Below are 46,556 nucleotides of genomic sequence, written 5' to 3'. Positions count from 1 at the left end.
CTGACGCGGTGGTTGGTCCTCACGGGCCGCCACCGCTTTTTTGTGGACGAATGGCTTGCGCAATGTGGGTTAGAGGCCAAGCCTTTGGGCTGGGGAATGTTCCCCGGACTTGAAGGAGAAACCTCATGACCGAACTACGTCAACGCATGATGGACGCGATGGTGCAGCGTGGCTTTGCACAGCGCACCCAAGAGACCTATGTGCAAGCCATCCGCCGCATGGCCAAACACTACCGGCGCGACCCCGCAAGCTACACCCCTGAAGAAGTGCAGGCCTACCTGCTGCACATGGTCAAAGAGCGCAAGCTCTCCTACAGCAGCATGAACCAGGCAGCGTGCGCTGCGCAATTCCTGTTCCAAACGGTCTTGGGCCATGGGCGCGAACAGTTCCACATCCCCTTTGCCAAAGTCCCCGCTCGCCAACCCGAGCTGTTGGGGCGCGAAGAAATCTCCCGCCTGTTCGCTGGCTGCACCCACCCCGGCAGACGCGCACTGCTGCAAACCATCTATGCCACGGGCCTGCGAGTGTCCGAAGCCTGCGCTTTGAAGGTCAGTGACATCGACAGCGCACCAGACCGCATGTGTGTGCGAGTCGCTAGTGGCAAAGGAGGCAAGGGCCGCTACAGCATCCTGAGCCCTACGCCGCTGGAGGTCTTGCGCCAATACGCGCGTACCTACCACCCCAAGACCTGGTTGTTTGCGGAATCCACAGGCAAGCGCCCCATGTTTGCAGAGATGGCCCAGCGTGCCTACCGGGCAGCCAGCGCACAAGCCGGTATCACCAAGACCGGCGGCATCCACACCCTGCGCCACTGCTTTGCGACCCACCTGCTCGAAGGCGGCGTAGACCTCTACACCATCCAAAAGCTTCTGGGCCACACCCACATCGCCACCACCGGGCGCTACTTGCACCTCATCAGCCCGCAGTTCAAGCCCCCCAAAGACACAGACCCGCTGGACCTGCTGGCAGGCCTGCGCCATCTATAGCCTGACTCCCACCACGTCAGTACAGCCATGGCTGCCACCGTGGCCCAAGTACTGCGCCACTTTGGTGCGCAGTACCTGGCAACCCACGCCCTGAACACCCCCCAGGCCAAAGCCTGGCGGGGCATCGTTGCCTGCCGCACCGCCGCGCTGGGCGGGCAACAGCTGGCCTGTGATGCCTGCGAGCACCGCCACTGGCAATACCACTCCTGCCGCAACCGCCACTGCCCGCAATGTGGTGCCCGCGCCAAAGACGCCTGGCTGCAAGGCAGACTGGCCGAGCTATTGCCTGTGCCATACGCCCATCTGGTATTCACCTTGCCGCACAGCTTGAATGGCTTGTACACAGCGCACCCGCGCTGGGTCATTGACACCTTGTTTGCCTGCACGGCACAGACGCTGGCGGAGTTTGCGGGCAATGCGAGGTGGATGGGGACCCGTGATGGCACGCCAGCCTTCAGTCTGGTGTTGCACACCTGGACGCAGGACCTGCGCCTGCATATCCATGTGCACGCCGTCATGGCCTGTGGGGTGCTGGCAAAGGATGAGGGCAATGGCTGCCAGTGGCGCACCCCCACGCGCAAGCCCGACTTCCTGTTCCCTGTACAGGCACTCTCCAAGGTGTTTCGGGGCAAGTTCTTAGCCGCGTTGACACACACCCATGACAGGGGCGACCTACCCCATGACCCGCAAGGCCAAGCCCAAGCCTGGCGAGACAGGCAACGTCAGCTCTACCGGCACGACTGGGTGGTCTATGCCAAGACGCCGATGGGTGGGCCTGCACAGGTGCTGGAGTACCTGAGCCGCTACACGCACCGCACCGCCATCAGCAACGAGCGCATCCGCGCCATCAGTGCCGAAGAAGTCGCCTTCACCGTGCGCAGCAACGACCAAGGCGGCAAGCGACTGGAGCGATTACGCGGCGTGGAGTTTGTACGCCGCTTCCTGCTGCACGTGCTGCCAAGCGGCATCAAACGCATCCGTCACTACGGGGTCCTGGCCCCAGGCTGCAAAGCGGTCAAACTCAGTGCCGCCCGGCTGGCCTTGCATATGCCGACACAGAGCCCACAGGCCATGGAGTCGGCCCAAGGGTTCATGGCACGCGTGGCCCAGATGGATGTGGGGCTGTGCCCGTGCTGCAAGCTGGGGCGACTGCAAGTCATTGCCGTACTGGTGGGGCAAGCCAGCTTGCCTGTGCCCGCAGATGCAGTGGCACAACACAGTCGAGGGCCGCCGTGAGTCGGGTTGTACGCCTGGGTTTGCAATGGCGGCTGCATGGGCTGGGTGAGGTGCTGCGCGCTGTGTGGGGCAGGCCAAACCGGCGTGACGAGATACGCCTGCAAGGGCCGAGTTGCCTTGTGAACAACGCCCGTTGCACCCGATGTTGCCTGCTCGACATCACATAAAGTCCGGCCATAATCTGATGCAACAAGGCGGGTGAAGCTTACAAACCCCTATCGCGACTGCCTCAGCAGGCGGTTCAGTCCAACATGGTTTATCTGCCGCAGGAGGTGATCTTGGTTTCTACAGGCTTGGCCTCGCGGCAGATAAACGCTGATCGTTCGTTCTAATTCATCGTGGTATGCCCTAAACTCGCAACGTAAATAAGAGCAGGAACAATTGGGAATGGGCGTTCAAGCTACCGTAGTTTTCACCGATTTGCACGGCAGTACCGGGGTGTTTGAATCGTTGGGGAATGCTCGCGCCACGGAATCTGTCACCCAAATCACGGCGTGGATAGCCAATGAATCTGAGCGACATGGCGGTCGTTTGGTAAAAACGTTGGGGGACGGCGTCATGCTCGTTTTTTCAGACCCTAGTCGCGCTGTATCTGCCGTCGTCGAAATTCAAAGGCTGCATCACAAGAGGACGATGCGCCAGCAGTCCGATCTACGTTTACCAATTCGAATTGGCTTGGCTTCTGGCGAGGTTGAAATGGTGGCAGATGACTGTTATGGGGATGCTGTCAATGTTGCGTCACGTTTGTGCGATCTTTGTGGTCCCCACCAAATCTGGGCTAGCGCGAACGCCCTGGATTCGGTTCTCGAAGTACGCGGTAGTAATTTCCGAATGCTCGGTCCGATTCACATTCGCGGGCGCGCCGAACCATGTAATGTGTTTCAGATCGAATGGCGTGAGGAAGAGCCCTCTGATTTCTTGACGATGCAGGCCCAGTTGAATCCAGATGATCTCTTGGGTTCTGAAGATGCCTTGGGCCGTGAGGTCGTGCTCCAGTGGATGGATATCGTCAAGAGTTTTAAATCGTTTGAGTTGCCCATTCATATTGGGCGCGTCAAGAATGTTGAGTTTGTTGTCAACGATCCTCGAGTTTCGCGGACTCACGCTCGCCTGGAATGGCGCAATGGATGTGTGATGTTCGTGGATGTAAGCAGCTACGGCAGTTGGGTTAGATTTTCTGAAGCAGGTGGAGCCGACGTTTTATTGCGTAGAGAGGAGTGTGTGTTGCATGGCAAGGGTGAATTGGCTTTGGGCGCATCGTTTTCTGACCTCAGCGTTCCAACTGTTGCATTTACGATTCGATAGGCAATATTGACTTTTGCGACAGACTAAGTTTACATAATATACATCGTATAAAGTACACTTACCGCAGAGGAAAGATAGACAAAGACGTGTCGGGGCTCCACTGGAAGACACCGCGCCATGCTCTAGTGCTTTCCATCGCTTCAAAACGATGTACCGCCAGATGGGCTTAGACCGCACTGCAGCCGCGAAGCTTCTTCACGTCTCCGAGCGCACTTTGCATAACTGGGAAACTGGTGTGCACGAGATACCGTACAGCGCCTACAAGCTCCTGCGCCTGCTGGGCCACACCGAGCTGCCCGGTGCATGGTCCGGCTGGCACATTGCAGCCGGCCAGCTCTGGTCCCCCGAGGGCCACGGCTTCAAACCCGCCGATTCGTCCTGGTGGTCGGCGCTGTGCCGCCGCGCAGCGCTGTTTCATGAGCTGGCACGGGAAAACCAGCAGCTCAAGCAGCGGCTGCGGGAGCTGGCTCCGGCGACGACGGGGGCCGACGGCAAGCGGAGCGCGGCGGCCACCGGCGATGCTGGTGCCGAGAGTGAAGTGCTAGTAACACTTCACCTTAGTGCCAAAAAGCACACCGCCCCGGTCAGTAATTGCCCCGCCAGAGTCCGGTACAACCTGCCCAAATCACTGTTTACAACCACAGTAAAAGGGGGCAAGGCATGAGAACCAATAGCGAGCACTACCGGGCTTACAAAGCCCGCAAACGCGATGGCCTCCAGACCGTCCAGCAGCAGCTGCGGGAGTTCTTCGCCGAGGCCTTGATTGAGGCATTCACCGATCAGGTGCTGGCCGAGGCCCACCAAGTGGGCGGCTGCTGGCCTACCGGGCGCGAGGCGCAGGCTGCGGTGCAGCGCGTGGGCGGCCTTGCGAGCGAGGTAGCGCAGGACTGACGGCCCCAGTACCCGGCCTACAAAAAAGTGGTCCCTGCAAGCGCGGCAAACGCTTCAGGGACCGTGACCAGCGCTGATGAAGGCAACGCCAATGGCCACGATTCTACGCACTGACCCGGTTACCGCCAAGGGCAGCGGCGCGCGCCGGGCTTGGGGTATGGGGGGCACCCCCATGGCCTGCAGGAAAGCAGGCTTACCAAACATAAGGGGTACCCGCACGCCCTGCCCCGTGGAGCCTGTGCCTGCACGCCCAAGTGCTGCACCGCGTAAGGGGCGCGGCCTGCAGCTGCCTAGCTTCGCGGGCGGGGTCTATGTCTGCAAATCCGCCTCCTCGCGCCCTGTAAAACGGCTGTTTACAGCGGCGCACACTCCCTTTTTTTATAGCAAAAAATGAAGGTTCTTCGATGGTTCCAGACGCATACACTTGTATACATCGCATGAAGTGTTTCGCGGATTCTTTACCATGTTCCTTTCAAGCGCCGGCCTCGTATAAAGGCAGCAATGATCGCTGTGGAATCAGATTTTTTTACGCGTTCGGAAAAGTCTATGGCTGTTAATCCCAAGTCATTCTTAATCGTCGGGTCTGCGCCAGCTTCCAGCAACATCTTGACTGCAGAAGCGTTGCCATACATTGCGGCCATCATCAACGGGGTTGTCCCGTTTGGCGAAGCTGCATCGATATAAGCATGTTGCTCCAGCAATAGCTGCATCACCGGAATATGACTTTCGGTTGCGGCGTAATGCAGTGGTGTCCAGCCCGGTTTGTTCACGTCTGCATCGCGTTCTATGAGCTGCGCACATATTTCAAGATAACCGCGCAAAGCAGCCAGCATCAAAGGGCTCTCGTCTTGAGCATTGCGAACTTCAATTTTGAGGTCTGGATGGCGGATTAACGTATCAGCGGCTTGAGGGGCAGGAACTTTCAATGCCACTAGAAGCGCCGGAACGCCTTTGGGATTGGGGGTGTTGGGATCAAAACCGCGCTCCAGCAGCTGTGCAATCACGATCGCATTGTCTGCCTCAAGTGCAGTAAAAAAGTCTTCATAAGAACCCGCCCTTGCAGCACTAAGCCCAACAAAAACAAATAGATATAAAGATTTTCTAAACCAATTTCTCATTGAATATTTGGTTTAAACAGGGTGTCAAAATTCGCACTTGTGGTGTGCGCTATCGTTTCCACATCGCAGGCTTTAAGGGTCGCCAATGTTTGCGCGACGTAGGGCACATAAGCCGGATTATTGGTTCTCCCACGGTAAGGGACTGGAGCGAGATAGGGGCTGTCCGTTTCAATCAACAGGCGCTCCATAGGAACCAACGCTGCCACATCGCGAATGGCTTGGGCGCTTTTGAAAGTCAGGATGCCAGAAAAAGAGATATAAAACCCGAGATCCAATGCGGCTTTTGCCACAGCTGCATCTTCTGTAAAACAATGGAAAACACCGCCCGCGCACCCTACCCCGCCGGTCTCACCTTGTTCTCTCAACAGTGAGAGGGTGTCTTCCGAGGCATTGCGGGTGTGGATGACCAAGGGCTTTTGCAAGAGGCGTGCCGCCTGAATATGCCGCCTAAAACGTTCCCGTTGCCATTCCATATCAGCAACAGTACGTTCACCCAAGCGGTAATAATCCAGACCAGTTTCACCTATGGCAAGCACCTTGGGCAAGGAACCAAGGCGCACCAGTTCTTCAACGTTAGGCTCGGTAACCCCTTCGTTGTCCGGGTGAACACCTGCACTTGCCCAAATGTGAGGGGTGGCGGTAGCCAGTGCGTGAACGGCCGGAAACTCTTCCAGCGTGGTGCAGATGCACAAGGCTCGGCCAACCTGGGCCTGTGTCATGGCCACTTGAATCGCAGGCCAATCAGCCACCAACTCCGGGAAAGTCAGGTGGCAGTGGGAATCGGTAAACATGGGGGTCCAACTATCAAAAAGGCAACGGCTCCAAGGCTGCCGGTGCAAGAAACCAGCGTCACACGGTTTGGGTGGGCCGCTCGGATGCCATATGCGCACCCAAGATTTCTTCAATTTTTAACTTGAGCTGTCGCGACTTCTCATCTTTTGGGAAAAGAATGCCGACACCTTGGGTTCTTCCGCCCGACGCTTTGGGCGGCGTGACCCACGCCACCTTGCCCGCAACAGGATAACGTTGCACATCTTCCGGCAAGGACAACAACACGTACACATCATCACCCAACGCGTATTCACGGGTGGTCGGGATGAAAACACCACCTTCCGTGAACATTGGAATATAGGCCGCGTAAAGTGCAGCTTTCTCTTTGATAGAGAGCTGAATAACGCTCGGACGGGCGGTTGCTGGGTTGGTGCTCATGTTTGCTGCTCAATGTCCTGAGTTTAGGGCGGATTGGGCTTGTCCCACAAGCGCCTCGGCCATCAGGCCCGCATTAAATGGATGCTCCATGGTTTTCATAGCGACTGAAAGTGATTTGCTCCATGCGCCGAGTACCTGAATTGATATGCGCAGACTCCCCAAATCCTTGGGTTCGAAGAAGCGTGGGGCCGCGCCGCATTGTTTTGCCATCAGATCATGGCAAAGCTTGTGCTGGGCATCGATAACCTGGGCAGCTGTCCAGTCCTTGACTGATGAAACATCACCATGGGCCATAGCACGTGGGAACGCTGCCCAGGCCAACGGGTTGCGTCCGGACTCGGCAAACATGACAGCATCGGCAGGTCTGCCTCCTGTCGCTTGCAGCAGGAGCCGCGCATGGTTGGCATCCATGCCATGGGACTGCAACCATTGTGCGCCCTGCTCTTCACTCGGCCATACCATGGTGTGGCCGATGCAGCGACTACGGATGGTTGGCAATAGCTGGTGGGCCGATTCACTGGCCAATACAAATCGCATATCGCCAGCGGGTTCTTCCAGTGTTTTTAGCAGGGCATTGGCAGTGATCGCGTTCATGTTTTCCGCTGGAAAGACAACGACGACTTTGCCGCGCCCACGCGCACTCGTACGCTGGGCAAATTCGACAGCGTCGCGCATGGCATCCACGCGGATTTCTTTGCTGGCTTTGCGCTTCTTGTCGTCGATTTCACCCTGCGCCTTTTCGCTCAATGGCCAGCCCAATTCCATCATGGTGGTCTCGGGCATCAGCATGCACAGGTCTGCGTGTGTGCGAACGTCCACGGCGTGGCAGCTGCTGCAGCTTCCACAAGATCCCTGCGAACCAGGGTTCTCGCATAACCAGGTGCGAGCCAATTCCAGTGCCAACGGATATTGGCCCAACCCAGATGGCCCCTGTAGCAACCATGCATGCCCACGTTGCTTGAGCAAAGCTTGCAACTGCGCCTGTATCCAAGGAGCCAAACCTTGTGCGCTTGGCCCATTCATGGAAGCAACACTCCCCGCGACTGCAATGCAGCTCTGACGTCTTGCCAGACGGCCGCGGGGGTCTGGTGTGCCTCAATACGGACAAAGCGTGCGGGGTCGTTTGCTTGCCGGCGCGCGTAGCCCTGGGCGACGCTTTCAAAAAATGCAACCGGTTGTGACTCGAACTTGTCAGGCACGCGGGCACCAGCCAGCCTCTCGGCAGCCACCGCGGGTGGCAAATCAAACCAGACGGTCGTATGGGGCTGTAGCAAACCGCCGTGCCCATGGCTTTGTACCCACTGCTCCAGCTGTTGTAGCACGAGCCAGTCAAATCCACGCCCGCCGCCCTGGTAAGCGAACGTTGCGTCGGTAAAACGGTCGCACAGGACCACATCGCCGCGCTCCAATGCGGGCACGATGACGCGCTGCACATGGTCCCGGCGTGCGGCGAACACCAGCAAGGCCTCGGTCATCGGGTCCATGCTGTCATTGAGCACCATGTTGCGCAGTTGCTCGGCCAATGGCGTGCCACCGGGCTCCCGGGTCAAGGTCAGCGCCCGGCCCTGGGCGCGCAAAGCATCGGCCAGTGCCTGAATATGGGTGGATTTACCCGCCCCGTCTATGCCCTCAAAACTGATGAAAAGTCCGCTCATGCCATCCCTGTGCTCGCGCCCGGCTATTGGCCGCGCTGGTATTTGTTAACTGCTCTATTGTGCGCGTCCAGCGATTCGCTGAACTCGCTGCTGCCGTCCCCACGGGCTACAAAATACAGCGCCTTGCTAGCCGCCGGCTGCACGGCCGCCAACAGCGCGGTTTTACCCGGCATGGAAATAGGGCTGGGAGGCAAGCCCTCCCGGGTGTAGGTGTTGTAAGGGGTATCAGCCACCAAATCGGCGCGGCGCAGATTGCCGTCAAACGACTCCCCCAGACCGTAAATCACGGTGGGATCGGTTTGCAATCGCATACCTATCAAAAGTCGGTTGTTAAAAACCGCTGAAATCAAGCCTTGGTCGCTGGCTCTGCCCGTTTCTTTTTCAATGATGCTGGCCAACACCAAGGCATCTTCAGGGGTCTTCAGTGGCACCTGGGGATTTCGAAGCGACCACGCCGCCTCAAGTTGTTGGTCCATGGCGCGCATGGCCCGTTGCAAAACCGCAATATCGCTAGAACCTTTGGCGTAGCTGTAGGTATCCGGGAAAAATCGACCTTCCGGGTGAAGATTAGGGAGTCCCAGTTGGCCCATCAGCTCTTGGGCACTCAGTGGGGCGCTGTCAGGTTTCAGGTGTTGGGCTTTGCGCAAAGCTTCACGCACTTGTACAAAGGTCCAGCCCTCTACCAAGGTTACATTGCGCAGCGCTTGGTCCCCATTCACGAACTTGTGCAGCAGACTCTGGGGTGTGGTACCTGCTTCCAGTTCGTAACTCCCCGCCTTGATCGCACGCGACTGACCCGAGAGGCGGAACCACCAGTACAAAAGACTTGGGTTCGCATGCACCCCAGCTTCGGCCAGCGAATTTGCCACTTGGCGGGCGCTGGAGCCGGGAGCAATGGATACATCTACGACTGGCGTGTCCAAGTCCAAAGGCGACTGAACCCAGCTATAGCCCACCCCCAGCAACCCCAAAACGGTGAGCACCACCGCAGCAAGAAACAAGCGCACAGCCCTACTTCCAGTCAGTCATCAAGAGCGGAATCATAATTCAGCCATGAGCACCCAGCCTACTCCCGAACCATCCCTTGCCCCCCTGAATGGCGTGACCCGCTTGGACCATCTGGGTGTGATCCAGATCGAAGGGGAAGACGCCGCAAAATTCATTCACAGCCAGCTCACGCAAGACTTCGCTTTGCTGGACTTACACCACGCTCGCTTGGCCGCCTTTTGTTCAGCCAAAGGGCGTATGCAAGCCAGTTTTATTGGGTTCAAGCGCCCGTCAGGAGAGATCCTACTGGTCTGCAGCCGGGACCTGCTGGCGCCCACCCTCAAACGCCTGTCCATGTTTGTAATGCGCGCCAAAGCCCGGTTGAGTGACGCAAGTGAACGCTTCTCCCTCTATGGGCTGACTGGGATTGCTATTAAAACGATAGCTGTTGGCGCAGAATCCGTATGGTCAAAAGCTGATTTTGATACTGAAACCGTCATCAACCTTTATCCGGCAGAGGGGGTTCCGCGCCAGTTGCGGGTAGCCCCGTCCGAGTTGTCGCCACCGACTGGCGATGCGGTGACTTTGGACCATTGGCTGTGGAGCGAGGTGCGCAGCGGCGTCGCAACGCTGACGCAGCCCGTGTTCGAGGCGTTTGTGCCCCAAATGCTGAATTACGAGTCGGTGGGTGGCGTTAACTTCAAGAAAGGGTGCTACCCCGGCCAAGAGGTGGTCGCACGCAGCCAATTTCGGGGCACACTCAAGCGCCGGGCGTTCGTAGTGCACAGCCCCAACGTGTTGCAACCGGGCCAAGAAATTGTCACCGCTGCGGACCCCGCACAGCCCGTTGGAACAGTGGTGCAGGCTGCTACGGCGCCCGGCGGCGGCGCAGATGCCATCGTTTCATTGCAACTGGCAGCGCTGGAAAGCGGCCCTTTGCTCGCCGCTGGCTTCACTTTGCAGCTGCTGCCCCTGCCCTATCCTTTGCTTGAAGACATATAAAGCACTGATTTTCTGCGAGTTGCCGCCACGGGACTGTTGGCTGGATTCATAATAAACACGCCAATCAACGCGTCGGGAAGGGATCGTTTGTTTATGTCAACGCCGCTTAGCAAAGAAGAAGCATTCGCCCGGCTGGGCGCCATCACCCGGGAAATGCACGAAGCGTTGACGGTGTTGGGCGGAAATCAGCTGCATTCGATCGTCGAAGAAATCCCGAATGCCCGTGACCGCCTGGCCTATGTAGGCAAGATGACCGAAGACGCGGCCAACAAGGTACTGACCTTGGTAGAAACAGCCAAACCGGAATGTGATGATTTGGCCAGCCGTGGCGTGGATTTGGGCGAGTCTTTGTCGCGTCTTGCGGCTTCACCGGACATGAGTGTTGACAAAGCACGCGGGCTGATGGTGGTGTGCGGCAAGTTTGCCCACAGCACCGCCAAGTTCGCAGAGGGCCAAGGGGCGGTTCTCAGCGACATCATGATGGCCCAAGACTTCCAGGACCTTTCCGGGCAGGTGATCAAAAAAGTGATCGACATCATCACCCGCACCGAGATGCAGCTGGTCCAGCTGCTGGTCGACAGCTCGCCGCAGGCGCCAACCGCTGGTGGCCGGGATGGCGGCGGTGAGCCTGTGACAGTGGACAACCATGTGCTCGAAGGCCCCCAAACCGCCGACAGTGCGCTCAAACAGGATGATGTAGACGACTTGTTGGCATCCTTGGGCTTCTGATTACGGCTTCAGGGGCAACACCATTTCTCGGTGGGTGATGCCTGCCTCCACAAACACGGGACCGCGAGGGACAAAACCTTCACCGGCATAGAAGCCCTCAGCGCTGCATTGCGCGTGCAGCATGACTTCGGTGTCCCCGCGCAGCAGCGCAGCCTGCACCAGAGCCCGCAACACCTGCAAGCCAAGGCCACCGCCGCGTAGCACCCGATGGGTTGCCATACGGCCGATGCGGGCTACACCCGGCGCATGCACCAGCATGCGGCCGCTTGCCACCACTTGGCCCAGGGTGTTGTGCACCACCGCATGCACAGCGCTGGCATCGGCCTCATCCCATACCAAGGCCTCGGAAATAGCTTGCTCTTCGACGAATACGGCTCGACGCAACGGCGCTATGCGCGCACCCCAAGTCTGCCAGTCACCAACGGCCGTGCAAGTCAAACTCTGCCCGCCAGACTGTGCCGCAAAAGCTAGGCGCAAGGCCTCCGGCACCGGGCGGGCTGTCTGGGCGGCCGGGTCGGCAAACACATAGAGCAGCTCCCCCGATACCAAGAGCACCTCACCCCGGAAAATGCCCCCCTCAAACACCATGGAGGAATTGCCCACGCGGGTGCAGCGCAGACCAATGTGCAACACATCGTCGTAGCGGGCCGAAGCGTGGTACTCCAACGTGGCTTTCTTGACGTACATGTCTCCTCCCAGCATTGCCATGCTCTCCTGGTAGGGCATGGCCAACGCCCTCCAGTAGTCCCCCATGGCGGTGTCCAGGTACATCAGGTAGTGGGCGTTGAACACAATGTGCTGCATATCCACCTCAGACCAACGGACCCGCAAGGTGTGGAAAAAACGAAAGTCGGAGCGTTGCAGTGCCATGGTGTGGGGATCAATGTGTTGAAAATGCGGCGCGCAGCGCACGGGCCGCATCAGCATGTGCCGTGGCTGCCTCAGGAATGGCACGGCCCATCTTGATGAATTCGTGGACCATGCTACGGTAAATTTCCAGGTCTACGGGCACACTGGCCATACGCAGGCGATCTGCGTAAGCAATGCCTTCGTCCACCAGCGGATCGCACTCGGCCAAACCGACCCAGGCAGGGGCTACACCTGCCAGGTCCACCTCAAAACCATCGCTTCCTTTGCCATCCAGGGGGGCAAAACGCCAGTCGTCGCGGTCCGCCGGGGTGCGAATGTACTGCTCAAAGAAGTAGGTGATGTGTGGCTCTTCAATCACAAACCCTTTGGCAAAGGTGTGATGAGAGGGTGTGTTTTGGTGCCCGGCACAACCGGGGTAAAACAAGAGCTGCAAAGAAAGGTCCAAACCTGCATCACGTGCTTCGATGGCGCAAGCTGCGGCCAGGGTGCCGCCGGCGCTGTCCCCGCCCAAAGCGATCCGGGTGGTGTCCCATTTGCCGTCTGTGCCCGCGCCAGCCGCCCACTGCACCACATCCCAAGCATCGTTGTGGGCCGTGGGAAATTTGCTGTCTGGTGCCAGCCGGTAGTCCACCGACAACACTGCACAACCGGCCAGGTGGGCCAGCCGCCGGCACAAGCCGTCGTGGGTGGCGATACTGCCCACGGTAAACCCGCCACCATGGAAATAAATGAGCACCGGCAATGGGCCGGCCAAGGGGGCGTAGTGGCGTACGGGGATGGGGTGACCGTCACGCGCGGAAACAGTGAAGTCCTCTACCCGCGGCAACTTTTGGGTCGGCAACTCCAGCACATTGGCGCCCGCAGCATAGGCCACACGGGCCTGCGGTGCGCTCAGGGCGTGCATGGGCACATGTCCGGCGCGTGCAATACGGTCCACCACACTGCGCATGGCGGGGGTCAGCAGGGCACGCGGATTGGCGTGGGGGTCATGGTGGTGACTCATGGAGACTGAGGTTCTTGCTACATTGTTTCTTTTGATCCTACACGGCAAACACCATGGCCCTCATCTACTACGTGACCCAGATCCAGTTTGAATGTGGTGCCGTGCGACTGCTTAAGCAAGAGTGCGCCCGTGTGGGCATCACGCGACCGCTCATCGTGACCGATCCGGGCGTGAAAGCAGCAGGCATTCTGCAAAAGGCACTTGATGCTCTGCCCAGCCTGACCGTCGAAGTCTTTGACCAGACGCCCTCGAACCCCACCGAAGTTGCCGTCCGCGCTGCCGCCGCGATGTACCTGGCCAAAGGCTGTGATGGGCTCATTGCCGTGGGCGGCGGCTCCGCCATCGACTGTGCCAAAGGCGTGGCCATTGCGGCCACGCACGAAGGACCGCTAGCCCACTACGCCACCATCGAAGGTGGTTCGGTGCGGATTACCGAACGGGTGGCCCCCATCATTGCCGTACCCACCACCAGCGGCACGGGCAGCGAAGTGGCACGCGGCGCCATCCTCATCGTGGACGACCATCGCAAGCTGGGTTTTCACAGCTGGCACCTGGTGCCCAAGACCGCGATTTGCGACCCAGAACTGACCTTGGGCTTACCCCCCAAACTGACCGCAGCCACCGGCATGGACGCTATTGCGCACTGCATGGAAACCTTCATGGCGTCTTCATTTAACCCGCCAGCCGATGGTATTGCGCTGGACGGACTGGAGCGTGCCTGGGCCCACATAGCCCGCGCCACCCAAAACGGCAACGACGTGGAAGCTCGCACCCAACTCATGAGCGCCAGCATGCAGGGAGCCATGGCCTTCCAGAAAGGACTGGGGTGCGTGCACAGCCTGAGCCATAGCCTGGGCGGCGTGGATCCGCGCTTGCACCACGGCACCCTGAACGCCATGTTTTTGCCGGCGGTCGTGGCCTTCAACGCGCAGGCCGAATCGGTGCAGAAGGACCGGCGATTGCAGCGTATGGCGCACGCTATGGGTCTGGGCTCGGCCAGCGATATTGGCGAAGCGATCATGGACATGAATGCCCGACTGGGCTTGCCCACAGGCTTGGCAGAGATGGGTGTATCGGCCACGCAGTTTGACCAGATCATCACCGGCGCAATGGCCGACCATTGCCACAAAACCAACCCGCGCATTGCTACCGCGGACGAATACCGCGCCATGCTCGAGGCCTCCCTGTGAGGGGCGCCCCGCAGTGCATCCGTTTTGTGTTCGGCCTGAAGTAATCGGTATATAAACGCCCCTCAGGGTTGAAACCGATTTCTTGTGTGTGCCCGAAGGCACCAAAGGGTGAGTCACAAAAAGAATGCAAACATTTTCACTACGGGCCTGGATCAGCCAGGGCACCTACCCACGGCTTTTTATGCCGATTTTTGGCATTATTGTGGTGGTGACTTTGGTGCGCTATCACCTCTTGTTTCAGGCTGAGTTGCAGGAGGCCCACGAACTGCGGCAGGCCCAAATCGCCATGATTGGGCACTATTTGCCGCCGGCCTTGGCCAGCACCAGCGTGTATGGCACTGCATCCGAAGTCCAAGCGGCGCTCACAGCGGCGCTGGACTTTCACCCCGAGCTTCAAGACCTGGTGTGGGCCTTCAACGGCCAAACCTTGCAGGTCAGCCAATCTGCCTTGCATCGCCCCCAAGTTCCTCTGTGGTTTGAGACTTTCGCAAGCATCGCGCCGGTGCGCCAGGATTACTCCGTGGTGCTGCCAGATGGATCACAAGCCACGTTGTCTCTGGTACTGGATGGCAAAGCCTCACTAGAGCAAGCCTGGCGCACCATCGGTACCCAGATGCGTATATCGATTGTCAACGTAGTGACCATTCTGGTCCTGCTGACTCTCTTGCTGCGCGCCAATGCACGCATGCTGGCCCGGCTCAACCAAGCGACCGAAAATTTCCGCTCTGGTGCACTGGATTCCCGCATGGAGGAAAAAGGCACGCTCGAAATGCGCGCCGTGGCACAGGCGTTCAACGCGATGGCCGCACAAATACAGACCTTGGTGGGCTCCCTGCAAGCCACTCGGTCTGAACACAGCGAACAACGCCACTTCACCCACCAGTTCATCAACGCCCTGCCCCTGCCGGTGTTTGTGCGGGGGCACGATGGCACCTGTCTGGGTGTCAACAAAGCCTGGGAAGACTTTTTTCACCAACCTGCCAGTGCTGTGGTGGGCGCGCCCTTGCGTAGCGATTTTGTCGCCATGCCGCATGAGCGCAGCCGCAGGCAGCGACGCGCCCTGCCGCGGCAGGAGAACGAAATTTTGGTGAAAGTGGGAGACCACGAAGTACGTGAAATGGCCTACTTCAAGGCGCCCTTCACACTGACCGATGGCAGCCAAGGCGGCAGCATTGGTGCCTTGGTAGATATCACTGAGCGCAAACTTGCGCAGGAAGCATTGCTGGCCGAAAAAGAACGTGCCGTGATCACCTTGTCTTCGATTGCAGACGCAGTTATCACCACAGACGCCTCCGGACGCATAGAAACCCTGAACGAAGCTGCCCAGTTTTTGACGGGCTACTCCATGGAACAGGCCGGCGGATTCAAGCTCGAAGTGCAACGGCTTGTTGATGGAACTGTAACTGGTTCATAAAAACTTCATGGGGCGTCTTGAAGCCCAGGCACTTTCTGGGACGATGATTGAGGCGATCCATGGCAAAGGCAATGTCCTTTTGCTTGATGGAATCAAAGGCCATCTTCTTTGGGAAGAACTGACGGATAAGACCGTTCATGTTTTCGTTGGCCCCGCGCTCCCAGGAGGCATAGGGATGCGCAAAGAAGAAGTCTGCGTTCAGGGATGAGGCCACACGCTCATGCTGCGCAAACTCCTTGCCATTGTCCGTCGTGAGTGTGTGCACGCAATGTGCGAACGGCTGCAACAAGGCAATCATGGTGTCGCCCACGGCTTGGCCGTCTTGAATGGCACGTGGGCGATCAAAGAATAGCGAGAGGTGCGCTCGTTCATCGTCACCAGCGCCTGCTTCTGCCCTGCACCGATGACCAGATCAGCCTCCCAGTCCCCAAATCTGGCGCGCTGGTCCACGATGTCGGGGCGTAGCTCTATCGAGACCTGATTGGGAATGGTGCCACGCCGCTCACGGCCCCCGTAACGCTTCTTGCGGGCCTTTTGGCAGCGTAGCGTCTGGTGCAAAGTGCCACCGCATCGTTTGTCGGCGTAGATCCGCTGATAGATGCTCTCATGACTGACGCCCGGTTGCCCATTGACTTCAAGGTAGCCGCTGATTTGTTCGGGACTCCAGGCAAGGTCAAGTTTGCTATCCACCACGACCCATATCGCATCAGCAATCCTGCGGCCGTTTTGGCAGGCAGACATACGCTCCTGTGAGAGCTGATGGGCTTGCTTGGGGCGGTAGCCGCGCAAACCCCGGTTGCGGCGCAGCTCCCGACTAATGGTTGACTTGTGGCGCCCCATCAGTTGCGCAATGCTACTTTGGTCATGATGGGCTTTGGCGAGGATGGCAATCTGGTAGCGTTCGTCTTGGGTGAGATGTGTATAGGTCATTCAGGGCAACTTTGACTTGGCGGTCGAGGGGCTCGGATGCTCTCACATCTCGCCCACCCAACCGGTTAATTACAAAGTTGCACTTCGGACTTGAATCCGCGGCCCATTCGCAGCCCTTGTCCAAGGTTTTTTTACTGGACCCCGCCTCGCAACCGCTACCGCAAAATTTGCAGGTGACACAACTGCACGAAGTGGATGCTCCGGTACACGCCATCAACCAATTGTTGTTGCACCGGTCGGGCGAGCGGTATGCGGTTGAGTTCACCGCGGCCCCTATCCGCCAAGGCCAAGGCGCCGCGGTGGGATGTGTGCTCGTCTTCCGTGACGTGACCGAAACCCGGGAGCTGCAGCAAAAAATTTCCTGGCAAGCCCGCCACGATGCACTCACCGGCCTCAACAACCGCAACGCCCTGGCAGAGCGCCTTACCCATGCCCTATTCAAGGCGAGAGAGGCGGGACAAATGTTGGGGATCTGTTTGCTGGATCTGGACCACTTCCAGGCCATCAACGACCACCACGGTGACTGGGCGGGCGACCGCCTGTTGAAAGAGGTGGCACAGCGCCTGCTGGGTTGTGTGTCCGATCCGGGAGACGCGGCCCGCCTGGGCGGCGACGAGTTTGTGGTCTTGCTGCGTGGGCAGACCGAATTGGCGCATATCCAGGCCCAGGTGCTGGCTGTGCTCCAGAGCCTGGCCCAGCCATATGCCATTGATGACCTGTTCATCCACTGCACAGCCAGTGCGGGTGTGGCGGTGTTTCCGCAAGACAATGCCAGCCCGGACACCCTGCTGCGCCACGCTGACCAGGCCATGTACCACGCCAAGCAAGCTGGGCGCGGTTGCCTGCATCTGTTTGATGCCCAACAAGACCACGAGGTGCAAACCAATTACACCCGCCTGGCACGCATGGCACAGGCCCTGGAACAAGCGGAGTTTCGCCTCTACTACCAGCCTAAAGTCCATTTGCGCACCGGCGCGGTGGTGGGCGTTGAAGCCCTCTTGCGCTGGCAGCATCCGCAAGACGGGCTGCTGGCACCCGGAGCATTCTTGCCATGGATGGAGCAGACGGACCTGATCGTGGACACGGGCGAGTGGGTATTGCACCAGGCGTTGGCGCAACTGCAGGCCTGGGCGCAGCAAGGCCACCCTTGGGTGGTCAGTGTCAACATCGCAGCGCGGCATTTCCACCGCAAGGACTTTGTGGAGCGCTTGCGCGAATTGTTGGCCGAATATCCGGCGGCCCCCGTCCGCTTGCTGGAGCTGGAGATTCTGGAGTCAGCCGTGTTGCAGGACATCCAGCACATGCGCGAGGTCATGCAGGGTTGCCAGGCGCTTGGCGTGTGTTTCGCACTGGACGACTTTGGTACCGGTTTTTCTTCGCTTTCTTACCTCAAACGCCTGCCGGCAGAGACCATCAAGATCGACCGCATGTTTGTGGACGGCATCTTGGACGACCCTGAAGATAGCACCTTGGTCAGCGCCATCGTGGCCTTGGCCAATGCGTTTGAACGCAGTGTGATTGCCGAGGGCGTGGAGACGCCAGCCCAAGCGCACAAACTGCTGGCCTTGGGGTGTGAGCTTGGCCAGGGCTATGGCATCGCCAAGCCGATGCCTCCGCAGGACATCGCCATCTGGGCGGTAGCTTATGCGGGGTTTGATGTGGCCGCCTAGCGCAAGCGGCTGGCCAGGGCGGGAGACAGACTGCCCAAAAAGCCCTCCACCGCTTGGGTGTAGTTTCCAGGCAGTCCCAGTTGCTCATTGATCTCGCCGTGGCTCAAATCCTGGGGTAATACTTGGGCTCTCACGCCCAGCCGGGTGGCTTGGGCTGCAAAGTCCCGGGCTTGCCCGCACGACTCTTCCCGCCGGCTGGAACACACGGCCAACAAAGGCTTGGCCCCGGCATGCAGCTGCTGCAGCGGCGAGGTGGCATGCCAAAACGCCGGGTCGGTACCAAAGGCTGGGTTGTAGAGCCGGTAATGTTTGCGCTGCATGATGGAGGCGACATCGAGGGCGGCACTGTCCAGCGCCACCGTACCCAGCCAAGGTTTGGCACCCGCTTCATTGCCCAAGGTCGCAGACGCTGACAGCAAGGCCACCAGATGGGCGCCAGCAGAGTGGCCCATCAAGACAAACTGTTGTGGGTCCGCGCCCCAACTGGCAGCCAGCCCTTGCGCCACGGCCAGAGCTTGGGCCACATCGCGCACCTGGTCCAGCGGGTCGGCCTCGGGCAAGAGTCGGTTGTTGACCGATACAAAAACCAAGCCTTTGGGTAACCAGCGCGCTGTTTTGTTGTCCACCACGCGCCCCATGCGCTTGTCACCAGTGCGCCACCCACCTCCATGCACCATAAATATCACGGGGGCGGGGCCGCTTCCCTGCACTTGGGGTGGCAGGTACACGTCCATGCGTTGTTTTGGGTCGTTGCCATATGGCACGTCACGCAGTACTTTGCGTCCGGCAGATACGGTGGAGGGTGATGGTTCCGCGCCATAGGGGGTCTCCATCAGCTGCTCGGCCGAAGCGCCCTCTTGTGTGGCCGCACGTCGCTCCTTGATGCGGTCCAGCAGTGGCCCAGCAGAGGCCGCACTGCCCACGAACATCAGTGCGGCTACCAGGGCGGTGGCAAAGGGGTTTGCAGCATGGGCATTCATAAAGGGCGTACCAAGTTCATGTCAGGCTTGTCCAGCCAGGCGATGAACTCGTCCACCATCTGCTGGCTCGCGCGGGTGGCGGCAGTCCATGCCTTCACCCGTGCAGCCAGATCATTGCCGTAGTGCGTAAAGTCTGTGCGGTCCGGAAGTTTGCTGTTCGGTAAAGTTTTTACCCACTCGGGGTTGGGCGCCAGCAGCACCATGGTGTCCAAAAAGGTAGTGGCACCGTGGCGCCACTTCAGCCCCTTGTCCAGCCAGCCCGGCACCACGCTTTTTTGGAAGTGGGGGTACAAAACCAGTCCTTTAGCATCAAATTGACCGTCAGGACCCGTGGATACTGCGCGAGCAGCTCCTGTTTTTATAGCATTTTGGGCGCCAGGGTAGTTCAGGTGCAGGTGGTAGTCGGTAATGCCGCCGTCCCAGTAAGCACCCTGGGGCGCACCGGGAATGTTGTGGATGGCTTTGAGCACGAAGGGAATCGAACAACTCGCCTGCAAAGCGGGGTTGAAATTGGCTTCGCTCAAGGCGACCTGCCGCGTGCGGTAGTCGCCGGTGCCAAAAGGCAAGGGAGTGCAGCGCCCCCCCGCGGCGGCAAGCGGGCTGGAAAACACCACCCGCTCCAGCCATGCCCCCATTGCCTTGCGGTGCACGGTGTTGGTCAAAAATGCACCCAGGTAGCCCAATGGGGTGCGCACACCGTGTTCGGTGCGCAGCAGATGGCGCCCGCGGGAGGTGACGATGTGCAGGCGGTAGCGCGGGTGGTGCAGCACCTCGGGCACCCTTCCCCCATAGAAGGCCTGCAGGTTATGGCCAAAAGTTTCACTTACCTGCTCTGCACTCACCCGCTTTTGGCCCGGCGCCAGTTCGTAGTGTTGGTGGATATAGTCGTGCTCCAGCCTGGCAAACGCGGTTGCCGGGTCATTCAGGCAGGCGCTGGCCATGCGCCATGCGCCAATCGATGCCCCCACCAAGTCCACCGGCTGCTGCGAGCGGGTGAGCCAATCACCAAAAATGAACCGGTCCAAGGGGCCCAAAATCAGGCCCTTGGGCCCCCCTGCGGCACCAGGAATGGTGCGAATGTGCGCGGGCTGCAACCCGTTGGCGGCCAACGCCGCCCGGGCCTTGGGGCCCGCGTAGATGTGAAGTGCCTGCATGCTAAAAATTCGATCCGGGAAAACCAACTCGCCGCCGGGTCGATCCAGGGCGAGTTGAGGGCTTGGAGGCGCAGCGGCAACGCGCGGCGGTGGTCATGTGTACGCCGTCCAGTCAAACGGGTCTTGTTGCAAGACCATGTCAATGTCCAAACCCAAGGCCAAACCCACAGATCCGGGAAAGGTGACAGCCAAGCCGCGCTGGCTCAATTTGGCCTCTTTGCCGCGGGCACGCCAGGCCGCCAGGTGGATGACGCCGGCCAACGGCTCGTAAACATGGTTTTCAAAGGGGGCGTACTGGTGTTCCAGCGCGTCCACCATGGGCTGGGGAAACTGCCACATGCGTGCATACCCTGCACCCACGCTGGCATAACAGTAGCCCAGCAATTTGCGCTCGTGGGTGGCGCGGTTCAAGCCCAGTGGATGGACTTCCTCATCGAGTGCCGCCGTGATGTCGGGCATGGCCAGGTGCATGGCCAGCTCACCCACCGCGTGGATGAGGCCGCAGGTAAACGCCGCCTGTTGATTGAGCCGCACCACACCTGCCAAAGAGCGCGAAACGCGCGCCACGTTCAGGCTGTAGTCCCAGAACTGTTGTAACTGGATGCCTGGCACTGCCTTGAGCGAAGCCCCAGTGGCGGCCGCCTGGGCCATGGTGCGCACCTGGTCGAGGTTCAGCAAAGCCAGTGCCTCAGAGACACTGTTGATCTTGCCGGAGAGTTGAAAAGAGGGTGAGTTGGCCAACCGCAGCAACCGCGTGGTCAAGGCCGGGTCGGTACTGATCAATTGGGTGACCTTTTTCAGGTCGATTTCCGGACGCTCCAGCTCATTGAGCAGCAGTGCGACCACTTTGGGAATGCTGGGCAAGTCAAACTGCTGCTCCAGCAATGCACTGAGTTTCATGGACACGGTCTCCTCAACCAACTTTTGGGGATGCACCCATTATCTATGCCCGCATGCCCCGCCGAGTCACAAAAGCGAAACCCCGCAGCAGCGGGGTTTGCAAGGAGGGCAGATGGTATTCAGCGACGCAGTTGGCGCTTGCGGCGTGCCACCACACCCATCAGTCCCAGGCCAGCCAGCAGCATGGCGTAGGTTTCGGGTTCAGGCACTGCACTGATAAAGGCATGGTTGTCGGTCTCAAAGGCATTGTTGGACGCACTAAACACGACCTTGGTGATCACATCGCCGCCGTTGGCTGTCACGCCAAAGTAGCGGGCGAACGTTTGGTCACCATTGGCATTGGCTTTCACCGCGGTGCCGTTGAACGACGCCAGCTGGGTTGTGCCGTTCCAGAATGTCACAGTGTTGTAGGTGTCCGGCGAGCCCCACAGAAAACCGAAGTAGCTCAGTCCGGTGCTGAAAGTCAAGGTGGAGGGGCCTTTTTGGTGGGAACTCGTCCCCACCGATAAGTAGTTGCCGGTAGCCCCGACGGGGCGGGCGGCGGTACCCGAGATCACGTTGGTGTTGTTGAACAACGCACCATCGATATATTGGTAGCCCACACCGGCCAGGGTGCCTTGCAGCAAGGTATCACCGGGCGCAGCGGAGCCCGCCACCGCCTTGGAGTTTTCGCTGTTGCCAGGCGCATCGGTGTTGCCGAAATTGATGGTGTTGGCCCCAGCGACCTGGCTGTAGGCCGTGTTGGTGACCGACGAAGTCAGTGCCGCCTGTGCGGACAGCACGGGAGCCAATAAACCGCAGGCCAACAAAAGGGAGGAAGCTTTGCGCAATGTCATAACAGATCTCTGATAGCGAAGCATTAAACGAACAGCGCACATTGTCTCTTGGGGAGATCAACGCAGCGTAGTCTGACTGGACTATGCCCCTTGCCAAAAGCGGAACTAATTCACACTTTCGGCAAAGGAGATGGGGACCGGCCTAGCGCTTGAGCTTGGCAAACGCCGACGCCATGGCCGAGTTGCCGGAAGGTGCGTTGTCGCGGTAGCTGCCCGCCTGGCGCTCCCCGCGGGCCGGACCTTGGTAACGGTTGTCCCCTGCCCTGTCACCCGGTGCACGGGCTGGTGCCGCGCCAATCTTCATGGTCAGGCTGATGCGCTTGCGCGCCACATCCACTTCCTGCACCTGCACCTTGACGATGTCGCCGGTCTTGACGACCTCGCGCGCATCGTTGACGAACTTGTGCGCCAGCTGGCTCACGTGCACCAAGCCGTCCTGGTGCACCCCCAGGTCCACAAACGCGCCGAACTGGGCCACGTTGCTGACCGTGCCCTCCAAAATCATGCCTTCCTTCAGGTCGGCGATGTCTTCGACGCCGTCGTTAAAGCGCGCCACCTTGAAGTCCGGGCGCGGGTCGCGGCCCGGCTTTTCCAGTTCGGTGAAGATGTCCTTCACGGTGATGACGCCGAACTGCTCGTTGGCAAACAACTCGGGGCGCAGGGTCTTGAGCATGTCTGCGCGGCCCATGATTTCCGCCACCGGCTTACCGGTCTTGGCAATGATCTGTTCCACCACCGGGTAGGTCTCAGGGTGCACGCCCGTCATGTCCAGCGGGTTGCTGCCGCCGCGGATGCGCAAGAACCCTGCGCTTTGCTCAAAGGTCTTGGCGCCCAGACCGGTCACCTTCATCAAATCCTGGCGGCTGCTGAATGCGCCATTGCTTTCACGCCAGCGCACCACGGCCTTGGCCACGGTGCCTGACAGGCCGGACACACGACTCAGCAAGGGCACGCTGGCCGTATTCAAATCCACCCCCACGGAGTTCACGCAGTCCTCGACCACCGCGTCCAGCGTCTTCGCCAGCTCGCTCTGGTTCACATCGTGCTGGTACTGGCCCACCCCAATGCTCTTGGGATCGATCTTTACCAGCTCGGCCAGCGGATCCTGCAGGCGGCGGGCGATGGACGCCGCGCCACGCAGGCTCACATCCACATCGGGCATTTCCTGCGAGGCGAATTCGCTGGCGGAGTAGACCGAGGCACCGGCTTCGGACACGACGACTTTCTCCACCTTGAGTTCGGGCGCGCCGGCTTGTGCAGCCATCTTGGCCAGCAGCTTGATCAGGTCGCCGGCCAGTTTGTCCGTCTCGCGGCTGGCCGTTCCGTTGCCAATGGCGATCAGGTTGACACTGTGTTTGGCGCACAGCTTGCCCAGGGTGTGCAGCGAGCCTTCCCAGTCCTTGCGCGGCTCATGCGGGAACACGGTGGCGGTGTCCACCAGCTTGCCGGTGGCGTCCACCACGGCCACTTTCACTCCCGTGCGGATACCAGGGTCCAGGCCCAGCACCACGCGCGGGCCGGCCGGGGCCGCCAGCAGCAGGTCGCGCAGGTTGTCGGCAAACACCTTGATGGCCACCTTCTCTGCGTCTTCGCGCAGGCGGGCGAACAGGTCGCGTTCGGTTGACAGGCTCAGTTTCACTTTCCAGGTCCAACCCACGCATTTGCGGATCAAATCGTCCGCCGCGCGGCCTTGGTGGCTCCAGCCCAGCTTGAGGGCGATACGGCCTTCGGCCAACGACACCACGGGAGCTGCTACTTTTTTAGTAGCTGCTGGCGCAGTAGCTACGGGGGCTAGAGGCGTATTTGACTCTGGAAGAACCAGTTTGGCGTCCAGAATGTCTAGCGCACGTCCCCGGAACACGGCCAGCGCACGGTGGCTGGGCACGCGGCCAATTGGCTCGTCGTAGTCAAAGTAGTCGCGGAACTTGGCCACGTCAGGGTTGTTCTCGTCCTTGCCCTCGGCCAGCTTGCTTTGCAGCAGGCCTTCATTCCACAACCAGGCGCGCAAGTCTTGCACCAGCACCGGGTCTTCCGCCCAGCGTTCACTCAGAAGATCGCGCACACCATCCAGCACCGCAAACACGGTCGAGAAATCGGGCTGCTTCTCGGCGATTTGCTCCGGCGTGAGTGGAGGTTTGAGGTAAGCCTGCGCGGCCTCGGCGGGCACCAAGGTGGGGTCGGCAAACAACGCATCGGCCAGCGGCTCCAAGCCAGCTTCCTTGGCCAGTTGGCCCTTGGTGCGGCGCTTGAGTTTGAAAGGCAGGTAAATATCTTCCACTTCCTGCTTGGTGGCAGCGTTATGGATCGCGGCCAACAGTATGGGCGTCAGCTTGCCCTGTTCGTCAATGGCCTTGCAGACGGCTTCCTTGCGGTCGGCCAGCTCACGCAGGTACGACAGACGGGTTTCCAGCTCACGCAACTGGATATCGTCCAGCCCGCCGGTCACTTCTTTGCGGTAGCGGGCGATAAAGGGCACGGTGGCGCCTTCGTCTAGCAGGGCTACAGCGGCCTCGACTTGTTGGGGGCGAACCTGAATTTCTTGCGCAATTTGCGCGATGATTTTCTGCATTGCGAAAAATTAGCCAGCCAGTACGGCCAGCAGGGAATCAATCAAGGGCGGGAGTGTGCCACAGCCTGCCGGGCTTAAACTGTGCCCCATGCCACGGTTCCGCTCCCTGTTTGTAAGTGCCTGTTGCCACCTGTTGGTGCTGGGTGCGGCTGGCGCAACGTGGGCGGTAGACCTGCGTGTCGGCATGGGCCTCACCAAACCGCCTTACATCCTGGATTCCGGCAAAGAAGGTATAGAGGTAGAAATTGCGGAGCAGGCCCTGGCCGCTGCCGGCTACCGCATGGTGGCCCAGCAGTTTCCCCCCGCCCGCGCCTTGGCCATGCACCGGGCCGGTCAGCTGGATGTATTGCTCACGGTCGACGAAGGCATAGGCGGCGACGATCATTTTTCTGAGCCCTACATCGTCTACCAGAACGTGGCCATTACGCTGAGCTCACGCAACCTGCAGATCAAACGCATCGAAGACCTGGCCAACCATTCGGTGGCGGCCTTCCAAAATGCGGAGGTGATTCTGGGCGAGCGCTTCAAGGCCGTGGTGCTTAAACACAGCAACTACAAAGAGTACCCCCAGCAAATCATCCAGAACAACCTGCTCTACACCCAGCGCGTGGACGTGGTGGTGGGCGATCGGCGCATCTTTCGTTACTTCAGCACCCAGCTGGACCCCAAGGTGGACGTGAGCCAGCCCATCACGCTGCACCCCATCTTCCCCCCCACACCGCGCAAGGCGGTATTCAAGGATTTTGTGATTCGCGACCGGTTTAACGCGGGCCTCAAAACCATCCAGTCCAACGGCGTGTACGACGCCATTCTGAAAAAATACGCGGGCCAGCTGTAATCCAGCGTCGGCGCCGCGATCCACACGAGGGAAGCCATGGAGCAGTTTGATCTGATCGTCATCGGAGGCGGTTCGGGCGGTGTACGCGCAGCGCGCATTGCAGCCAACCACGGCGCCCGCGTGGCACTGGCCGAGGAATACCGCATGGGTGGCACCTGCGTGATCCGCGGCTGCGTACCCAAAAAACTCATGGTGTACGCCTCGCGCTTCGCGCAGGAATTTGAAGAGGCGGCCGGTTTTGGCTGGACGCTGGATGCGCCCCGCTTTGACTGGGCCACGCTCAAGGCCCGCCGCGATGCCGAGGTGGCGCGCCTGGAAGGCATTTACCGCAGCAACCTTGGCAACGCCGGTGTGCAGATTTTGGAGGGCCGCGCCACGCTGCTGGACCGCCATACCGTCGCCCTGTCCAACGGTGAGTGCTACCAAGCAAAACACATTTTGATAGCAACTGGCGCACAGCCGGCGAGGGGTCCAGACATTTCTGGGCATGAACTGGCGATTGACTCGAATGGTTTTTTTGACCTGCCCGCCCTGCCCCGGCGCGTGGTAGTGCAAGGCGCGGGCTATATCGCGCTGGAGCTGGCCTGTGTGCTGCAGCTGCTGGGCGCAAAGGTGACCGTGTTGGTGCGCGGCGAGCAAATATTGCGCGGCTTTGACAACGAGATGCGCCAGCATCTACAGGCGGAGATGGCGCACAGCGGCCTGCAGTTCCGGTTTGGCCGCGAGGTGCAGGCCATTGCCCGTGCGCAGGGTGGGCTGCAGGTGCAACTGGACAACGGTGACGTCCTGGATACCGACTGCGTGCTGCGCGCACTGGGGCGTGTGCCCAATACCTCTGGACTGGGACTGGACACTCTGGGCATTGCGCTGGATGCGCAAGGCGCCATTCCGGTCGACGACTTCAGCCAAACCACCGTGCCCGGCATTTACGCCGTGGGCGATGTGACCAACCGCGTGAACCTCACGCCCATGGCCATCCGCGAGGGCCATGCCTTTGCCGACACCGTGTTTGGCGGCACACCGCGGCGTGTGGACCACACGCTGGTCCCCACTGCCGTATTCACCACGCCCGAGGCCGGTGTGGTGGGCCTCACCGAAGAGCAGGCGCTCAAGACCCACCCACACCTGGACGTGTACCGCGCGGTGTTTCGCCCGCTCAAGGCCACGCTCTCGGGCCATACGGGCAAGATGTTGCTCAAACTGCTGGTCGACCGCGACACCGACCGCGTGCTGGGCTTTCACGCCGTTGGCCCCGATACCGGTGAAATGGCGCAACTGGTGGGTGTGGCCCTGCAACTGCAGGCCACCAAGGCAGCGCTGGATGCTACGCTCGCGGTCCACCCCACGGCCGCCGAAGAGCTGGTCACCATGCGCACGCCGGCCGTGCGCCACAACCTCTAAGCCCTTTTACCCATGTCCCTCCCCCTACTCCACTGGACCGAAGCCGGCCAAGCCTGCTCGGCCCTGTGGCGCTCCGAGCGCGGTGCTGCACCGCCCAAACGCGTGGTGCTGGCTGACGACACCACCACCGCGGACGATGCGTACCACCTGGCCTGCGAAGGCACGGCCCTGCTCTGGCGCGGTGATTTTCAGAACGCCCGCCAACTGCTGCAGGCCCTGGCCCGGCGTATCGACAAAACCCCGCAGCGCAAACAGCGCGCAGCCAAGGGCGCGGCCATCCACAAGGCCCCCGTGTCCCCGGCGGACGGCTTCAACCTGCACCGCCAGGCCCAGGCGCAGCGCGCCCGCGTGCTGGCCATGGTGCTGCTGCCCTTCAACGCCGACTACAGCATCCCCCTGCGCCGCGCACCCGATGCGCGCCAGGCCTGCACCGAAGCCTGGGGCCCAGCAGCTGCAGACGGCATTGCCAGCGTAGCCAGCCTGCGCGACCTGCTGGGCATGACCAGCGCGCACGAATGGCGCAAAAAAGGCGTGGAAATTCCGGCGCTGGGTGCAGCGCCCAAAAACCGCATTCACCCCCACTACGGCGTGTTCTCGCCCGTGCGCGGGGAATACATTGATTTGGTCGCTACCACCCCGCTACCCAAGGGCGATAGCCTGATCGCCTTTGACATTGGCACCGGTACCGGCGTGCTGGCGGCCGTGCTGGCGCGCCGCGGCGTGGCCCGTGTGGTGGCCACCGACCAGGACCCGCGCGCCCTGGCCTGCGCCCGTGAGAACCTGGACCAGCTGGGCGTAGCGGACCAGGTCAGCCTGCTGCAGGCAAACCTGTTTCCGCAGGGCCTGGCCTCGCTGGTGGTGTGCAACCCACCCTGGGTTCCGGCGCGGCCCAGCTCCCCCATTGAATACGCGGTGTACGACGAAAACAGCCAGATGCTGCGGGGCTTTCTGAACGGTTTGGTGGCCCACCTTGCGCCCGGTGGTGAAGGCTGGCTCATCCTCTCTGATTTGGCCGAACACTTGGGCCTGCGCAGCCGCGAAGAGCTGCTGGCCGCGTTTGCCGCGGCAGGGCTGCGGGTGCTGGAACGCAGGGACGCCAAGCCCGTGCACCCCAAAGCCACTGATGGTACCGACGCCTTGCATGCCGCGCGTGCGGCTGAAATCACATCGTTGTGGCGCCTGGGCCCATTGCACTAGGCAGACAATTTGTCAGCCAGCCGGACCTGAATGGCCCGGCGCTCAGCGGCTGCAGAGATGAGCGCGTGAACACAGCGGCCGTCCAGGCGGCCTAAACCCACTTCCTTGGACAACTCGGCCGCAATCGCCTCTTCGGTCCAGGGTTCTTTGTACGGCCTGCGGTTGGACAGTGCATCGTAGACGTCGGCCACGGCCACAATGCGGGCCTCCAGGGGGATGTCCACCATCTGCAGGCCACGCGGGTAACCCGAGCCATCGCCCCGCTCATGGTGGCCTGCCACAATGTTGCGCATGACTTCGGTGGCCAGGCTGCTGCCCAGATTCATCTCCAGCGCCATTTGGGCAATGATCGACTCACCTATCTCCACATGGCGACGCATGGTCACCCATTCCTCGGCATCGAGCTTGCCGGGTTTGAGCAAGACCTTGTCCGGAACCCCCACTTTGCCAATGTCGTGCAAAGGGGCGAACAGGTGCACGTATTCCACAAACTCATCGTCCAGCCCGTCTTGCAACGCCAAATTGCGGGCCATGAGCTGGGAATAGGCTGCCATGCGCTCTAGGTGCTGGCCCGTTTCCAGATCGCGGATACGTGCCAGCCCACTGGCCAGGTTCACCGTGCCCACCAAGCTGTGCACCACCTGCAGTTGCAAGAGGTATAGCTGAGAAATGAGGTTGGCGAATACCTCCAGAAATGCTGTGCTGTCCGCGTCAAAAGCCTGGGGAATTTTGGAGTCAAAGAACAAGAAAGCGGCCAGGTGATCGCCATGGAATATCGGCACCGTGAAGCTGGAGCGGTAGTCGCGCTCCTTGAGCCAATGGGTGTGGGCGCTGTGCGACTGAAAATTCTCTGCAATGTCATCCACCACCCGGCATTGGCGGTTTTGCGCCAGCGCCAGCAACGAAGGAACCTGGGCCAGCCTGGCTTGGTAATGGGTGAGTTTGTCCCCGTCCTGGTTGCTGCTCACAAAGGTTTGCAGTTCGTCCGTATCTGGGGAGTACGTTGCCAAAGCTAGGCGGTCGATGGCGGGGTACCGTGACCGCACCACCCCGTGCACGGTGCGGAGTTGCTCTGTCAGATTCCCTGCGGAAAAACCAGCACGGGCGGAGAGTTGCTGCAGCCTTGGAGTATTCATTGCGTCAGCCGGGGAGTTGCAGTTCGGTTCATGATGAAGACAAATGCAAGGGCTGACAAGCCCGAAAACCCACCCGCATGCAGAAAAGCTGAAAGCTTGTTAGGCTCCGCGCTCCTCCATTTTTGAGAATCCTCCTTGTGACCGACGCCCTCTACACCGCCTCCATCCCCGTGTTCAAACAAATGTTGCAAGCCCTCGGCAAGGTGCTGCGCAAAGCCGAAGACCACGCCACGGCCAAGAAGATTGACCCCAACGCCCTGCTGCAGGCACGCCTGTACCCCGACATGTTTCCGCTGCTGCGCCAAGTGATGATCGCCACTGACTTTGCCAAGGGCGCCGGTGCGCGCCTGGCCGGTGTGGAAGTGCCGGTCATGCCCGACACCGAACTCACCTTTGCCGAACTCCAAACCCGGATTGCCACCGTGGTGGACTTCCTCAACAGCCTGGATGCCAGCCTCTTTGATCAACCCCACAGCCGCGACATCGTCACCCAGGCCGGCACGCCGCGCGAGCGCCGCTTTGACGCATCCACCTATTTGCTGCACTACGCCATTCCCCAGTTCTTCTTCCACGTCACCACGGCCTACGCGCTGCTGCGCCACAACGGCGTGGAAGTGGGCAAGAAGGACTACATGGGTGCGAACTGATTTGCTACTGAATTAATAGCTATTAGCGCAATACCCATAAGGGCTAGCGCCCTATTTGACTCATAAAAAGCAAAAGGCCCTCAGATGAGGGCCTTTTGCATGGGGACACCCGCTGGGGGGTGTCAGGGCTTAGCTGTGACGCTTGCCGGGGTTCTTTTTGCTGCGGGTGGCAACACCGCGTTCCAGGCTGATGCGTTGGCCGCGGCCGCCGGTGGGCAGGGTGTAGCCAGGCAGGGGCTTGGGTGCGGGAGTGGCTTTGCGGTCGGCTTCGGTAACGATTTTGTTGCCCATGGAACTATCCTGTTGGTTGGTGTGAAAACCCGTATTTTCTCACTTTTTTCGAAGGCCTTTGCCGTTTGCCACAATCCCCGCATGCAGGCCTTCTATTCCGACCAGTTTGTACTCCCCTTGCCCGAAGGCCACCGCTTTCCCATGGCCAAGTACCGCATGCTGCGCGACCAGCTGGCGGCGCACCTGCCCGCCGTGCACTTGACCGAAGCGCCGGCCGCGACGCGTGGCGAACTGGCGCTGGTGCATACGCAGGCCTACATCGATGCGATTCTGGAAGGTACGGCCGCGCCGGCAGTGCTGCGCGAGATTGGGTTCCCCTGGAGCCCGGCAATGGCCGAGCGCGCCCGCCGCAGCGTGGGCGCCACCGTGGCCGCAGCCCGCGTGGCGTTGAACGAAGGTATGGCAGCCAACCTGGCCGGCGGTACGCATCACGCCTATGCCGACAAGGGCGGCGGCTTTTGTGTGTTCAACGATGTGGCAGTGGCCGCCCGAGTGCTGCAAGCCGAATGGGGCCGCACCCGACTGACCGATGGCCGCCACCGCCCAGCCCTGCAGGTTGCAGTGATTGACCTGGATGTGCACCAGGGCAATGGCACCGCGCATATCTTTCGCAACGACCCCAGTGTGTTCACGCTGTCGCTGCATGGCGACAAGAATTTCCCGTTTCGCAAAGAGGCGGGCGACCTGGATGTGCCGCTGCCCGACGGATGTGGCGACGCTGACTACCTGGCCGCCCTGGAGGAGGCCCTGCTGATGCTGGAGGGGCAATGCCTGCCCGGTGTGGTGTTTTACCTGGCCGGCGCGGACCCCCACGAGGGCGACCGCCTGGGGCGCCTCAAGATCACGGCCGATGGCCTGGAGGCGCGCGACCGGCGTGTGATGGAGTGGTGCTGGCAGCGCCGCATTCCGCTGGTGTTCACCATGGCGGGCGGCTACGGCGTGAATATTGAAGACACCGTGCGCGTGCAGCGCACTACCTATGCAGTGGCGCTGGATTACTGGCGCCGCTGGCAGGCGACTGCAGCGCGGGCGGCCTGAAGGCCGTCAGGCCGCGGCTGCGTGCTTGGCGCGCCAAGTGATGAAGTCGGCCAGCGGAATGGGCTTGCTCATGTAGTAGCCCTGGGCTTCATCGCAGCTGAGTTCGCGCAGCTTGTCCAAAATAGCCTGGTTCTCCACCCCCTCGGCTACCACGCTCAGGCCCAAGTTGTGCGCCAGGTCAATGGTGGAACGCACAATTTTGGCGTCACTCTCGTCCTTCTCCATGCCCATCACAAAAGACTTGTCAATCTTGAGTTCGTTCACCGGCAGGCGCTTGAGGTAGGCCAGTGACGAATACCCCGTACCAAAGTCATCAATCGACAGCTTGAAACCCCGCTCGGCCAGGCGGTTCAATGTGGCCTCGGCGCGCTGCGGGTCGTCCATGATGGCGCTTTCGGTAATTTCCAGGCAAAACGCGTCGGTAGGGGCGTTGTATTTGGCCATCATGGCATCGAGCTTGGCCGGAAAGTCCTGGTCCAGCAGGTCGCGTGTCGAGAGGTTGATGGCCACCCGCAGCGGCCGGCCGTCGGCACGCAAGCTGGGCAATGCACGGGCCACTTCTTCAAACATCCACAGCGTGAGCTGGCGCACAAAGCCCGTTTGCTCTGCAAACGGAATGAACTGCATGGGCGGCACCAAGCCGCGCGTGGGGTGCTGCCAGCGCACCAAGGCCTCGGCTGCCAGCACGGTGTTGTCAGCCAAGTTGAGCTTGGGCTGCAAATACAAGCGCAGCTGGCCCTCCTCTACCGCATGGCGCAATTCGGTCAGCAACGAAAGCGTCTGGGTGCTGGACGAGTCCAGTGCCGGGTCGTAAATCTGGATACCGGTGGTTTTTTGTTTGGCCACATACATGGCAATTTCAGCGCGGCTCAGCAAGGTATCCACATCTTGCGCATGTGCGGGCCAAGACGCCACGCCAATGCCTGCACTGAAGTCCACAGTCTGGTCTTCCAGCGTCAAGGGCTGGTCAAACGAGGCAGCGATCTTCTTGGCGATCGCCAAGGCATCTTCAGCCGTGTTGCCTTCAATGAGTACCGCAAACTCATCCCCACCCATGCGGGCCACCACACCCATCTCATCGGTAATCAACGCATTCAGCCGCTGTGCCACGGCCACCAGCAAGCCGTCGCCAAATGCGTAGCCCAGTACATCGTTTACATGTTTGAAGCGGTCCAGGTTGAGCAGTACCACCGCCACGGGGGGCGCCGCGCCCTCCAGCGCCATGCTGGCGCGGATGGACTGCTGCAACAGATCTCGAAACTGCGTACGGTTGGGGAGTCCAGTGAGGCGGTCCCAGTAGGCCAGTTGAAGAATTTCACCCTGCTGCTTTCGGATACTGCTGCGCATGTGGTCAAACGCGCGCGCCAGATCGCCAATCTCGTCTTTGTGTCGCAGTGCGGGCAACTTGTGCTCGTATTCGCCCCGGCTGAGCTGCTCTGCCGCGCCCACCAATGAGCGCAGCGGTGTGGTGATGCGGCGCGCCAGCGTGGCGCTGCCCACCAGAAACAAGGCCAGGCCCAAGGCGGTGATGCCCAGCAAGGCAATCTGCACTTGCAAATAGGGCGCCACCACCTCGTCCAGCGAGCGAAGCAGGTAGGTGTCGACTGCGTTCACGTCAGTGCGCTCGGTGCTGCGGCGCACCACCAGCGTGCCCCCGGGCACCTGCAGTTCTGTGCCGAGACCGAGCTGGCTGAGGGATGCCTGTTCTTTGGACGGCAGACTGCTCAGCACCACGCCGCCCTGTGGCCTGACCAGCGCCACATGAATGCTCGATAGCCCAAACATATCGTTGGCCTGGGATTGTTCGAGGGGGAAACCCATCAGCACCCAGCCGATGGTGAGCGGCGCTTTCAAGGGCACCATGACAAACTGGTACAGGGTGGTGTTGATCAGTTGCAGCTGCGAACTTTGCTCCGTCTGGCTCAGCTCCGCGGCGAGCTTTTGCAGCACAGGCGCCATGGCCGTTTGCACATCCATCTCAAAGCCCACGGCCTGCAGAGTGAATCCGGTATCCAGCAGCGCGGTGATGGGGGCCCCGATACGCGCGCCGCTGTTCTCCAGCGCTGAGCGCAGGGTTTCGGTGTCGCCACTGCTCAGCGCGGACCGAAAGCCGTAGTCTGCCGCCAACACCGACGCCCCCAGGCGCAGCTTCTGGGCGTTCTGGTCCAGCAGACGCCACCACACCTTGTCGCCAATTGCCAGCTCTTGCGCCAGCTGGGCGCGCACATTGCTGTTGATGCTGCTGCGCACCACGCTGTACACGGCAATTTGCACCAGCAACAGCATGGCCACCGAAAGCACCAAAAATTTGGTGCCTATGCCCCAGTGGGCGTAGAAGCGAAACAGCGGGTTCTTCAACTGCTGCTCCCCGCCAGCTTCACCAACACGGTTGCCGGGCTCGCGCCCACGGCCTGGGCCTGTTCGGCCGCCGGGGCGCCGGTTGGCAGCGATGCGTGCCAGGTGCGCAGCTTGTAGCTGCCATTGGGTACATCACCCAGGGTGACTTTGCCTTGGGCATCGGTATGGCCGAAGTACGGGGTGTCCACCACCAGCACCCAGGCCACCATGTTGTCGTGGATGTTGCAGCCCAGTACGGCTATGCCAACCTTGTCAAACACCACCGGGTTGGCCGGCACACCGGCGTAGAGCTTGAGCTCGAAGGTCTTGGCGGGCGAGAAGGAATACACGTGGTGGCGCACGGTGTCCTGGTTGGGGAACAGAATGGAAGTGCCAGGTGTGACCACCGTCACCGCAGGCTTGAACTGCCGCCCGATTTGGGCCACCTCGACGCCCTTGAGGGGTTTGGCCGCAGCCTTGGCCTCTGCCGACTCCAGGAAGACGATGGCATCGGGCAGCGGCTTGCCATTTTTATCCTGCACTTGCAGCTGCAGCGTACCGGCCCCTGCCGTTTGCAGCACACCCCAGACGCCAACGACAGCGGCCATGCGGTACAAGCTTTTCTTCAACAACATGCGGCACTCCAGGTGAAAAGCAGTCGCGCCCCTGTGCGAGGCACCGGGTATGACTCTAACCCAAGCAGGAGGTTCTGCAGCGCTACCAGGCCCGCAGCCAGGCCCTTTTTATCCGCTGCGGAGCGCCTTTTTGAGCTCCACGCCCAGCTCCGGCTTGTGCGCAAACGGATCGGTGGGGTTGCGCGCCATGAGTACGTCTTCCAGCCGCGTTTGCACCGAGCCAATGGCCTTGGGGTGGCTGTAGATGTAGAACTGCCCTGCCGAGATGGCGTCGAACACCTTTTGCGCCACCTCGGCCGCGGTCACTTTGCCGCTGCCCACGGCCTTGTCGGTCATGGCCTGGCCGATGAGCTGGCTGCGAGTGGGTTTGGCGGCTGTTTCACCCGCATTCGGACGGTTGCGTTGGCTCTGGCTGATGCCAGTGGGCACAAAAAACGGACACAACACACTGGCACTGATCTGGTCGGTCACCAGCGCCAGGTCCTGGTACAAGGTTTCGCTCAAGGCCACCACCGCGTGTTTGCTCACGTTGTAAATGCCCATGTTGGGCGCGTTCAGCAGGCCGGCCATGCTGGCGGTGTTGACGATGTGGCCCGTCCAGGCAGAGTCTTTGGCCGCGGCTTCCAGCATCATCGGCGTGAACACACGCACGCCGTGGGCCACGCCCATCACGTTGACGCCCAGCACCCAGTCCCAGTCTTGGGCGGTGTTTTCCCAAATCAGCCCCCCGGCCCCCACTCCCGCGTTGTTGAACACAAAGTGCGGCGCGCCAAAGCGGGCCAGGGTGGCCGCACCCAGCGCCTCCACTTGCGCGGCTTGGGATACATCCACCTTCATGGCCAGCACGGGAGCGCCTGCAGCCTGCAGCTCTGCTGCCGCCTTGTCCAACGCGTCTTGCTGCACGTCGGCCAGCACCAGGTTCATGCCCAGCTTGGCGCCCAGGCGCGCGCACTCCAGGCCAAAGCCCGAGCCGGCGCCAGTGAGAACGGCGGTTTTGCCTTTGAAATCAGTGATCACAGGGGTGTCTCCAAGTTGTTGTGGGGTTAGCCTCGCTGGCGGACCATCTCAATGTGGGCGATACCGTCTTCCACATAGGGCTTGCCCACATCAGCAAAGCCATGGCGCTCGTAAAAGCTTTTCAGGTGCGCCTGCGCGCCAATGCGAATGGCCTGTGGGCCCCACTGCTGCTGCAGCGCGCGAATCGCCTCGGCCATCAGCACATGGCCCAGACCACCACCACGTGCGCTTTGGCGCGTGACCACCCGGCCAATGCTGGCCTCGTCGAACGTCACGCCCGCCGGAAAACAGCGCACATAAGCAACCAACGGCGGCCCACTCTCGCCCACACGGATGCCAGGGAGTTCGGGTGGCAGTGGATTCTGCGTCCGTACAAGGCGGAGCCCGCAACGCGGGCGGGGGACACGAAGCAGAGTCCGCTGACGCCCGAAATCCCAGCAAGTGCATAGCTTGGTCATCCAGACCATCCATGTCCTGAAACACGCAGTTTTGCTCCACCACAAACACCTCGCTGCGCAGGCGCAGCAGTTCGTACAACTGTTCGCGGCTCAGCTGGTCAAAACGCAGCCACTGCCATTGCAAGCCTTCACTCATGCGGCAGCCTTGAGCACGTAGCCGATGCGTGGGAAGTGCACGCGCACAGTACCCGCGCGCTCGTCGGTGCGCTGCAGCGTGAAACGGGTGCGGGTGGCCGCAATCAGCGTGCCGGGCGTGGGCTCCTGGCCGAACGTTTCGGCTGCAATGGTTACCTCGCTGCCCAGGGGAATGCCATGTTCGTCCTGGAAGGTGGTATCGGAATCATGGGCAAATGGGGCGTTAGCCCCCGTGGATGCTGCGCAAGCAGCTATCGCTTCTGTAGCAGAGTATTTCTGCATCTGGCCATGGCCCATGGCCGCCATGCGTGCCATCCAGGCCAGTACCGCGGGCGTGGCGTTCAGGATGTCGGCCATCACCGGCACGCGCTTGGCGGTGAACCACAGCGGGTGGTAGGCCGCAAAGTCCGCCACGCAGGGCGTGCTGCCCAGCAAAAAGTCTTGCCCCTCCAACATATTGGCCAGGCGGCGCAAGTAGCTCTTGTAGGCGGCCGTGGCATCAGCCGGGCGCAGGCGTGTCATGCCTGCGGACATGGCGGCGCGGTCGGCGCCAAAGGCCTTGGCGGCCTCAGGCGGCGCGCCCTCGAACATGCTGGCCGCGCCTTTGGGCTGCAGGTTGTACGCCATGGCGGCCCAGAACAGCGTGGTGTCAGCCCACTGCGCCAGCACACGGGCCACACCCTTGTGGCTTTCGGGGTAGAGCGTAGGTGTGGGCTGGATGTGCTCCAACACATCGCAGATCAGCGCGCTATCGCAGTAGATGTCGTTGCCGATTTGCAAGAACGGCGTCTTGCGGTAGCCGCCCGTCAGCGCCACCACGTCCGGCTTGGGCAGGATGGCGGGGATGATGACGGACTTCCAAGCCAGCTGCTTGTAGCCCAGCACCAGGCGCACTTTCTCGGAGAAAGGCGAGGTGGGGTAATGGTGGAGGATGAGGTCGGCGTGGCTGCTCATGGCATGGCCCTTTCAATAATGCTGTCAAAGTCGGTGGCGGCGCCCAGGGTGCCGAAGGTGTGGCCCCAGTTGCCCGCCAGGCGGGAATCACAAAACGCACTGAACACGGCAGACGGTGCGGACTGGTACAACAGCGCGGCCTGCACGGCCAGCGCCACATCTTGCGCCAGGCGGCGCGCCTCCATTTCATTGGCCATCAGTTCCACGCGGCTGGGCAGTGCGGCAGCCAGGCGGTCCAGCGCGAGGTGCGCGCCTTGGGCTGGCGCCAGCTCGCGCACCAGCGCAGCGGCCACATCGCCCTTGCGCAGCGCGCGCAGCAGGTCCAGCGCCATGATGTTGCCGGCGCCTTCCCAGATGGAGTTGAGCGGCATCTCACGGTAGATGCGGGCCATGGTGCCTTCGCCGCCCTCCTCCACATAGCCGTTGCCGCCCAGGCATTCCATGGCTTCTTGCGCAAAAGCAGCGCCGCGCTTGCAGATCCAGAACTTGGCAATCGGTGTGAGCAGGCGTCCCATAAGCAGCTCGTGAGCGTCATCTTTGTGGTCAAACGAGCGTGCGAGCCTCATGGACAGAGCGCAAGCAGCTTCGCTTTCGATAGCAAGGTCGGCCAGCACATTGCGCATCAGCGGCTGCTCGATCAGGCGCTTGCCAAAGGCCTGGCGCTGCGCCGTGTGGTGCAGCGCAATGCTCAGCGCCTGGCGCATCAGCCCGCTGGTGCCCAGGGCGCAGTCCAGCCGCGTCATGGTGCCCATTTCCAGGATCTGCGGCACGCCGCGGCCCTCTTCGCCCACCAGCCATGCAGTGGCGTTGAGAAATTCCACCTCGGAGCTAGCGTTGGCCTTGTTGCCCAGCTTGTCTTTCAGGCGCTGGATGCGGATGGCGTTGGTGCTGCCGTCGGGCAGGATGCGCGGAATGAAGAAGCACGAGAGCCCTGCCGGCGTTTGCGCCAGCACCAGAAAGGCGTCGCACATGGGGGCCGAGAAAAACCATTTGTGGCCCACCAGGGTGTAGCGCTGGCCCCAGACATCCTGCCCGTCGGGAAAGGCCTGGGTGGTGTTGGCCCGCACGTCGGAGCCGCCCTGCTTCTCCGTCATGCCCATGCCCATGGTCAGCCCCGCCTTTTTGCCAAAGGGCTTGAATGCGGGATCGTAGGCCCGCGCTGTGAGGCCCGGCGCCCAGTCCTTGAAGATGGCCGCATTGCCCGGCAGTGCCGCCATGACGGCGTAGGTCATGGAGATGGGGCACAGGATGGAGGGCTCGGCCTCGGTGAACAGCATGAAGGCGGCCGCGCGGCGGGCATGTCCAAAAGAGGACTTGAGCGCCGACGGGCCGCCCCAAGGCGCGAGGGCCCCCTCGGGGGGCAGCGAGGACATGCCAGTGCCGAGCGTGGGGGCCCATGCACTGCCGTGCAAGCCGGCCTGGGCGGCGGCGGTCATCAGCGCGTGGTAACTGGGGTGGAATTCGACTTGGTCCACGCGTTGGCCCATGCGGTCATGGCTGTGCAACACTGGGGTGTACACATTGGCCAGGCGCGCATGGGTCTGTATTTCGGTGCTGCCCATCTGGGCGCCCAGGGCGTGCAGGCTGGCGGTGTCCAGGTTGGGGGCGTTGAACTTGAGCGCGCTTTGCAGGGCCTGGTTGCCGGCAAGGAGGTTGTGGTCCACCAGCGGCGTGGCCTGGTTGAGCACCGTGTGGGTGCTGAGGTACTGCAGTGTTGTGGTGCTCATGCCTTGCTCCTGTAAAACGCTATTCTTTTGATAGCTGCTCGCGCATATTCCACGGGCTATAACGCCTGTTTTTATGAGTATTTAGTCGGTTGACAGTGTGCCGGGTTGGGTATTCAGTGCATTCACCGTCCGGCTACCCGTGGCCAAGCGCTTCACATATTTGAAGGTGCCCGTGGCGTGGGCGCAGGGTTTGCCTGCCGCGTCAAACACTGTGGCTTGGGTGAAAGCCATGGTGGCCGTGCGATGCATCAGCTCGCCCTTGGCCACCAGCGGCCCTTCGGCACTGGGCACCGCGGGCTGCATAAAGCTGGTTTTCATCTCGATGGTGACCACCCCCATTTCAGGCGCCACGCTGCGAGCGGCCGTGGCCATGGTCACGTCCAGCAGCGTCATCAGGGCACCGCCGTGGGTCACGTTAAAGGAGTTGAGGTGCTCGGCCTTGGGCGCGTACCGAATCTCGGAGCGCCCATCGGCAAACAGCGTGAGATCAAACCCCAGGTGCGTGACAAAAGGAATCTCGACGCCAAAGCCCACGGCCTGCTCCCACGTCGTGCTCATAGCGCAGCGCACGCAGTGGCAAGCGTGAGGACCATCGTTGAGCGCCGCCGGGCCGCCCCAAGGCGCGAAGGCCCCCTTGGGGGGCAGCGACCCGCGTAGCGGCGGAGCGTGGGGGCCATTTTCCTAGCCACCTGTAACGACCGACACGCCACCGTCCACTGCCAGCCACTGGCCAGTGATGTGTTTGCCGGCATCGGAGGCGTACAGCACCACCAGGCCCTTCAGGTCCTCGTCATCGCCCAGGCGCTTGAGCGGTGCGCCCGCAGCCAGCTTGTCTTCCCCCATGGTCTTGAGCAGGCCGTAGGTCATCTTGCTGGGGAAAAAGCCGGGGCAGATGGCGTTGACAGTGATGTTGTACTTGCCCCATTCGGCGCCCAGGGTGCGCGTGAAGTTGACGACCGCGCCTTTGGAGGTGTTGTAGGCAATGGTCATCATGCCTTCGGGGTTGCCGTTCAGGCCGGCAATGGACGCAATGTTGATGATGCGGCCTGTTTTGCGCGGGATCATGCTTTTCTTGGCGATGATTTGGCTCAGCAAAAAGTAGCCGCGCACGTTGAGGTTCATCACCTTGTCCCAAGCCTCAGTGGGGTGATCTTCGGCCGGGGCGCCCCAGGAGGCTCCGGCGTTGTTGACCAGAATGTCCACATCACCCATGCGGTGCAAGGTTTCTTCGGCCAGGCGGGTGATTTCACTGTCCTTGGCGCAGTCGGCCGCAATCCAGCGCGCATCAATGCCAGCAGCCTGCAGCTCGGCACAGGCCTTCTCCAGGTCTTCGGCCTTGCGCGAGCTGATCATCACCTTGGCACCGGCTTCACCCAAGGCGTGGGCCATTTGCAGGCCCAAGCCGCGGGAGCCGCCGGTGATCAGCGCGGTCTTGCCGGTCAGGTCAAACAATGTCTGGATGGTGCGTGTCATGCGTGTCTACCTTGTTGGAATGGAGAAAAAAAATGGGGCCACACCCTGAGGCGCAGCCCGGCAGAAACGATTGTCCGTTTCACCGCGCCACAGCCATGTCTCCAGCGCGATATGCGCTTCGCTCAGTCCTCTTCGCGCAGGCGCGAACGCACATAAATCAGCACTACCCCGGCCACCACTGCCAAACCGCCGAGTTGGTAAAACAGCTCAGCGTCTTGGGCTTCTTGCTGGTCGATGAAGGTGCCCAGCACAATGGACAGCAGGCCGCCATAAATCAGCACCCAAATCGTGCGCTCCACCCGCAGCAGCTTGGTGTTGGTGGTGCCGTTGTACTTCTTAAAAAATGCCATCAGAAAGCTCCTTCAGGAAATGATGCACAGGTCAGATCCCGTGATTGCACCACACCCAGCCAGGCGCCGATTTTTGGCAGCTCATAATGGAAGAAGAAACGCGCGCAGCCCACTCGCCCCTGGGTGCTGAGTTCGGCCTGCTGCGGGTCGTTGTCCAGCGCGCAGGCGGCCACGTCCAGCCAGATCCAGGCCAGCACCGTGTGGCCAAAGGCCTGCATATAGGGCACGGCATTGGCCAGCGCTTCACCTGGTACGCCGGTGGCCCAGGCTTGCTGGGTGGCGCTGCTCACGTCTTGCAGCGCGCGGCCCAGCGCCTTGGCGTGGCCTGCCAGCGCCGGAATCCCGCTGGTGCGGTGGATGGTGGCCTGCATGCGGTGAGCTAGCAGCTGCAAGCCCTTGCCCTCCTCCATCAGCACCTTGCGGCCCAGCAAGTCCATGCCTTGGATGCCGTGCGTGCCTTCATGGATCATGTTCAGGCGGTTGTCTCGCCAGTACTGCTCCACCGGAAAATCGCGTGTGTAGCCGTAGCCGCCATGCACCTGGATCGCCAGGCTGTTGGCCTCCAGACACCATTCGCTGGGCCAGCTCTTGGCAATGGGCGTCAACACTTCCAGCAACAGGCGGGCTTCTTCCGCCGCAGCGCCGCCGGCCGTGTGGTGCTCGTCCACCAGCCGCGCGCAGTAAAGCTCCAGCGCCAGCGCGCCTTCGGCATAGGCCTTTTGCGCCAGCAGCATGCGCTTCACATCTGCGTGTTCAATGATGCGGGTCTGCGGTGCGGCGGCGTCCTTGCCGGCGCCGGTGACAGGGCGGCCTTGGGGGCGGTTCTTGGCGTAGTCCAATGATGCGTAATAGCCTGCCATGCCCAGCATGGTGGCGGCCATGCCCACGCCAATGCGGGCCTCGTTCATCATGTGGAACATGCAGGCCAGGCCTTTGCCGGGCTGGCCGACCAGATAGCCCACGGCACCGGCCTGGCCATCCACCGGGAACTTGCCTTCGCCAAAGTTCAGCAGGGTGTTGGTCGTGCCGCGCCAGCCCAGCTTGTGGTTCAGGCCGGCCAGCGCCACGTCGTTGCGCACGCCAGTCAGCTCGCCCTGGGTGTTCACCATCTTCTTGGGCACGATGAATAGCGAGATGCCACGCGTGCCGGGCACCAGCTTGCCGTCGGCATCGGGAATCTTGGCCAGCACCAGGTGGATGATGTTCTCGTTGATCTCGTGTTCGCCCCACGAGATCCACATCTTGTTGCCCTTGAGGCGGTAGCGCGGGCCCAGCGGGTCGCTCGCAAAGTCCGCGCCATCAGGCACCGCTTTGGTGGCCACATCGCTCAAGGAAGAACCCGCTTGCGGCTCACTCAGGCACATGGTGCCCGACCATCGGCCGGAAAACTCGTTCTTGGCAAACACCTCTTTTTGCAGGTCCGTGCCATGCACCATCAGCAGGTTGGCATTTCCCGTGGTCAGCAAGCCGGTACCAATGCTCACCGAGGCGCAAGCAAAGAACGCATTGGCCGCCGCCTCTACGCTATAGGGCAGCTGCATGCCACCCATCTCGTAGTCTTGCGCCGCCGACAGCATGCCGGACTCGGCATAGGCCTTTTGCGCTTCGTGCGTGGCCTGCGGCAACACCACCCGCAGGCTGCCGTCCGGCTCCGTCACCGTGCGCGGCTCTTCCACATCCGCCAGCCGGTTGAACGGTGCGTACTTCTCGCGCGCAATGCGCTCGCAGGTGTCGAGCACCGCGCCAAAGGTCTCGGTGCTGTGGTCGGCAAAGCGCTCACGTTCGGTCAAAGCCGCAGTGTCGAGCCAGTCGTTGAGGAGGAAGTCGATGGTGGTGCGAAGTGTCATGGAGAGATTTTCCTGCAATGTTGGTGACTGGCTAGCTTCCGGTGTCCACTAGGTGACCTGCCCATACCAATCCACCTTCCGTGTCCCCAGCATCACTGCAGCCAGCAGCAAGAACATCAACACCGAGCCCAGCAACAGCGCGTTCTGTTCCGACTGCAGGATGCCGAATAAGGCCGCGTAGAGCGTGCCCATGGCGGTGCTGAAGCCCACAGCCCGTGCAGCACCACGCAGCACAGAGGCCAGGTACACACCGACCAAGACTACCGACGCGGTAGCGGACACGCCGTAGGCCACGGCAAAAGCCATGTGCTCTGACAAACTGGTGAGCAGCAGAAAGAACACTGCTTGGGCCAGACCGACCAGCAGGTACTGGATGGGGTGGATGCGCAGGTTCTTGAGCTGCTCGAACACAAAGAAGGCAGCAAAACTCAGGGCGATGAACAGGAAACCATATTTCACCGAGCGTGTGGCTTGTTGGTACACATCCACCGGTTCAATCAGGCGGACCTGAAAGCCTTGGGCTGTGGAACCGCCGTTGGACGCAAGCGCTGTGGTGCCCCACTGGGCATTGAACCCTGTGTTCTGCACAGACCGGGTGCGTGGCAAAAAGTCGCCCCCAAAGCTGGGGTGCGGCCAGTTGCTGCTCAGGTTGGCGGTCACCACCTCACCCACCGGAACAAAGCCGAAGGCGCTGGTACCCACCAAGCGCACCGTCATGGCGAATGGCAAGGTCTTGGCACTGCCGTCCAGGTGCACATCGGCAGCGACACCGTGAAAACCGCTGCCAAAGTCTTTCACCTCACTACCGCCCTCGATCGCCAAGGTACTCCCTGCCAACGTGACCACGGGTGCACCAGCAATGCCACGCGTATCGCCTATGCCCACCGTCAACACCGGGGCACCCCACTTGAGCCGGGCATTGGTTCCCAGGCCCGGCAAGTCTTTGGCCGTGGGAGCCACGTAGTGGCCGCTGAGAGTGGCGTTGAGCTCAAACACAGGGGTGCTGAACAAGCCCAGCTTGCGCCGCTCTACCTCCATATGGCCTTTCAAATCGACCGCCGACGGTGTCACTTGCAGCGTGTGTTTGCGCGTTTTGCGGGTGGTGCCTGCCACGGTGCCGGCCTTGGTCCAGCCGCTCACGGTTTCGTCAAACTCCTCGTCCACGGTGATGGTCAGCACCGGACCCCACAGCTTCTGTTCGCCGGCGGAACTGGCAGCAATGGCCTGCACGGCCTCCTCGCGGTAGCTGGTGCGCTCCTGGATGGTGTTCTCGATCATCATCAGCGGAACCCAGAGTACAAGCCCCAGTACTGCGACCATGGCGCATTTCAAAAGCAATGCGTTCTTCATTCCAGCTCCTTGTTGTTGCATGAGCTGGAAGTGTCTGAAGCCACGGCGATGCCAATGTGATGGCGGCGTGCAACCACCATGAAGTCTGTGTGAAGCGGAATAAAAAAGGCCACCTTCTCCGGTGGCCTTTGGCATGGCAAATGCTGCGTCGTGTTTACAGCACTTCAAACACGCCCGCAGCGCCCATGCCCCCGCCAATACACATGGTCACGCAAACGCGCTTTGCGCCGCGGCGTTTGCCTTCGATGAGGGCGTGGCCAGTGAGGCGTTGGCCCGACACACCGTAAGGGTGACCCACGGCAATGGCGCCGCCGTTCACGTTCAGCTTGTCGGCGGGAATGCCCAGCTTGTCGCGGCAGTAGATCACTTGCACGGCAAAGGCTTCGTTCAACTCCCACAGGTCAATGTCATTGATGCCCAGGCCCAGACGCTTGAGCACCTTGGGGATGGCGAACACGGGGCCAATGCCCATTTCGTCAGGTTCGCAACCCGCGACCGCAAAGCCCAGGAACCGGCCCAGCGGTTTCAGGCCCTTTTGCTCCGCCAGCTTTTCGTGCATCACGACCACGGCACCCCCGCCGTCGGAAAACTGGCTGGCGTTGCCGGCGGTGATCAGGCCGCCAGGCACTGCAGAGCGCAAGCCGCTGATGCCTTCTTGGGTGGTACCGGCGCGGATGCCTTCGTCATCGCTGACGGTGACTTGTTTGCTCATCAAGCCCATGACCTTGTCGGCCACGCCCATGGTGATGGTGATGGGGGCAATTTCGTCTTTGAACAGGCCTGCAGCAAGCGCCGCGGTAGCCTTTTGCTGGCTGGCGGCACCGTACTCGTCCATGGCTTCGCGGCTGATGTTGTAGCGCTTGGCCACGTTCTCTGCCGTTTGCAGCATGTTCCAGTAAATCTCGGGCTTGTTCTTGCCCAGCCACGGGTCGTTGAGCATGTGGATGTTCATCTCTTGCTGCACGCACGAGATGGCCTCCACACCACCAGCCACATAGATGTCGCCTTCGTTGGCGATGATGCGCTGGGCGGCGGTGGCAATGGTTTGCAGGCCCGAGGAGCAAAAGCGGTTGATGGTCATGCCCGACACGGTGACGGGGCAACCCGCGCGCAGGGCGATTTGGCGCGCGATGTTGGCGCCGGTGGCACCTTCTGGCGTGGCGCAGCCCATGATGACGTCGTCCACCTCGGCGGCTTCAATGCCAGCTCTGGAAATAGCGTGCTCCACGGCGTGGCCGCCCAGGGTCGCGCCGTGCGTCATGTTGAAAGATCCCTTCCAGCTCTTGGCCAGAGGGGTGCGTGCGGTGGAAACGATAACTGCTGATGTCATGGTCGAGCTCTCCTAAATGGGGTCAGGGTTGGGGTGCCTTGGCACCTTGCGTCAAAAGGCGGTGGTAAAAGCGGATCAGCTCCACATAGTTGCTGATGGCGATGCGTTCATTGGTTCCATGGAAACGGGGCAAGTCTTGCGGCCCAGCGCGCACGGGCGAGAACTTGAAGATGTGCTCACTGATTTCGCCAAAGTGGATGGAGTCGGTGGCGCCAATCATCAAACCCGGTGCCACCAAGGTGCCAGGAAACACTTCGCGAATGGTGCGATTGAGGAGCGCGTACTGTGCAGAGTCGGTGGGTGTGACCTTGGAGGCCTCGGCGCCACCGGGCAAGGCAAACAATTCAAACTTGTCGGTCTTGGTGGCATCGGCCACCAACGCACGGGTGCGCTCCACTACTTGGTCTTTGGTATCGCCGGGCAGCAGGCGGAAGTTCACCGTGGCTTCGGCCTGGCCGGGCAACACATTTTCTTTGTTGCCCGCGCTGGTGATGGTGAGTGCGGTGGTCGTGCGCAGCATGGCGTTGGTGCTGGCACCGCCCTCCAACTGCTTTTGCACCACCGGACCGAACAGCCACAGGTTGGACAGCGCCACACGCGAAAAGCCCCCCATCTCTGGCGCAATGGTGGCAAACATTTCCCCCGCTACACCGCGAATGCCGCCTGGCAATTGCTCGTCATCAATACGCTTGAGGGCGGCACTCATCATGGCAATGGCGCTGGTGCCTTTGGGTGGCGGCATGGAAGAGTGCCCGGGTGTCGCCGACATCTTGAGGACCACCGAGAGGTAGCCTTTTTCCGCTACGCCAATGAGCGCGGTGGGAGCCGTGAGGCCGGGCATGATGCCTTCGGTGATGAGCAGGCCCTCGTCAATAACAAAGTCCAGGCGCACCTTGCGTTCTTTGAGCAGCGCGGCGATCTTAGCGGCACCGCGGTGGCCCCCCACCTCTTCGTCGGCACCAAAGGCAAGGTACACCGTGCGCTCGGGCTGGTGGCCACTTGCCACCAGCAATTCGATGGCCTCGAGCTGGGCCATCAGGTTGCCCTTGTCGTCCCACGCGCCACGGCCCCAGACAAAACCGTCTTTCACCTCGCCACTGAAGGGCACGGTACTCCAGCTCTTCTCTGTACCCGGTGCGATGGGCACCACGTCCTGGTGCGCCATCAGCAGCATGGGCTGCAGATCCGGATTGCTGCCGGGCCATGTGTAGAGCAAGCTCAGTTCACCCACCACTTCGCGTTTGAGTGCAGCGTGGGTTTTGGGGAACTTGGCTTGCAGCAATGCGTGTAGCTTCTTGAACTGGTCGGCGCTCAAATTGGCATCGTCTCGCGAAGAGATGGTGCGCAGGCGCACCGCCTCACCCAAGCGCTGGGCGACACCTTCGCCGTCCACCGCCAGCACAGGCACCGGCGGTACATCCAGCTGGCGTGAACCTTTGCGCAGGGTGTTGATAGCCAGAATGACCACCAAACCCAGCAGCAAAGCCAGTGCACCCCAAGCTATTTTTTTGGCCATGGTGCAGCTGTCGCTCAGTTGAAGGTCTTGCCTTCAGCAGCCAGCTTGGCAAGCAGTGGCGCGGGTTGCCAGAACTTGGCATCGTCCAGGGGGTTCTTGGCAAAGCGGTGCATGGCTTGCACTACATTGAACAAGCCTACTTCGTCGGCGTAGTTCATGGGGCCACCGCGGTGTGCGGGGAAGCCATAGCCAAAGATGTACACGATGTCGATATCGCTGGCCTTGGCGGCAATGCCCTCCTCCAG

Annotated in this window: 44 protein-coding genes and 1 pseudogene (1 of these 45 only partly in view); 15 read left to right on the top strand and 30 right to left on the bottom strand. The window is 61.1% G+C overall.

Annotated elements, in window-relative coordinates; translation table 11 throughout:
• The first annotated feature begins 125 nt into the window (after nt 1-125).
• From U5O12_RS14265 to U5O12_RS14245, 5 genes are all read left to right on the top strand, one after another.
• On the top strand, nt 126-986 hold the full coding sequence (locus U5O12_RS14265; protein WP_322579281.1) for a site-specific integrase: 861 nt from the start codon (nt 126-128) through the stop codon (nt 984-986).
• Between the two features lie 27 nt (nt 987-1,013).
• The gene (locus U5O12_RS14260) at nt 1,014-2,222 is read left to right on the top strand and encodes an IS91 family transposase (RefSeq protein ID WP_322579280.1); all 1,209 of its coding nucleotides are present in this window, start codon (nt 1,014-1,016) and stop codon (nt 2,220-2,222) included.
• Nucleotides 2,223-2,609: 387 nt separating this feature from the next.
• Entirely contained in the window at nt 2,610-3,527 is a 918-nt protein-coding gene (locus U5O12_RS14255) for an adenylate/guanylate cyclase domain-containing protein (RefSeq protein WP_322579279.1), read from the top strand.
• Nucleotides 3,528-3,675: 148 nt separating this feature from the next.
• Nucleotides 3,676-4,191 carry a VC1465 family Xer recombination activation factor gene (locus tag U5O12_RS14250; RefSeq protein WP_322579278.1) on the top strand — a complete coding sequence of 172 codons (516 nt, stop codon included), beginning with the start codon at nt 3,676-3,678 and terminating at the stop codon, nt 4,189-4,191.
• Nucleotides 4,188-4,418, top strand: a complete 231-nt coding sequence (locus tag U5O12_RS14245) for a hypothetical protein (protein ID WP_322579277.1) — start codon at nt 4,188-4,190, stop codon at nt 4,416-4,418. The genes U5O12_RS14250 and U5O12_RS14245 overlap by 4 nt, the downstream gene beginning before the upstream one ends.
• 458 nt (nt 4,419-4,876) lie before the next feature.
• On the opposite strand, the gene U5O12_RS14240 is transcribed toward U5O12_RS14245, so the two are convergent.
• Genes U5O12_RS14240 through mltG form a run of 6 tightly spaced genes read right to left on the bottom strand, consistent with a single transcriptional unit; the run spans nt 4,877 to nt 9,407 of the window.
• On the bottom strand, nt 4,877-5,536 hold the full coding sequence (locus U5O12_RS14240) for an ankyrin repeat domain-containing protein (RefSeq protein WP_322579276.1): 660 nt from the start codon (nt 5,534-5,536) through the stop codon (nt 4,877-4,879).
• The gene (locus tag U5O12_RS14235; RefSeq protein ID WP_322579275.1) at nt 5,533-6,327 is read right to left on the bottom strand and encodes a TatD family hydrolase; all 795 of its coding nucleotides are present in this window, start codon (nt 6,325-6,327) and stop codon (nt 5,533-5,535) included. The genes U5O12_RS14240 and U5O12_RS14235 overlap by 4 nt, the downstream gene beginning before the upstream one ends.
• A 58-nt stretch (nt 6,328-6,385) precedes the next feature.
• Nucleotides 6,386-6,745, bottom strand: coding sequence for a PilZ domain-containing protein (locus U5O12_RS14230; protein ID WP_105260927.1), 360 nt, complete (start codon nt 6,743-6,745; stop codon nt 6,386-6,388).
• Between the two features lie 9 nt (nt 6,746-6,754).
• Complete coding sequence (locus U5O12_RS14225) at nt 6,755-7,768, bottom strand: DNA polymerase III subunit delta' (RefSeq protein WP_322579274.1); 1,014 nt, start codon at nt 7,766-7,768, stop codon at nt 6,755-6,757.
• On the bottom strand, nt 7,765-8,400 hold the full coding sequence (tmk, locus tag U5O12_RS14220; protein WP_322579273.1) for a dTMP kinase: 636 nt from the start codon (nt 8,398-8,400) through the stop codon (nt 7,765-7,767). Before tmk ends, U5O12_RS14225 begins: the two co-directional genes overlap by 4 nt.
• 23 nt (nt 8,401-8,423) lie before the next feature.
• A complete protein-coding gene (mltG, locus tag U5O12_RS14215; RefSeq protein ID WP_322579272.1) occupies nt 8,424-9,407 on the bottom strand; it encodes an endolytic transglycosylase MltG in 984 nt (327 codons plus the stop codon).
• A 46-nt stretch (nt 9,408-9,453) separates the two neighbouring features.
• Between mltG and U5O12_RS14210 the strand changes: the two genes are divergently transcribed.
• A complete protein-coding gene (locus U5O12_RS14210; protein ID WP_322579271.1) occupies nt 9,454-10,389 on the top strand; it encodes a folate-binding protein in 936 nt (311 codons plus the stop codon).
• A gap of 93 nt (nt 10,390-10,482) precedes the next feature.
• Nucleotides 10,483-11,118, top strand: coding sequence for a protein phosphatase CheZ (locus U5O12_RS14205; RefSeq protein ID WP_322579270.1), 636 nt, complete (start codon nt 10,483-10,485; stop codon nt 11,116-11,118).
• Here U5O12_RS14205 and U5O12_RS14200 read toward each other — a convergent pair whose 3' ends face one another.
• Both U5O12_RS14200 and U5O12_RS14195 read right to left on the bottom strand, forming a co-directional pair.
• On the bottom strand, nt 11,119-11,982 hold the full coding sequence (locus U5O12_RS14200; protein ID WP_322579286.1) for a YbgC/FadM family acyl-CoA thioesterase: 864 nt from the start codon (nt 11,980-11,982) through the stop codon (nt 11,119-11,121).
• 16 nt (nt 11,983-11,998) lie between these two features.
• On the bottom strand, nt 11,999-12,991 hold the full coding sequence (locus U5O12_RS14195; RefSeq protein WP_322579269.1) for an alpha/beta hydrolase: 993 nt from the start codon (nt 12,989-12,991) through the stop codon (nt 11,999-12,001).
• A 53-nt stretch (nt 12,992-13,044) separates the two neighbouring features.
• Between U5O12_RS14195 and U5O12_RS14190 the strand changes: the two genes are divergently transcribed.
• Nucleotides 13,045-14,181 (top strand): iron-containing alcohol dehydrogenase, encoded by a 1,137-nt coding sequence (locus tag U5O12_RS14190; RefSeq protein WP_322579268.1) that lies wholly within the window; start codon nt 13,045-13,047, stop codon nt 14,179-14,181.
• Nucleotides 14,182-14,305: 124 nt separating this feature from the next.
• Nucleotides 14,306-15,595 carry a PAS domain-containing protein gene (locus U5O12_RS14185; protein ID WP_322579267.1) on the top strand — a complete coding sequence of 430 codons (1,290 nt, stop codon included), beginning with the start codon at nt 14,306-14,308 and terminating at the stop codon, nt 15,593-15,595.
• Here U5O12_RS14185 and U5O12_RS14180 read toward each other — a convergent pair.
• Nucleotides 15,546-16,525: pseudogene (locus tag U5O12_RS14180) on the bottom strand (IS30 family transposase). The gene U5O12_RS14185 and the pseudogene U5O12_RS14180 sit on opposite strands and share 50 nt — an antisense overlap.
• Before the next feature lie 173 nt (nt 16,526-16,698).
• Between U5O12_RS14180 and U5O12_RS14175 the strand changes: the two are divergent.
• Nucleotides 16,699-18,195, top strand: a complete 1,497-nt coding sequence (locus tag U5O12_RS14175) for a putative bifunctional diguanylate cyclase/phosphodiesterase (protein WP_322579266.1) — start codon at nt 16,699-16,701, stop codon at nt 18,193-18,195.
• Here U5O12_RS14175 and U5O12_RS14170 read toward each other — a convergent pair.
• The 5 genes from U5O12_RS14170 to U5O12_RS14150 all read right to left on the bottom strand — a co-directional run bounded on the left by U5O12_RS14170 (nt 18,192) and on the right by U5O12_RS14150 (nt 24,634).
• Nucleotides 18,192-19,175, bottom strand: a complete 984-nt coding sequence (locus U5O12_RS14170; protein WP_322579265.1) for an alpha/beta hydrolase — start codon at nt 19,173-19,175, stop codon at nt 18,192-18,194. The genes U5O12_RS14175 and U5O12_RS14170 overlap by 4 nt on opposite strands.
• The gene (locus tag U5O12_RS14165; RefSeq protein WP_322579264.1) at nt 19,172-20,329 is read right to left on the bottom strand and encodes a phospholipase; all 1,158 of its coding nucleotides are present in this window, start codon (nt 20,327-20,329) and stop codon (nt 19,172-19,174) included. The genes U5O12_RS14170 and U5O12_RS14165 overlap by 4 nt, the downstream gene beginning before the upstream one ends.
• A 93-nt stretch (nt 20,330-20,422) precedes the next feature.
• A complete protein-coding gene (locus U5O12_RS14160; RefSeq protein WP_322579263.1) occupies nt 20,423-21,229 on the bottom strand; it encodes an HDOD domain-containing protein in 807 nt (268 codons plus the stop codon).
• A 119-nt stretch (nt 21,230-21,348) separates the two neighbouring features.
• On the bottom strand, nt 21,349-22,065 hold the full coding sequence (locus tag U5O12_RS14155) for a PEP-CTERM sorting domain-containing protein (protein ID WP_322579262.1): 717 nt from the start codon (nt 22,063-22,065) through the stop codon (nt 21,349-21,351).
• A gap of 142 nt (nt 22,066-22,207) precedes the next feature.
• Entirely contained in the window at nt 22,208-24,634 is a 2,427-nt protein-coding gene (locus U5O12_RS14150) for a Tex family protein (protein WP_322579261.1), read from the bottom strand.
• An 88-nt stretch (nt 24,635-24,722) separates the two neighbouring features.
• On the opposite strand from U5O12_RS14150, the gene U5O12_RS14145 reads away from it, so the two are divergent.
• From U5O12_RS14145 to U5O12_RS14135, 3 genes are read left to right on the top strand one after another with little or no spacing between them, the layout of a single operon-like run.
• The gene (locus U5O12_RS14145) at nt 24,723-25,472 is read left to right on the top strand and encodes an ABC transporter substrate-binding protein (protein WP_322579260.1); all 750 of its coding nucleotides are present in this window, start codon (nt 24,723-24,725) and stop codon (nt 25,470-25,472) included.
• Nucleotides 25,473-25,508: 36 nt separating this feature from the next.
• Complete coding sequence (gene gorA, locus U5O12_RS14140; protein WP_322579259.1) at nt 25,509-26,873, top strand: glutathione-disulfide reductase; 1,365 nt, start codon at nt 25,509-25,511, stop codon at nt 26,871-26,873.
• Nucleotides 26,874-26,885: 12 nt separating this feature from the next.
• Nucleotides 26,886-28,070, top strand: a complete 1,185-nt coding sequence (locus U5O12_RS14135; RefSeq protein ID WP_322579258.1) for a methyltransferase — start codon at nt 26,886-26,888, stop codon at nt 28,068-28,070.
• Here the strand turns inward: U5O12_RS14135 and U5O12_RS14130 are convergent.
• Nucleotides 28,067-29,206 carry an HD domain-containing phosphohydrolase gene (locus tag U5O12_RS14130; protein WP_322579257.1) on the bottom strand — a complete coding sequence of 380 codons (1,140 nt, stop codon included), beginning with the start codon at nt 29,204-29,206 and terminating at the stop codon, nt 28,067-28,069. The genes U5O12_RS14135 and U5O12_RS14130 overlap by 4 nt on opposite strands.
• Before the next feature lie 137 nt (nt 29,207-29,343).
• Between U5O12_RS14130 and U5O12_RS14125 the strand changes: the two genes are divergently transcribed.
• Nucleotides 29,344-29,853: a DUF1993 domain-containing protein gene (locus U5O12_RS14125; RefSeq protein ID WP_322579256.1), complete on the top strand. Its 510-nt coding sequence runs from the start codon at nt 29,344-29,346 to the stop codon at nt 29,851-29,853.
• A 129-nt stretch (nt 29,854-29,982) separates the two neighbouring features.
• Here U5O12_RS14125 and U5O12_RS14120 read toward each other — a convergent pair whose 3' ends face one another.
• Nucleotides 29,983-30,144, bottom strand: coding sequence for a hypothetical protein (locus tag U5O12_RS14120; RefSeq protein ID WP_296466206.1), 162 nt, complete (start codon nt 30,142-30,144; stop codon nt 29,983-29,985).
• Between the two features lie 81 nt (nt 30,145-30,225).
• Between U5O12_RS14120 and U5O12_RS14115 the strand changes: the two genes are divergently transcribed.
• Nucleotides 30,226-31,182, top strand: coding sequence for a histone deacetylase (locus U5O12_RS14115; protein WP_322579255.1), 957 nt, complete (start codon nt 30,226-30,228; stop codon nt 31,180-31,182).
• A 6-nt stretch (nt 31,183-31,188) separates the two neighbouring features.
• On the opposite strand, the gene U5O12_RS14110 is transcribed toward U5O12_RS14115, so the two are convergent.
• From U5O12_RS14110 to U5O12_RS14045, 14 genes are all read right to left on the bottom strand, one after another.
• Nucleotides 31,189-33,540: a putative bifunctional diguanylate cyclase/phosphodiesterase gene (locus tag U5O12_RS14110; RefSeq protein WP_322579254.1), complete on the bottom strand. Its 2,352-nt coding sequence runs from the start codon at nt 33,538-33,540 to the stop codon at nt 31,189-31,191.
• The gene (locus U5O12_RS14105; RefSeq protein WP_322579285.1) at nt 33,537-34,127 is read right to left on the bottom strand and encodes a methylamine utilization protein; all 591 of its coding nucleotides are present in this window, start codon (nt 34,125-34,127) and stop codon (nt 33,537-33,539) included. Before U5O12_RS14105 ends, U5O12_RS14110 begins: the two co-directional genes overlap by 4 nt.
• A 135-nt stretch (nt 34,128-34,262) precedes the next feature.
• Nucleotides 34,263-35,171: an SDR family oxidoreductase gene (locus U5O12_RS14100; RefSeq protein WP_322579253.1), complete on the bottom strand. Its 909-nt coding sequence runs from the start codon at nt 35,169-35,171 to the stop codon at nt 34,263-34,265.
• Between the two features lie 26 nt (nt 35,172-35,197).
• Nucleotides 35,198-35,467: a GNAT family N-acetyltransferase gene (locus tag U5O12_RS14095; RefSeq protein WP_322579252.1), complete on the bottom strand. Its 270-nt coding sequence runs from the start codon at nt 35,465-35,467 to the stop codon at nt 35,198-35,200.
• Between the two features lie 294 nt (nt 35,468-35,761).
• Entirely contained in the window at nt 35,762-36,718 is a 957-nt protein-coding gene (locus tag U5O12_RS14090; RefSeq protein ID WP_322579251.1) for a glutathione S-transferase family protein, read from the bottom strand.
• Entirely contained in the window at nt 36,715-38,445 is a 1,731-nt protein-coding gene (locus tag U5O12_RS14085) for an acyl-CoA dehydrogenase family protein (RefSeq protein WP_322579250.1), read from the bottom strand. Before U5O12_RS14085 ends, U5O12_RS14090 begins: the two co-directional genes overlap by 4 nt.
• A gap of 81 nt (nt 38,446-38,526) precedes the next feature.
• On the bottom strand, nt 38,527-39,003 hold the full coding sequence (locus U5O12_RS14080; protein ID WP_322579249.1) for a PaaI family thioesterase: 477 nt from the start codon (nt 39,001-39,003) through the stop codon (nt 38,527-38,529).
• Nucleotides 39,004-39,126: 123 nt separating this feature from the next.
• The gene (locus U5O12_RS14075; RefSeq protein WP_322579248.1) at nt 39,127-39,918 is read right to left on the bottom strand and encodes an SDR family oxidoreductase; all 792 of its coding nucleotides are present in this window, start codon (nt 39,916-39,918) and stop codon (nt 39,127-39,129) included.
• A gap of 122 nt (nt 39,919-40,040) precedes the next feature.
• A complete protein-coding gene (locus U5O12_RS14070) occupies nt 40,041-40,268 on the bottom strand; it encodes a hypothetical protein (protein ID WP_322579247.1) in 228 nt (75 codons plus the stop codon).
• Nucleotides 40,268-42,115 (bottom strand): acyl-CoA dehydrogenase, encoded by a 1,848-nt coding sequence (locus tag U5O12_RS14065; RefSeq protein WP_322579246.1) that lies wholly within the window; start codon nt 42,113-42,115, stop codon nt 40,268-40,270. Before U5O12_RS14065 ends, U5O12_RS14070 begins: the two co-directional genes overlap by 1 nt.
• Nucleotides 42,116-42,163: 48 nt before the next feature.
• Nucleotides 42,164-43,465, bottom strand: coding sequence for a cell envelope integrity protein CreD (gene creD, locus U5O12_RS14060; RefSeq protein ID WP_322579245.1), 1,302 nt, complete (start codon nt 43,463-43,465; stop codon nt 42,164-42,166).
• A 154-nt stretch (nt 43,466-43,619) separates the two neighbouring features.
• On the bottom strand, nt 43,620-44,795 hold the full coding sequence (locus tag U5O12_RS14055; RefSeq protein WP_322579244.1) for an acetyl-CoA C-acyltransferase: 1,176 nt from the start codon (nt 44,793-44,795) through the stop codon (nt 43,620-43,622).
• A 22-nt stretch (nt 44,796-44,817) separates the two neighbouring features.
• A complete protein-coding gene (locus U5O12_RS14050) occupies nt 44,818-46,311 on the bottom strand; it encodes a M20 family peptidase (protein WP_322579243.1) in 1,494 nt (497 codons plus the stop codon).
• Nucleotides 46,312-46,325: 14 nt separating this feature from the next.
• Nucleotides 46,326-46,556 carry the end of a 3-hydroxyacyl-CoA dehydrogenase NAD-binding domain-containing protein gene (locus tag U5O12_RS14045; RefSeq protein WP_322579242.1) on the bottom strand. 1,869 nt of this gene lie beyond the right edge of the window, so 231 of the gene's 2,100 nt are visible here — the last part of the coding sequence; the start codon falls outside the window, past its right edge; the stop codon is at nt 46,326-46,328.

This window comes from Rhodoferax sp., from assembly GCF_034519335.1.
Taxonomy (GTDB): Bacteria; Pseudomonadota; Gammaproteobacteria; order Burkholderiales; family Burkholderiaceae_C; genus Allorhodoferax.
The sequence above is the reverse complement of the archived record's forward strand: the minus strand, read 5'-3'. Positions and strand labels throughout refer to the sequence as shown.

Coding starts and splice junctions, on each gene's coding strand:
- U5O12_RS14130 (WP_322579257.1), bottom strand. CDS start 29,206: ATGAATACTCCAAGGCTGCAGCAACTCTCCGCCCGTGCTGGTTTTTCC.
- U5O12_RS14065 (WP_322579246.1), bottom strand. CDS start 42,115: ATGACACTTCGCACCACCATCGACTTCCTCCTCAACGACTGGCTCGAC.
- U5O12_RS14205 (WP_322579270.1), top strand. CDS start 10,483: ATGTCAACGCCGCTTAGCAAAGAAGAAGCATTCGCCCGGCTGGGCGCC.
- gorA (WP_322579259.1), top strand. CDS start 25,509: ATGGAGCAGTTTGATCTGATCGTCATCGGAGGCGGTTCGGGCGGTGTA.
- U5O12_RS14255 (WP_322579279.1), top strand. CDS start 2,610: ATGGGCGTTCAAGCTACCGTAGTTTTCACCGATTTGCACGGCAGTACC.
- U5O12_RS14230 (WP_105260927.1), bottom strand. CDS start 6,745: ATGAGCACCAACCCAGCAACCGCCCGTCCGAGCGTTATTCAGCTCTCT.
- U5O12_RS14235 (WP_322579275.1), bottom strand. CDS start 6,327: ATGTTTACCGATTCCCACTGCCACCTGACTTTCCCGGAGTTGGTGGCT.
- U5O12_RS14185 (WP_322579267.1), top strand. CDS start 14,306: ATGCAAACATTTTCACTACGGGCCTGGATCAGCCAGGGCACCTACCCA.
- U5O12_RS14050 (WP_322579243.1), bottom strand. CDS start 46,311: ATGGCCAAAAAAATAGCTTGGGGTGCACTGGCTTTGCTGCTGGGTTTG.
- U5O12_RS14105 (WP_322579285.1), bottom strand. CDS start 34,127: ATGGCCGCTGTCGTTGGCGTCTGGGGTGTGCTGCAAACGGCAGGGGCC.
- U5O12_RS14210 (WP_322579271.1), top strand. CDS start 9,454: ATGAGCACCCAGCCTACTCCCGAACCATCCCTTGCCCCCCTGAATGGC.
- U5O12_RS14070 (WP_322579247.1), bottom strand. CDS start 40,268: ATGGCATTTTTTAAGAAGTACAACGGCACCACCAACACCAAGCTGCTG.
- U5O12_RS14120 (WP_296466206.1), bottom strand. CDS start 30,144: ATGGGCAACAAAATCGTTACCGAAGCCGACCGCAAAGCCACTCCCGCA.
- U5O12_RS14145 (WP_322579260.1), top strand. CDS start 24,723: ATGCCACGGTTCCGCTCCCTGTTTGTAAGTGCCTGTTGCCACCTGTTG.
- U5O12_RS14240 (WP_322579276.1), bottom strand. CDS start 5,536: ATGAGAAATTGGTTTAGAAAATCTTTATATCTATTTGTTTTTGTTGGG.
- U5O12_RS14170 (WP_322579265.1), bottom strand. CDS start 19,175: ATGAATGCCCATGCTGCAAACCCCTTTGCCACCGCCCTGGTAGCCGCA.
- U5O12_RS14090 (WP_322579251.1), bottom strand. CDS start 36,718: ATGAGCAGCCACGCCGACCTCATCCTCCACCATTACCCCACCTCGCCT.
- U5O12_RS14225 (WP_322579274.1), bottom strand. CDS start 7,768: ATGAATGGGCCAAGCGCACAAGGTTTGGCTCCTTGGATACAGGCGCAG.
- U5O12_RS14135 (WP_322579258.1), top strand. CDS start 26,886: ATGTCCCTCCCCCTACTCCACTGGACCGAAGCCGGCCAAGCCTGCTCG.
- tmk (WP_322579273.1), bottom strand. CDS start 8,400: ATGAGCGGACTTTTCATCAGTTTTGAGGGCATAGACGGGGCGGGTAAA.
- creD (WP_322579245.1), bottom strand. CDS start 43,465: ATGAAGAACGCATTGCTTTTGAAATGCGCCATGGTCGCAGTACTGGGG.
- U5O12_RS14160 (WP_322579263.1), bottom strand. CDS start 21,229: ATGAAACTCAGTGCATTGCTGGAGCAGCAGTTTGACTTGCCCAGCATT.
- U5O12_RS14250 (WP_322579278.1), top strand. CDS start 3,676: ATGTACCGCCAGATGGGCTTAGACCGCACTGCAGCCGCGAAGCTTCTT.
- U5O12_RS14080 (WP_322579249.1), bottom strand. CDS start 39,003: ATGAGCACGACGTGGGAGCAGGCCGTGGGCTTTGGCGTCGAGATTCCT.
- U5O12_RS14260 (WP_322579280.1), top strand. CDS start 1,014: ATGGCTGCCACCGTGGCCCAAGTACTGCGCCACTTTGGTGCGCAGTAC.
- U5O12_RS14165 (WP_322579264.1), bottom strand. CDS start 20,329: ATGCAGGCACTTCACATCTACGCGGGCCCCAAGGCCCGGGCGGCGTTG.
- U5O12_RS14115 (WP_322579255.1), top strand. CDS start 30,226: ATGCAGGCCTTCTATTCCGACCAGTTTGTACTCCCCTTGCCCGAAGGC.
- U5O12_RS14190 (WP_322579268.1), top strand. CDS start 13,045: ATGGCCCTCATCTACTACGTGACCCAGATCCAGTTTGAATGTGGTGCC.
- U5O12_RS14265 (WP_322579281.1), top strand. CDS start 126: ATGACCGAACTACGTCAACGCATGATGGACGCGATGGTGCAGCGTGGC.
- U5O12_RS14155 (WP_322579262.1), bottom strand. CDS start 22,065: ATGACATTGCGCAAAGCTTCCTCCCTTTTGTTGGCCTGCGGTTTATTG.
- U5O12_RS14055 (WP_322579244.1), bottom strand. CDS start 44,795: ATGACATCAGCAGTTATCGTTTCCACCGCACGCACCCCTCTGGCCAAG.
- U5O12_RS14195 (WP_322579269.1), bottom strand. CDS start 12,991: ATGAGTCACCACCATGACCCCCACGCCAATCCGCGTGCCCTGCTGACC.
- U5O12_RS14075 (WP_322579248.1), bottom strand. CDS start 39,918: ATGACACGCACCATCCAGACATTGTTTGACCTGACCGGCAAGACCGCG.
- U5O12_RS14150 (WP_322579261.1), bottom strand. CDS start 24,634: ATGCAGAAAATCATCGCGCAAATTGCGCAAGAAATTCAGGTTCGCCCC.
- U5O12_RS14085 (WP_322579250.1), bottom strand. CDS start 38,445: ATGAGCACCACAACACTGCAGTACCTCAGCACCCACACGGTGCTCAAC.
- U5O12_RS14245 (WP_322579277.1), top strand. CDS start 4,188: ATGAGAACCAATAGCGAGCACTACCGGGCTTACAAAGCCCGCAAACGC.